Source organism: Streptomyces sp. NPDC057854 (assembly GCF_042797055.1).
Taxonomy (GTDB): Bacteria; Actinomycetota; Actinomycetes; order Streptomycetales; family Streptomycetaceae; genus Streptomyces.
The window spans coordinates 1-56,698 of sequence record NZ_JBHVMF010000010.1; the positions used below are offsets into that span (position 1 = coordinate 1).

A 56,698-nucleotide genomic window follows, 5' to 3' on the forward strand; every position below is an offset into this window, starting at 1 on the left:
CGCCGGAGCCGGGGCGGCGGGAGCGGCCGGAGCCGGAGCGGCGGCCGGGGCGGCCGGGGCCGGGGCGGCGGGGGCGGCCGGAGCGGCACCCGCGGCACCGATGACGGCGAGCTTGGCGCCGACCTCGGCGGTCTCGTCCTCACCGACGACGATCTCCAGGAGAACGCCGGAGGCGGGGGCCGGGATCTCGGTGTCGACCTTGTCCGTCGACACCTCCAGCAGCGGCTCGTCGGCCTCGACGGTCTCGCCGACCGACTTCAGCCAGCGGGTGACGGTGCCCTCGGTGACGGACTCGCCGAGCGCGGGCAGGACGACGTCCGTGCCCTCGGCGGAACCGCCGCCGGCGGCGGCCTCCGCGGTCGGGGCCGGGGCCGGCTCCTGGACCTCGGTGGACGGGGCGGCCTGCGGCGCCGGGGCGGCCGGGGCCTCGGCGGCCGGAGCCGGAGCGGCCTCGGCCGCGGGGGCCGGGGCGGCGGCCGGGGCGCCGGAGCCGTCGTCGATGATGGCGAGCTCGGCGCCGACCTCGACGGTCTCGTCCTCGGCGACCTTGATGGAGGCGAGGATGCCGGAGGCGGGGGCCGGGATCTCGGTGTCGACCTTGTCGGTCGAGACCTCGAGCAGCGGCTCGTCAGCCTCGACGCGCTCGCCCTCGGCCTTGAGCCAGCGGGTGACGGTGCCCTCGGTGACGCTCTCGCCGAGCGCCGGCAGGGTTACGGAAACCGACATGGTTTCAGTTGCTCCTAACGAATTGCGGAAGTTGGTCGTCGCGCCCTGTGATGACGTGAGCGTCAGTCGTGGGAGTGCAGAGGCTTGCCGGCCAGGGCCAGGTGGGCCTCGCCGAGCGCCTCGTTCTGCGTCGGGTGGGCGTGGATGAGCTGCGCGACCTCGGCCGGCAGCGCCTCCCAGTTGTAGATCAGCTGCGCTTCGCCGACCTGCTCGCCCATGCGGTCACCGACCATGTGGACGCCGACCACGGCACCGTCCTTGACCTGGACGAGCTTGATCTCGCCCGCGGTCTTCAGGATCTTGCTCTTGCCGTTGCCCGCGAGGTTGTACTTGAGGGCGACGACCTTGTCCGCGCCGTAGATCTCCTTGGCCTTGGCCTCGGTGATGCCGACGGAGGCGACCTCGGGGTGGCAGTACGTCACCCGGGGCACGCCGTCGTAGTCGATCGGGACGGTCTTCAGACCGGCCAGCCGCTCCGCGACGAGGATGCCCTCGGCGAAGCCGACGTGCGCGAGCTGGAGCGTCGGGACCAGGTCGCCGACCGCGGAGATCGTGGGCACGTTGGTCCGCATGTACTCGTCCACCAGGACGTAGCCGCGGTCCATCGCGATGCCCTGCTCCTCGTAGCCGAGGCCGGCCGAGACCGGGCCGCGGCCGATGGCGACGAGCAGCACCTCGGCCTCGAAGGTCTTGCCGTCGGCGAGGGTGACCTTCACGCCGTTCTCGGTGTACTCGGCGCTCTGGAAGAAGGTGCCGAGGTTGAACTTGATGCCCCGCTTGCGGAAGGCGCGCTCCAGGAGCTTCGAGCTGTTCTCGTCCTCGACCGGCACGAGGTGCTTCATGCCCTCGATCACCGTCACGTCGGTGCCGAAGGACTTCCACGCGGAGGCGAACTCGACGCCGATCACACCGCCGCCGAGGATGATGGCGGACTCCGGCACACGGTCCAGGGTGAGGGCGTGGTCCGAGGTGATGATGCGGTTGCCGTCGATCTCCAGGCCGGGCAGGGACTTCGGCACGGAACCGGTGGCGAGGAGGACGTGGCGGCCCTCGACCCGGCGCCCGTCGACGTCGACGGAGGTCGGGGAGGACAGACGGCCGGTGCCCTCGATGTAGGTGACCTTGCGGGAGGCGACGAGACCCTGCAGACCCTTGTAGAGGCCCGAGATCACGTCGTCCTTGTACTTGTGCACGGCCTTGATGTCGATGCCCTCGAAGGAGGCCCTGACACCGAACTGCTCCGCCTCGCGGGCCTGGTCGGCGACCTCGCCGGCGTGGAGCAGGGCCTTCGTCGGGATGCAGCCGTTGTGCAGGCAGGTGCCGCCGAGCTTGTTCTTCTCGATCAGTGCGACGTCCAGGCCCAGCTGCGCTCCGCGCAGCGCCGCGGCGTAACCGCCGCTACCGCCGCCGAGGATCACTAGGTCGAAAACGGTGCTGGCGTCGTTCGCCACGTCACGTCCTCCATGCATGTGCGCTCGTCGCCGGTCGTCGATGACCAGGCGGCGGCTCCGGTGTCCGGCCGCATTATTTCGGCCCTGTGGTGGGGGCCCTGTCCTGCCGAGAACCCATCTTCGCACTTGTTGACGGACAGCGGGACGCGGGGCCGGTGGATGAGACCGGGCGATCGTCCGTACGGGCGCCCACCAGGGCGTACGAAGATACGGATTTCGTCGCGGGCGAACAGCCGCCCGGCGGGCCCGGGCCGCCCCGGGCACGGGGAAGGCCCCGGAGCCGGGGGCGTCCGGGGCCTTCCGTCGCGGCGGCGGTCCGTCAGAGCTCGCCGGCCGCCGTCAGCTCGGCGAGGCGCACCAGGGTGCGGACCGAGGAGCCGGTGCCGCCCTTGGGGGTGTAGCCGTACGGGGCGCCCTCGTGGAAGGCCGGGCCCGCGATGTCCAGGTGGGCCCAGGTGATGCCCTCGCCCACGAACTCCTGCAGGAAGAGACCGGCGACCAGGCCGCCGCCCATCCGCTCGCCCATGTTCGCGATGTCGGCGGTGGGGGAGTCCATGCCCTTGCGCAGGTCGGCCGGGAGCGGCATCGGCCAGGACTGCTCGCCGACCTCCTCCGCGACCTCGTGCAGCGCGGTGCGGAAGTCGTCGTCGTTGGCCATCACGCCGAAGGTGCGGGCGCCCAGCGCCAGCATCATCGCGCCGGTCAGCGTCGCCACGTCGACGATCGCGTCCGGGTGCTCCTCGGAGGCGCGGGTCAGCGCGTCGGCGAGGACGAGCCGGCCCTCGGCGTCGGTGTTCAGGACCTCGACGGTCTTGCCGCTGTACATGCGCAGCACGTCACCCGGGCGGGTGGCGGAGCCGGACGGCATGTTCTCGGCGAGGGCGAGCCACGCCGTGACGTTGACCTCCAGGCCCAGGCGGGCCGCGGAGACGACGGCGGCGAGGACGGCGGCGGCGCCGGCCATGTCGCACTTCATGGTCTCGTTGTGGCCGGCCGGCTTCAGGGAGATGCCGCCCGAGTCGTAGGTGATGCCCTTGCCGACGAAGGCCAGCGACTTCTCCGCCTTCGGGTGGGTGTACGCGACCTTGACCAGGCGCGGCGGGTTCACCGAGCCGGAGCCGACGCCGAGGATGCCGCCGTAGCCGCCCTTGGCCAGCGCCTTCTCGTCGAGGACCTGGACCTTGAGGCCGTGCTCCTTGCCGAGGGCCTGGGCGACGGCGGCGAAGCCGGCCGGGTTCAGCTCGTTCGGCGGGGTGTTGACGAGGTCGCGGGCGCGGTTGATCTCCTCGGCCACGGCCAGGGCGCGGTCCGCGGCGGCCTTGTGGGCCTTGTCGCGCGGCTTGGCGCCGAGCAGCGCCACCTCGGCGAGCGGCTTCTTCGCGTCCTTCGGCTGCTCCTTGAAGGCGTCGAAGGAGTACGCGCCCAGCAGCGCGCCCTCGGCGATCGCGCCGGCGCCCTCGGGGGACTCGACCGGCAGCGCGAACGCGGCCTTCTTCGAGCCGGTGAGGAGACGGGCGGCGGTGCCGGCGGCGCGGCGCAGGGTCTCGGAGTCGTACTCCTCGCCGTCCTCGGGGGCGGAGCCGAGGCCGACGGCGAGCACGACGGGGGCCTTCAGGCCGGCGGGCGCGGGCAGCTTGGTGGCCTCACCCTCGGCACCCGAGGCGCCCAGGGTCTCCAGGACGGCGGCGAGCCGGCCGTCGAACGCCTTGTCGACGGCCTCCGCGCCCGGGGCGACGACCAGCGTCTTCCCGGCCTTCGCGACGCCGACGACGAGGGCGTCGGCACGCAGCGTCGCCGCTCCGGCAGTGCTGAGAGTGAGAGCAGTCACGGTGGTGAATTCTCGCTTCCATTGAGTTCTGTGGCGGTCGAGGGATGGGCCGACCGAGCCCGCCGCATCGTATTTCGGCCCGATGAGCGCCGAGAACGAGCCTACGCTCGCTCGCCCGGTTCGCTCACGGCGGCGTCGATTCACTCATCCGGGGTGTCTCTTTCATGTTTGTCCTTCCGGCTCCCGGGCCGGAGCGACACTCGCCTCATTCACGCGAGGGCGGCACCCGCGCCCTCGCTTCATCTCCACAGGTCCTCCCGCGTCCGGGGACCTGCCGAGGGGGGACACCACACCATGCACGCGAACAGATCCCGCATGCCCGCGACCGCGCCGAGGAAGGCCGGAAACAGCGGGGCGCCGCGCCGCGCCGGCCGCACCGCCGGGGCGCTCGCCGCCGCCGCGCTCCTCGCCTGCGTGGTGCCGTCCGCCCAGGCCGTGGCGGCCCCGGAGCCGCGGATCGACCTCACCGTGCTGGTCGTCGACGACGGCGGCACCGCGATCGAGGCGATCACCGCCGAACTGAAGGGCTCCGGCGTCCCGTACCGCGTCCTCGACCTGAACGACCCGAACCGGCCCGTCCTCACCCCCGCCTTCCTCAGCGAACCCTCCGACAGCGCGACCGGCCGCCCCCGCGCCCGGTACCAGGGCGTCGTCCTGCCGCACGAGACGGCCTTCGGCCCCGACTCCGCCGAGCACGCCGCGCTCCAGGCGTACGAGCGCGCCTTCGGCATCCCGCAGGTCGACGCCTACACCTGGTCCCACCCCGGCGTCGGCCTCGACTACACCAGCGACGGCGGCTGGTCCGGCGTCCTCGACGGGGTCACCGCCGGCGTCACCCCGGCCGGCGCCGCCGGCCCCTTCGGCTACCTCGCCGGCAGCCTGACCTTCGAGGACAACGACCCGGCGGTCTCCGAGAGCTACGGCTACGCGGGCCGCCCCCGGGCCGGCTACACCAGCTACGTCGACATCCCCGTCGACGGGGCGGGCGGCGGCCGGGCCAGCCTGGTCGGCGAGTACGCCGCCGACGGGCGCCGCGAACTCGTCGTCACCTTCGCCTACAACCAGCACCAGCGGCAGTTCCGCGCCCTCTCCCGCGGCATCGTCGAATGGCTCACCCAGGGCGTCCACCTCGGCCGCTCCCGCAACTACCTCTCCGTCCACGTCGACGACGTCTTCGCGCCCGACGCCCGCTGGGACACCGTCCGCGACTGCACCCCCGGCGACCTCGACTGCGCCGGCGGCGACCCGGAGGCGGTGAACCCCATCCGGATGACCGCCGCCGACGCCACGTACGCCGCCGCCTGGCAGAAGGCGTCCGGTTTCACCCTCGACATGGTCTACAACGGCGGCCAGGGCGAGCAGTGGAAGGCCGCGCACGGCGGCAGCGACCCGCTCGCCGCCCGGCTGATCGCCGACCGCGCCCAGTACCGCTGGATCAACCACACCTACACCCACCCCTACCTCGGCTGCGTCCAGGACAACACCACCGTGCCCTGGCGGTGCGCCACCGACGCCTCCGGCAACACCCTCTGGGTCGGCCGCGCGGAACTCTCCGCCCAGATCCGGAACAACCTCGACTGGGCCGCCCGCAAGGGCATCTCCGTCGACCGCTCCGAACTCGTCACCGGCGAGCACTCCGGCCTCAGAACCCTGCCCCAGCAGCCCGCCGACAACCCCCACCTCGCCGGCGCCCTCGCCGACAACGGCGTGAAGTGGACGGCCAGCGACAACTCCCGCGAGCCCCGCCAGCGGGCCGTCGGCGCCGCGAAGACCGTGCCCCGGCACCCGATGAACGTCTACTACAACGTCGGCACCGCCGCCGAGATGACCGACGAGTACAACTGGATCTACACCTCCCGCGCCGACGGCGGCAGCGGCGTCTGCGAGGCGGACCCCGCCTCGACCTGCCTGCCCGCCCCGCTCGACCCGGCCACCGGCTTCGCGGAGCACATCGTCCCGCAGGAGGCCCGCACCGCCCTCGGCCACGTCGTCGCCAACGACCCGCGCCCGCACTACGTCCACCAGTCGAACCTGGCGGAGGAGCGCCTGCTCTACCCCGTCCTCGACCGGATCCTCGCCGACTACCGGGCGCTCTTCGCCGCCGACACCCCGCTGGTGAACCCCAGTCAGAAGGAGGTCGGCGTCGAGCTGACCCGCCGCGACGCCTGGGACGCCGCCCTCGCCGCCGGCCGGGTCACCGCGTACCGCGTCGGCACCACCGTCACCGTCAAGGCGCCCGCCGGCGTGCAGATCCCCGTCACCGTCCCCGAGGGCACCCGCAAGCGCCTCGTCCTCGGCAGCACCGCCTTCGGCACCCCGTACGCCGGCAGCCGCTCCGCCTGGACCGCGCCCGAACCGCTCCAGACCGCCGTCACGCTCCAGCTCCCGACCGCCTGACCAGCACGCTCTGGGGGACACGCACATGCCGAGCAGTGGCCGTCACGTCACCATGCTCACCGAGGGGACCTATCCGCACGTCCACGGCGGCGTCAGCACCTGGTGCGACCAGCTCGTCCGGGGCATGCCCGAGGTCACCTTCGAGATTCTCGCCCTCACCGGCAGCGGGCGCGAACCCGTCACCTGGGAGCTGCCGCCCAACGTCACCCGGCACACCGCGTTCCCGCTCTGGGGCCACCCCCGGGGGCCGGCCGCGCCCCGCGCGCGCCGGCCCCCGCGCGGGCGCGACCGCCGCCGCTTCCTCGCCGCGTACGAGCGCTTCCTGCTCGCGCTCCTCGACCCGGACGCCGGCCACGACCTCGCCGGCGGCCTCTACGAACTGGCCGCGCTCGCCCGCGACGGCCGGCTCACCCCGGCCCTCCGCTCCGAGCAGGCCCTGCGCACCCTCATGTGGATCTGGACCATGCCCCATCTGCCCACCCGGGCCGCCGGACCCACCGTCCACGACGCCCTCACCGCCACCGACCTGCTGGAACACGCCCTGCGGCCGCTCGGCGCCCGGATAGCCGACGGCAGCGTGGCGCACGCCGTCTCCAGCGGCCTCGCCACCCTGCCCGCGCTCGCCGCGCAGCACTTCGAAGGGGCGCCCTTCCTGCTCACCGAACACGGCATCTACCTCCGCGAGCGCTACCTCGGCTACCGCACCGAGACCCAGCGCTGGCCCGTGAAGGCCCTCATGCTCGGCTTCTATCGCGAGCTCACCTCCCTCGGCTACCGCCAGGCCGACCTCATCACCCCGTGCAACCAGTACAACCGGCGCTGGGAGGAGCGCGGCGGCGCCCCCGCCGACCGCATCCGCACCGTCTACAACGGCGTCGACCCCGCCCTCTTCCCCGAGGCCGGACCCGAACCCGAGACCCCGACGCTCAGCTGGTGCGGCCGGGTCGACCCCATCAAGGACCTGGAGACCCTGATCCGGGCGTACGCCATCTCCCGCGCCGAACTCCCCGAGCTGCGGCTCCGGCTCTTCGGCCCGGTCCCGGCCGGGAACGAGGACTACCGCACCCGCCTGGAGAAGCTCGCCGCCGAACTCGGCGTCACCGACGGCGTCTCCTTCGAGGGCCGGGTCTCCGACGTGCCGTCCGCCTACGCCGCCGGCAGCGTGGTGATGCTCTCCTCCATCAGCGAGGGCTTCCCCTTCTCCCTCATCGAGGCCATGTCCTGCGGCCGGGCCACCGTCTCCACCGACGTCGGAGGGGTACGGGAGGCGGTCGGCGACACCGGCATCGTCGTCCCGCCCCGCGAACCGGCCGTCATGGCCGCCGCCGTCTCCGCCCTGCTGCGCGACGGCGCCCGCCGCGCCGAACTCGGCCGGCGGGCCCGGCAGCGGGTCATCGACGAGTTCACCCTCCACCGCTCGGTCGACGGCTTCCGCCGCATCTACCGCGAACTCGCCGCGCCCCGCACCGCTCCGCCCGCCCCGGCGCCGCCGCTGCGCGTCAGCATCCCGTCCCCGCGCCGTTCCGCGCCCCGCGTCCCGGAAGGCACCCCGGCATGAGCGGCTCCCTCTGGCTGAAGCCCCCGACCACCACCCCGCCGCCCCTGCCGGCCGTCCCCGGCCCGCGCACACCCGACCCCGGCCCCGGAGGGGCGGCGCACGGCGTCGCCGCCGACCCCCTCGACGAACTCGCCCTGCGGCTTGACGAGTTCGCCGCCGCGGCCGTCCACCCCGACGAGATAGCCGCCCTGCTCGAATCCGACGGCATGACCGACGACCACATCCGCCTCACCTACGGGCGGAACGATTCCTTCGCGCTCGCCGAAGACCTGTACGCGCGCGTCCGCGGGCGCCGGCCGGCCCCGCCCCCCACCGCCCCCGCCGCCCCCGGCCCGGCCGAACGCCTCGGCGGCTGCCTGCTGCGCGGCCTCGTCTTCGCCCTCCCCGGCCTCGCCTACGTCCTCGCCGGACCCCTGCTCGCCGGACCCCCGGGGCGGTACGGGCTCCCCGCCGGCACCGTCCCGCTGCTCGCCGGCGCCGTCACCGGCTGGGTCTGGAACCAGGCCCTCTCCCACCGCGCCCACACCTGGCTCGGTCTCGGCGACCGGCCCGCCGCCGCCCGCGCCCTGCTCACCGGCGCCCCGGCCGGCGCGCTCGCCGGCACCGCCGTCGCCCTCCTCACCGCCCGCGACGGCGAACTCCCCGCCGCCGTCTTCGCCGCCGGGCAGTCCCTCTACCTGGCCGCCGCCACCGTCCTCCTCGTCCTCGGCCGCGAACGGGCCCTGCTCCTCGCCCTGCTGCCGCTGCTCGGCGCCCTCCCTGCCCTCCGCTGGGACCTGCCCGACCCGCTGCGCGCCGCCCTGCCCGCCCTCTCCCTCGCCGCCGCCTGCCTGATCGCCGCCCGGACACTGCGCCCCGGCACCGCGCGGGGCGCCGCCGGACGGGGCGGACCGCCGCTCGCGGCCTCCGTCCCGTACGGCCTTTTCGGGCTCGGCAGCGGCGTCCTGGTGCTGCACGCGGGGCTCGGCGACTCCCTCGCCGCCGGCACCGGCGCGGTCATCGCGCTCACCCTCTCCATGGGGCCCGCCGAATGGCTGCTGCACCGCTTCCGCGGCGGCAGCCTCGCCCGGCTGCGGACCCTCACCACCGCCCGCGCCTTCCGCCGCGCGGTCACCGGTACGCTCGTCCTCTGCCTCGGCGGCTACCTCACCGCGCTGCTCGCCCTCACCCTCACCGCGACCCTGCTCTGGCCCGGCACCCCCTGGCCCGGCCCGGACCGGCTGCTCGCCCTGCTGCTCATCGGCGCGGTGCTCTGGCTGGGACTGCTGCTCCAGGCGTTCGGCGAGGTCCTCGGCGCGGCGGCCGTCTGCCTGCTGGCCGCCGCCGCGCAGACCCTCGACCCGGCGGCCGGCCCGCTCGCCGCCGGGGGAGCGGCGGCCGTGCTGGCCGTCCTCAGCCACGTCCTGCTGGTCCGACCGACCGCCCACCGCCCCTGAAGAACCGGGAAGCACCGCACGTGAAACGTTCCCTCCTGGTGCCGTTCTACGAGCACCCCACCGACCGCCCCGAGGGCTGGGCGGCCCTGGTCGCGGCCGCCCCGGCGCTGCACGGCGTCGTCCTCAACCCGGCGAACGGCGCCGGCGAGGCCCCCGACCCGGCCTTCGCCGACGCCGCCGCCCGGCTGCGCGCCGCCGGGGTGCGGGTCCTCGGCTACGCGGACACCGCCTACGGCCGCCGCCCGCACGCCCGGGTCGTCGCCGACCTGCTCCGCCATCGCGACTGGTACGGCGCCGACGGCGCCTTCCTCGACCAGGTGGCGACCGGCCCGGAGGCGCTGCCGCACTACCGGCGGCTGGCCGTCGCCGCCCGCGCCGCCGGGGCCGCCACCCTCGTCCTCAACCACGGCACCCACCCCGACGAGGGGTACGCCGAACTGGCCGACCTCCTCGTCACCTTCGAGGGCCCCTGGGACACCTACCGCACCCTCGACCTGCCGGCCGCCCCGCACCACTGCCACCTGGTCTACGCGGCCCCGCCCGGCTTCCGCCCCGCGACCGAGGTGCACTGCGCGGTCCCCGGCACCGGCGCCCACCCGTGGGGCACCCTGCCGCACGACCTGCCGGAGCCCGCCCGATGAGACGGCGGACACCAGTCCTCCTCCTCGCCGGGCTGCTGCTCCTGCTCACGGCCTGCACCGGCGGCCCGGCCCAGGACCCGGAGCCCGGTCCCGGCCGCTGGCGGCCGGCGGTGGGCCTGGCGTGGCAGTGGCAGCTCAGCGGGCGGCTCGACCCGACGGTCGACGTGCCCGTGTACGACATCGACGGCTTCGACCACCCGGCCGCCACCGTCGCCGACCTGCACCGGCGCGGCCGGAAGGTGATCTGCTACCTGTCGACGGGCGCCTGGGAGGACTTCCGCCCCGACGCCGGCCGCTTCCCGGTGTCCGTCCTCGGGAAGGGCAACGGCTGGGACGGCGAGCGCTGGCTCGACATCCGCCGCACCGACGTCCTGGAACCGCTGATGGCCGCGCGGATCGACATGTGCGCGGAGAAGGGCTTCGACGCGGTGGAGCCCGACAACATGGACGGCTACCGCAACCGCACCGGCTTCCCCCTCACCGCCGCCGACCAGCTCCGCTACAACCGGCTGATCGCCCGCCTCGCCCACGACCGCGGTCTCGCCGTCGGCCTCAAGAACGACCTCGACCAGATTCCGCAGCTCGTCGGCGACTTCGACTTCGCGGTCAACGAGCAGTGCGCCCAGTACGACGAGTGCCACCTGCTGGACCCGTTCGTCGCCGCCGGCAAGCCCGTCTTCCACGCCGAGTACGAGGTGCCCACGGCCGCGTTCTGCCCCGCGGCCCGCGAGCGGGGCCTCAGCTCGATGCGCAAGCGGTACGCGCTCGACGCCTGGCGCCAGGGCTGCTGAGCGGCCGTCAGCCCAGCGTCAGCGCCGCCAGCGTCACCGTCACCGCCGTCTCCTCGACCGCGCCGAAGACGTCGCCGGTCACCCCGCCGAAGCGGCGGACGCAGCGGCGCAGCAGCAGGGCGGCGGCGGCCAGTCCCGCGCCGGACGCGAGGACGGCGCGGACCGCGTCGGCGGGGGAGAGCAGCAGGCCCGCGCCGGCCGCCGCGGCGAGGACGGCGGCGGTGGCGAGCGCGGCGGCGCGGACCGGCACGGTGGCGGCCACGACCGCGCCCAGGCCCTCGGGCCGGGCGGCCGGGACGCCGTGCCGGGAGGCGTGGGTGAGGGCGAGGCGGGCGACGACGGCGGCCAGCACGACGCAGAGGGCGCCGCGCGCCCAGCCGTCCGCGTACAGCTGGTACACGGCCGCGACCTGCGCGAGCAGGGCGAGGACCAGGGTGATGACGCCGAACGGGCCGATGTCGGACCGCTTCATGATCCGCAGGGCCTCGTCGGCCGGCTTGGCGCTGCCGAGGCCGTCGGCGGTGTCGGCGAGGCCGTCGAGGTGGAGGCCGCGGGTGAGCACGGCGGGCACGGCGACGGTGGCGACGGCGGCGAGCAGCGGCCCGGAGCCGAGCGGCAGGAGCACCCCGCCGGCCGCGGCGGCGACGAGACCGACGGCGAGACCGGCGGCCGGGGCGCACAGCATGCCGGCCCGCGCCGCGTCCCGGTCCCAGCGGGTGACGCGGGCGGGGAACACGGTGAGGGTGCCGAAGGCGAAACGCAGGCCGTCCATCCGGGCAGGGTAGTCGCCGGGACCGGACGGTAGATTGCCGGTATCCGTACGTATCCGTACCTCTCGGGCATAGCGGAACGGGGTGGCATGGGTCACTGGTTCTCCCGCAACATCCTGGAGCCGGGGAAGCTCCCCCTGCTCCTGGCGCTGACCTCGTTCGTGCTCACCTTCCTGCTCACGCGCACGGTCACCCGGCTCATCCGGGCCGGTAAGGGCCCGTTCCGGAACGTCTCCTCCGGCGGGCTGCACATCCACCACGTCGTGCCCGGGGTGGTCCTCTCCGTGCTCGGCGGCTTCGGCGCGGTCGCCAGCGGACGGCACGGCTTCGGCGCCGCCGCCTTCGCCGTCGTCTTCGGGATCGGCGCCGGCCTCGTCCTGGACGAGTTCGCGCTCATCCTCCACCTGGACGACGTGTACTGGTCGGAGGAGGGCCGCAAGAGCGTCGAGGCCGTCGTCCTCACCGCGGCGCTCGTGCTGCTGCCGCTCAGCGGCTTCTCGCCGCTCGGCGTGGACGACGTCACGGAGGAGGAGCGGCAGGACCGGGTGGGTTTCCTCCTCACCCTGCTGCTGAACTTCCTCCTCGTCCTGGTCGCCCTGGTCAAGGGCAAGCTGCGGATGGCGCTGATCGGGGTCTTCGTGCCGTTCGTCGCGATCGTCGGCGCCGTCCGGCTGGCCCGCCCCGGCTCCTGGTGGTGGCGGCGCCTCTACGGCCGCCGCCACCGCGCCCGCGCGCGCGGCACGGTTCGCGCCTACCGGCACGACAAGCGGTGGACCCGGGTGCGGCGGCGGGTTCAGGACCTGATCGGCGGCTTCCAGGAGCGGGTCCCGGGCCGCGGCTCCACCCCGTCCTGACCGCGCTCCCGCCACTTCAGCAGGCCCATCAGCACCAGCACCCCCGCGATGGCCGCCAGGTGCTCCTTGCCGGCGAGGTTCGGCTTCACGATCACCTCGACCACCATCGCCACGACGACCGCCGCCCCCGTCCAGTACGCCCGCTGCCGCCAGCACACGTACACCGCGAGACCCACCACCGCCGCCGACGGCCCGGTGTCCACCACCTGCGCGTCGGACGCCGGAAGGCCGAGGGGCGTGCCGGGGCCGAGCGCGATGCCCACGCGCGCGTACAGCGTCCCGCACAGCGTCGCCAGATACGCGATCCCGAGCGTCCGCCACCGCCCCAGGCACAGCTCGGCGATCCCGAAGACCAGCAGCACCTGGGCGAGCGCGCCCCACACCGGCAGGTCGAGCGCGGGGACGAAGAGCGACAGCGGCGTGCGCAGCAGGGACAGCCCCAGCGGGTCCTCGGCCCGTACGGCGCCGAGCGCCTGCACGGGCGCGTACCCCCACTCCTGGTTCTGGACGAACTGGAACAGCGAGGTGAGGCAGACCGCCGTGAGCGTCAGCGGCACCGCCCGCCACCACGGCCGCGCCGTCAGCTCCCGGCGCACGGTGCCGGCCAACGGCCCCCACTCGCGCCGCGCGAACCGGCGCACCGCCCCGCTCACCGGCCGCTCTCCAGATGTCTGCGGTGCATCCACTTCGGCAGCCCGGGGGCCTCCAGGAAGCCCTCGGCGCGGGCCGCGGCGATGCCGATGCGCGGCAGGTCGGCGCTCTTCTCGAAGAGCATGAAGCGCGGCTCCCAGATCGGTCGGTACTTGGCGTTGGCGCGGTACAGCGACTCGATCTGCCACCAGCGGGAGAAGAAGCTGAGCAGCGAGCGCCACATCCTCAGCACCGGTCCGGCACCGAGCTTCGAGCCGCGTTCGAAGACGGACCGGAACATCGCGAAGTTCAGCGAGACCTGAGTGATCCCGATCTCCTTCGCCCGCTGGAGGAGTTCGATCACCATGAACTCCATCAGCCCGTTCTCGGAGTCGCGGTCCCGCCGCATCAGGTCGAGCGACAGCCCCTTCGGCCCCCACGGCACGAAGGACAGCAGCGCCCGCAGCTCACCGGTCCCGTCGGTGCACTCCAGCATCACGCACTGCCCGTCGCGCGGGTCCGCCAGCCGCCCGAGCGCCATCGAGAAACCGCGCTCGGTGGCCCCGTCCCGCCAGTCGTCCGCCTTCCGCAGCAGCTCGGCCATCTCACCGGCCGGGATGTCCTCGTGGCGCCGGATCCGCACCTCGTACCCGGCCCGTTTGACCCGGTTGAACGCCTGCCGGACCGTCCGCATCGCCCGCCCGTCGAGCGTGAACTCGTCGGTCTCCACGATCGCCTCGTCGCCCAGCTCCAGGGCGTCCAGACCGTGCCGGGCGTAGATCACCCCGGCCTCCTCGCTCGCGCCCATGACCGCCGGGATCCAGCCGTGCTCCCGCGCCTCCGCCAGCCACGGCTCGATCGCCCCCGGCCACGCCTCGGGGTCGCCGATCGGGTCGCCGGAGGCGAGCGACACCCCGCCCACCACCCGGTAGGCGACGGCGGCCTTCTCGCTCGGCGACCACACCACGCTCTTCTCCCGGCGCAGCGCGAAGTAGCCGAGCGAGTCCCGGTCCCCGTGCTTGTCGAGCAGCGCCCGCAGCCGCTCCTCGTCCTCCTCGGTCAGCGGGTCCACCGCCCGGCGGGAGCGGAAGGCGGCGAAGAGCACCGCGCAGAGCAGCAGCGTCGACATCACGTTGATGACCACGTCGACCCAGCCCGGCGTGGCGATCGCCGGGAACCGCGCGTCGTCGGCGGCCAGCGTGACCAGCCGCATCACGCCGTACCGCCACCGCTCCAGGAAGGTGGCGTGGCCCGGCGCCGTGTTGGTGGCGGTCACCAGGAGGGCGGCGAGCAGCGAGGTGACCAGCAGCCCGCCGGCCGCGACCACCGCCGCGAGCAGCGGGTTGGAGCGGTCGCCCTTCGCGTAGAACTCCCGGCGGCCGAGCAGCAGGGCGGTGAAGAAGGCGGCGGTCAGCGCCAGCGACACCCAGTTCTGGGCGTGCTCCCGGATCTCCGGGAAGAGCATCACCAGCGCGAACAGCAGCAGGAAGAGGCCGCTCAGCACGGTGTTGAGGATCCAGGCGGCCCGCTTCCGGCGGCGCATGGTGACCGCCAGGAAGAGGGTGAAGACGCCGGAGGCGAAGCCGGCCGTGAGCATGTACGGCGTGAAGAAGTCGTCCTCGTTGTGGCGCCGCAGGTCCTGCCCGAAGGAGACCCACACGGCGCTCAGGAGGTTGATGAACGTGACGGCGCGCAGATACCAGACGGCGAACGCGGCGCTCCGCCGCGAGCGGTCGGTGCCCCGGGGCGTGGTTCCTTCGGCGGACAAGCGGACCTCTCCCATGAAAAGCGATCATATGGGGCGTCTCGTCCCGTCCGGCGACGCCAGAGGCGGCCACCCGCGCGTCGCGGGCGGCCGCCTCCGGGCCTCACCGATGGAGTGTGTCTCCCCCTCAGACCGTCCCGGCCGGGACGGCCGCGTCCGGAGTGGTCGGCTCCGGCCGCTCGGGCAGCTCGGCGGCGAGTGCCGCCGCGGCCCGGACGAGGGGAAGCGCGAGCAGGGCCCCGGTTCCCTCACCCACCAGGACGCCCTGATCGAGCAGCGGGTTGAGCGCCATCCGGTCCAGCGCCTTCGCCTGCGCCGGCTCCCCGGACACCTGACCCGCCAGCCACCAGTCCGGCGCCCGGAACGCCGCCCGCTGCGCCACCAGCCCGCAGGCCGCGCCCACCACCCCGTCCAGGATCACCGGCATCCGCCGCACCGCCGCCTGCAGCAGGAACCCGGTCATGGCCGCCAGGTCCGCCCCGCCGACCGCCCCGAGCAGCGCCAGCTGGTCGCCGAGGACCGGCCGCGCCCGCCGCAGCGCGTCCCGGATCGCCGCGCACTTGCGCATCCACGCCAGGTCGTCGATGCCCGCGCCGCCGCGCCCGGTCACCACCGAGGCGTCCGTCCCGCACAGCGCCGCGATCAGCGTCGACGCCGGCGTCGTCCCGCCCACGCTCAGATCGCCGAGCACCACCACGTCGGTGCCCGAGTCGGCCTCCTCGTCGGCGACCGCCATCCCGAGCCGCACCGCCGCCTCGGTCTCTTCCGGCGTCAGCGCGTCCTCGACGTCGATCCGGCCGCTGCCGCGCCGCACCCGGTGCCGGGTCACCGCCTCCGGCAGCAGCTCCGGATCGCAGTCCAGACCCGCGTCCACCACCCGCACCGGCACGTCCATCGACCGGGCCAGCACCGCCAGCGGGCTCACCCCGTCCAGCAGCTCCCGCACCAGGACGTGCGCGGTGCCGGCCGGGCGGCCCGACACGTCCGCGGCGGCCACGCCGTGGTCACCGGCGAACACCACCACCTTCGGGTTCTCGATCGCCCGCACCCGCACCGCCGACTGGGCGGCGGACAGCCACTCGCCCAGCTCGTCGAGGCGGCCGAGGGCGCCCGGGCGCACGGCGAGCCGCTCCCTGCGCTCCTCGGCGTCACGCCGGACCCCGCCGTCGGGGCGCTCGATCAGATCGGAGAAGTCGTCCAGGTTCAGGGGCTGCGCGGGCTGCAGAGGGTCCATCGGGGTTCCGCCTTGTGACATCAGCGAGGTTCGGCACGGCACGGGCCATCGGGCTCAGCACCCTACCCGCGCAGCACCAGCGCCTGTCCGGCGACCACGAGCACCACCTGCTCGCACTCGTCCGCGAAGGCCGCGTTGAGCCGCCCCAGCTCGTCCCGGAACCGCCGCCCCGCCGCCGTCGCCGGCACCACGCCCGACCCGACCTCGTTGGTCACCGCCACCACCGTCCTGCGGGTCGCCCGCACCGCCGCCACCAGCTCCGCCGTCCGCTCCCGCAGCGCCGCCCGCCCGCCGTCCGCCCAGCCGGCGTCGTCCCAGGCGCCCACCCGGTCCATGGCGTCGGTCAGCCACAGCGACAGGCAGTCGATCAGCAGCGCCGGACCGTCGTCCTCGCCGAGCAGCGGCACCAGGTCGGTCGTCTCCGCGGTACGCCAGGAGCCCGGCCGCCGCTCCCGGTGCAGGGCCACCCGGTCCGCCCACTCGGCGTCGCCGTCCCGGGTCCCGCCGGTCGCCACGTACAGCACCTCCGGGAAGGTCTCCAGCCGCCGCTCGGCCTCCACCGACTTCCCCGACCGGGCCCCGCCGGTCACCAGCGTCCGCCGCGGCACCTCCGGCAGCTCGTGGTACTCGCCCAGGTACAGCACCGTGCCGTCCGGCACCGCCCGCGCCCCGGCCGCGGCCAGCCGCCGGTCCAGCTCGTCCCCGGCCGGCGCGTCGTGGTCCAGGTGCACGGCGACCACCTCCGTGGCCGGCCCCACCGCCCCGGCCGCCCGCAGCCGCGCCAGCGCGTCCGGGCGGCCCGTCACGTCCAGGGCCACCAGGTCGTACGGCTCCCGCTGGTGGTCCGGCAGCCCGGCCGGCGCCCCGCCGCGCGGCAGGTACAGCAGCCGCTGCCCGTCGGCCGACACCACCTCGTACCCGGTCCCGGGGGAGTCCATCGGCACCGCCCGCACCCGGTGCCCGCTGATCAGCGTCAGCTCCCGCCCGTCCGGCACCCGCCCCGCCGTCGGCAGCCCGGCCGGGAGCTCCACCGGGGGCCCGTCGTGCGGGTGCGACAGGAGCACCTGCCGCACCCCCACCAGCGAACGCCCCGCGCGGGCCGCGGCGAGCGCCGCCCCCGGGGTCAGGTCGAGCAGCAGGGCCCCGTCCACCAGCAGCGAGGTGGCGGCACGCGCGCGCGTGCCGCGGGAGCGCGCGCACACCGCGCAGGGGCAGTCGGGGCGGGGCAGGCCCAGCGGGGAGCCGGTGCCGAGCAGAGTCAGTTCCACGCACTGATCCTCCCGCGCCCCCGCGCGCGGTGCGCGCCCGGCTACTCTGCGGGCAGGAAACCGATCATCCGGTGAGCCCCAGGAGGCGGACATGGCATGGACGTGGCGGTTCGAGAAGTCCGACGGCACCGAGGTCGCCCCGGTGGTGACCCCGGAGGAGTTCAGCACCCAGGGCGACGCCGAGAGCTGGCTCGGTGAGCACTGGCGCGACCTGCTCGCGGGCGGCGCGGACCAGGTGACCCTCTCCGAGGACTCCACCACGGTCTACGGCCCGATGCCGCTGGACGCCGAGGGCGCCTGACGGCCCGGCGGGAGGGGCGGGACCCATCGGGCCCGCCCCTCCCGCCCGTACCGCGGATCACATCTCGCCGAGGGTGACCTCCGCCTTGCGGGTCTCGCCGTCCCGCACGTACGTGACGGCCACCCGGTCGCCCGGCCTGCGGTCCGCCAGGGACTCCGCGAGCGAGGTGATCGTCGTGATGTCGTCGTCCGCGAGCCGGGTGATCACGTCGCCCGCCCGCAGCCCCGCGTCCGCCGCCGCGCCGCCCGCCTCGGCCTCCACGACGGCCACGCCGGCCGGCTCGTAGGAGTCGCCCAGGACCGTGCGCCCGGTGATGTCGAGGGCGGCCCGCCCCGAGTCGGTGACCTTCCCGTCCCGGATGATCTGGTCGGCGACCGTCCGCACCATCGAGGCGGGGATCGCGAAGCCGATGCCGGGCGCGGCGCCGCCGCCCATCGCCGGGTCGGACGCGGCGAGCGTCGGGATGCCGATGACCTGGCCGTCCAGGTCGACCAGCGCGCCCCCGCTGTTGCCGGGGTTGATCGCGGCCGACGTCTGCACCATGTTGCCGATGGTGGCGCCGGTGCCGCCGCCCGTGCGCCCCTCGCTGACCGTGCGGCCGGTGGCCGAGACGATGCCCTGGGTGACGCTGCCGGACAGGCCCAGCGGCGACCCCATGGCCAGCACGATCTGCCCCATCTCGACCGCCGCCGAGTCGCCGAACCGGGCCGGCTTCAGCCCCTCGGGCACCGTCTCCAGCCGGATCACCGCCAGGTCCTGCTCCGGGTAGGCGGCCACCAGCCGGGCCCCGACGGGCTCCCCGCCGGTGGCGGCGGTGACCCGGAAGGCCCGCTCGTCGCCGACCACGTGCGCGTTGGTGACGATGTGCCCCTTGTCGTCGTACACCACTCCGGAGCCGAGGCTGTCCGCCGCGTCGATCTGCACGACCGACGGCAGGACGTCCTTGATCACGGCCTGGTAGTCGTCCTGGAGGTCGTTGGCGGCGCGCGGCGCCGCGGCCTGCGCGGTGGTCCGCTCGGGCGCGGAGGCCGTCCGGGGCTCCGCGGAGCAGCCGGCGGTCAGCGCGGCGGCGCAGACCCCGGCGGCGAGGGACAGGGCGGTGCGCCGGCGGACACGGGAGAACGGCGGGTGCGGGGGGCGCTGACGGGTGCGGGAGACATCCATGTCCGGAGTATCCGTTCCGCACCGTTCGCCCGTCCCGGTGGACGCCGCCGAACAGGCGTACACCGCGCCGGACCGGGCAGGGGTACGGTCCGGGAGCAGGCGGTACGCGAAAGGGCCGGCGCGCCGTGTCGGCGCACCGGCCCCGGGCCGTGCGGCGGAGCCCTCAGCCCCGCACCCCGCACAGGTGCAGCAGCGCCGCCACCCGCCGGTACGGATCCGTCCGGCCCGCCCGCTCCTCGGCGGCCAGCAGCCGCTCCAGCTCCTCGGCGGCCGGCAGGCCCGCGTCCAGCGGGACGCCGTCCGTGAAGACCCGCACCCCGTACCAGGCGTGCAGCGGCGCCGCGATCCCCGCGAGCGTCGCCGTCAGCGCCTCCAGCCGGTCGGCCCGCACCTTCACGCCGTCGTCGTCCTGGTAGACGTCCGTGTCGAAGCCGGCCAGCGCGCCCGCCCAGTCCCCGGCGAGCCCCGGCCGCATGGCGAGGGCGTCGGCGTTCCGTACCACCAGGGAGAGCAGGCCGCCGGGGGCCAGCATCCGGGCCAGGCCGGCGAGCAGCGCGTCCGGCTCGTCGGCGTACATCAGCACGCCGTGGCACAGCACCACGTCGAAGCTGCCCGGCAGGAAGTGGACGCCGGTCTCGCGCCCGTCGCCCTCGATCAGCCGGACCCGCTCGCGGATCCCGGCCGGCTCGGTCGCCAGCGACTCCCGGGCCGTCTTCAGCAGCTCGGGATCGGCCTCCAGGCCCGTGACCGTGTGGCCGGCCCGGGCCAGCCGCAGCGCCTGCGTGCCGGCCCCCATGCCCGCGTCGAGGATCCTCAGCCGCTGCCCCACCGGGTAGCGGGCGGTTATCTGCTCGTCGAGCTGCCGGGCGACGATCTCCTGCCGGATGGTGTCCCGCAGCCCGCCGTGACCGGCGGGCCAGTGGGCGACGGCGGGCAGCACGGAACCGCCCGTCCCCGGGGCGTCCACCCCGAAGGTGTGCCCGCCGGCGGCCGAGCCGTCCGCGCTCAGGGCCGCTCTCCGCGCTTGACCTGCGGCTTCGGGAGCCGCAGTCGGCGCATCTGGAGCGTGCGCATCAGGCCGTACGCGACCGCGCCGCGCTTGGGCGTGTCCGGGAAGCGCTCGTTGAGCTGCTTCCGCAGACGGAACCAGATGCCGATGGAGTCGATGATGATCAGCACGATCACGCCGAGCCAGAGCAGCAGCGAGATGTTCTGGAGCGACCGGTTCGCGTTGCCGAACAGCGAGAGCACCAGGATGACCACGGCCATCGGCAGGAAGAACTCGGCGATCGCGAACCGCGAGTCGACGAAGTCGCGCACGAAACGGCGCACCGGACCCTTGTCACGGGCCGGCAGATAACGCTCGTCACCGCTGTTCAGCGCCTCGCGCTGACGCGTCAGGTCGGCCCGCCGCGCCTCACGGGCGCGCTTGGCGGCCTCCTTGCGGTCGACGGGGACGGACTGCGCACGACGACGCTGCGACTGGGCCTCACTCCGCTTCGGGGTCGGGCGGCCCTTGGGGGCCTCGGGGTCGCGGGGCTGCTTGGAGAGGTCCGCCGTCACCTTCTCGGTGGGGGCCTTCTCTTCCTTCGAACGGCTACGGAACACAAAACCCAAGGGTACGGGGTGGGAGGCATGGAACCCCAGTCCGGGAGGGAACGATCCGCTCACAGCCGGCGTCGTAGCCGGTGACGCACACGAGGACGCACCGGGGTCCGGCACCGGATCCGGGGGGAACGAGCAGGGGCGGGCGGGTCGCCGCCAGGGGTCTCCCGGAGATCCGTCTACTCCTCCCGCCGGATGAGGGACCGCCCGCAGTCGTCCTTGGGGAGGAGCGCATCGGGCTCCGAACAGTGCGGTAATGGAGGCAGGGACCGTAGTGTGGATCCTGACGAAGAGCTGGTGCCAAGTCCGTCAGAAGGGGGCGCGCGAAGCCCATGAGCGGTGTCATGAAGCGTATGGGGATGATCTTCCGCGCGAAGGCGAACAAAGCCCTTGACCGGGCCGAGGACCCGCGCGAGACCCTCGATTACTCCTACCAGAAGCAGCTGGAGCTGCTGCAGAAGGTCCGCCGGGGCGTCGCCGACGTCGCGACCTCCCGCAAGCGGCTCGAACTCCAGCTGAACCAGCTGCAGGGCCAGTCCGCCAAGCTGGAGGACCAGGGCCGCAAGGCGCTGGCGCTCGGCCGCGAGGACCTCGCCCGCGAGGCGCTGTCCCGCAGGGCCGCGCTCCAGCAGCAGGTCAGCGACCTGGAGGTGCAGCACCAGACCCTGCAGGGCGAGGAGGAGAAGCTGACGCTCGCCGCGCAGCGGCTCCAGGCCAAGGTCGACGCCTTCCGCACCAAGAAGGAGACCATCAAGGCCACGTACACGGCCGCCCAGGCCCAGACCCGGATCGCCGAGTCCTTCTCCGGCATCTCCGAGGAGATGAGCGACGTCGGCCTCGCCATTCAGCGGGCCGAGGACAAGACCGCCCAGCTCCAGGCCCGGGCCGGCGCCATCGACGAACTCCTCGCCTCCGGCGCGCTCGACGACCAGTCGGGCCTCGCCAAGGACGACATCCAGGCCGAGCTGGACCGCCTCTCCGGCGGCACCGACGTCGAGCTGGAGCTCCAGCGGATGAAGGCCGAACTGGCCGGCGGACCCTCCGCGCAGCAGCAGGCCATCGAGGGCGGTGCGGCGGGCGGCCACCAGCAGCACCAGCAGCAGTCCCACCCCCGCTTCGACAAGCAGTAGAGGCAAGGACGGCGTCATGATCGTACGGATCATGGGGGAGGGCCAGCGCGAGCTGGCCGACAGCCACTTCGCCGAGCTGAACGCGCTCGACGACGAGCTGCTGAAGGAGATGCGGTCCGGCGACGAGGAAGGCTTCCGGCGCACGCTGGCGGCCCTCCTCGACGCCGTCCGCCGTCTGGGCAGCCCCCTCCCGGACGACGCCCTGGAACCCTCGGAGCTCATCCTCCCGTCCCCGGACGCGTCCCTCGCCGAGGTCCGGGACATGCTGTCCGACGACGGCCTCATCCCGGGCTGACGCGGCCGGCCGCCGCGGGACGGCGCCCTCACCGGCGCCGGAGCACCAGCCCGCCGCGGCCCCTCGGCACACCGGTCCTCGTGCGGGACGGCGCCGTTTCCCGGCCCGTCCCGTACGACGTACCGTTTCGGCGTGACCCGCACAGGAGACGCGCCCCCCGCCCCGGCCGGCATCGCCACCCGCCTGTGCGAGAGGTTCCGCGACCACCCCCTCGCCTTCGACACCGGCCTCGCCCTCGCCGTCCTCCTGGCGATGATCGCCGCCTCCTTCACCGACCCCCACGGCAGCGTCACCGGCCCCACCTTCGGCGACCGCGCCCCCACGCTCACCGGCGTCGCCATGATGACCGCCGCCGCCGTCGCCCTCGTCTTCCGCCGCCGCCGGCCCTTCGTCGTCCTCGCCTTCACCGGCTCCCTGAGCCTGGTCGAACTGCTCGGCGAGACCCGCCCCGCGCCGCTCGCCATCAGCGCCGTCGTCGCCCTCTACACCGTCGCCTCCCGCACCGACCGCCCCACCACCTGGCGGGTCGGCCTCGCCACCATGACCGTGCTGGCCGTCGCCGCCATGGCCTTCGGCCCCACCCCCTGGTACGCCCAGGAGAACCTCGGGGTCTTCGCCTGGACCGGCATGGCCGCCGCCGCCGGCGACGCCGTCCGCAGCCGCCGCGCCTTCGTGGACGCCATCCGGGAGCGCGCCGAACGCGCCGAGCGGACCCGCGAGGAGGAGGCCCGCCGCCGCGTCGCGGAGGAACGGCTCCGGATCGCCCGCGACCTCCACGACGTCGTCGCCCACCACATCGCCCTCGTCAACGTGCAGGCCGGAGTCGCCGCCCACGTCATGGAGAAGCGCCCCGACCAGGCGAAGGAGGCCCTGGCGCACGTCCGGGAGGCCAGCCGCTCCGCCCTCGACGAGCTGCGCGCCACCGTCGGCCTGCTCCGCCAGTCCGGCGACCCGGCGGCCCCCACCGAACCCGTCTCCGGCCTCGCGGTCCTCGACAACCTCCTCGACGGCTTCCGCAAGGCGGGCCTGCCCGTGTCGCTGGCCCGCGCGGACGGTGGCCGGCAGCTCCCGGCGGCCGTGGACATGGCCGCGTACCGGATCGTCCAGGAGGCCCTCACCAACGTCCGGAAGCACGCCGGACCGGACGCCCGCGCCGAGGTCAGCATCGTCGTCGTGGGCCGTACGGTCGAGGTCACCGTCCTCGACGACGGCACCCCGCCCGCCGGGCCGCCCCCCGAGCCCTCCGGCGGTCACGGCCTGCTCGGCATGCGCGAGCGGGTCACCGCCCTCGGCGGCACCCTCACCGCCGCCCCCCGGTACGGCGGCGGCTTCCGCGTCCAGGCGATACTGCCCCTGACACCGGAGACCGCCCGGGAGCCGGGGGAGGACGACCGATGACGATCCGCGTGCTGCTCGCCGACGACCAGGCCCTGCTGCGCAGCGCCTTCCGGGTCCTGGTGGACTCCGAGCCCGACATGGAGGTCGTCGGCGAGGCCGCCGACGGCGCCCAGGCCGCCGCCCTCGCCCGCGCCGAGCGGCCGGACGTCGTCCTCATGGACATCCGGATGCCCGGCACCGACGGCCTCGCCGCCACCCGCGCGATCACCGCCGACCCCGAGCTCGCCGGGGTCCGGATCGTCATGCTCACCACCTTCGAGATCGACGAGTACGTGGTCGAGTCGCTGCGCGCCGGCGCCTCCGGCTTCCTCGGCAAGGGCGCCGAACCGGAGGAGCTGCTGGGCGCGATCCGGATCGCGCACGCCGGCGAGGCGCTGCTCTCCCCGGCCGCCACCAAGGGCCTGATCGCCACCTTTCTCGCCCAGAGCGCCCCCGGCCCGGCCGGCGCCGGGAGCCGGGTGGACGCCGGACGGCTCTCCGCGCTCACCGCCCGGGAGCGGGAGGTGCTGGTCCTGGTCGGCGGCGGCCTCTCCAACGACGAGATCGCCGAACGGCTCGACGTCAGCCCGCTCACCGTGAAGACGCACGTCAACCGCACCATGGCCAAGCTGGGCGCCCGCGACCGCGCCCAGCTGGTGGTCACCGCGTACGAGACGGGACTGGTACGCCCGAGGGGGGAGTGACCGCGCGCGGCGGCGTACTGCGGACGCGGTACGCGGCGGGCGGGAAGTGCGCCTGAGGGCCGAAGATTTCCGGCCGGGTGTGGCCGAAGGTAAGGGGAGGGGGGCGCTCTGGCTGCCCGCCGCCTGCCGACGAGTACGCCACGGAAGAGAGACCGACCCCATGTCCTGGCTGTCCAGATTCAGCCTCGCGCAACGGGCCCTGATCGGGCTGATGTCCCTTGTCGCCGTCGTCTTCGGACTGATCGCGATACCCCAGCTGAAGCAGCAGCTGTTCCCGTCGATCGAGCTGCCCATGGTCTCGGTCATCGCCCCGTACCAGGGCGCCTCTCCCGACGTGGTCGAGAAGCAGGTCGTCGAGCCGCTGGAGAACAACCTCAAGGCCGTCGACGGCCTCAAGGGCATCACGTCGACCGCCTCCGAGGGCAGCGCCGTCATCATGGCCTCCTTCGACTACGGCGACGAGTCCACCAAGCAGCTGGTCGCCGACGTCCAGCAGGCCGTCAACCGGGCCCGGGCGCTGCTGCCGGAGTCGGTCGACCCGCAGGTCGTGGCGGGCTCCACCGACGACATCCCGACCGTCGTCCTCGCCGCCACCTCCGACCGGGACCAGCAGGCGCTCGCCGACCAGCTGGAGCGGACCGTCGTGCCCGCCCTGGAGGACATCGACGGCGTCGGGCAGGTCAGCGTCGACGGCGTCCAGGACCTCCAGGTCTCCGTCACACCCGACCCGCGCAAGCTCGCCGCGGCCGGCCTGACCACGGCGGACCTCGCCCGGACCCTCCAGGCCGGCGGCGCCGCCATGCCCGCCGGCTCCTTCTCCGAGGCGGGCAAGAGCCGCACCGTCCAGGTCGGCGGCGGCTACACCTCGCTCCAGCAGATCCAGGACCTGCGGATCAAGCCCGCCAAGGGCAAGGCGGTCCGGCTGGCCGACGTGGCCGCGGTGCAGCAGGAGGAGTCCGCCCGGGTCTCGCTGACCCGCACCAACGGCAAGCCGAGCCTCGCCGTCATGGCCACCATGGACAAGGACGGCAGCGCCGTCGCCATCTCCGAGGCCGTCGAGAAGAAGCTGCCCGAGCTGCGGAAGCAGCTGGGCGCCGGCGCCGACCTGACTGTCGTCTCCGACCAGGGCCCGGCCGTCGCCAAGTCGATCTCCGGCCTCACCACCGAGGGCGCCCTCGGCCTCGTCATGGCCGTCCTGGTGATCCTGGTCTTCCTCGCCTCGATCCGCTCGACCCTGGTCACCGCGGTCTCCATCCCGCTCTCGGTGGTCCTGGCGCTGATCGTGCTGTGGACCCGCGACCTCTCCCTCAACGTGCTGACGCTCGGCGCGCTCACCATCGCCATCGGCCGGGTCGTCGACGACTCGATCGTGGTCCTGGAGAACATCAAGCGCCACCTCGGCTACGGCGAGGACCGCCAGTCCGCGATCATCACCGCCGTGAAGGAGGTGGCCGGCGCGGTCACCTCCTCCACCCTCACCACCGTCGCCGTCTTCCTGCCGATCGGCCTGGTCGGCGGCATGGTCGGCGAGCTGTTCGGCTCGTTCAGCCTCACCGTGACGGCCGCCCTGCTGGCGTCGCTGCTGGTGTCGCTGACGGTCGTCCCGGTGCTCTCGTACTGGTTCCTCCGCGCGCCCAAGGGCACCTCGGAGGACCCGGACGAGGCCCGCAGGGCCGCCGAGGAGAAGGAGGCGAAGAGCCGCCTCCAGCGCGCGTACGTGCCGGTGCTGCGGTTCGCCACCCGCCGCCGCCTCACCAGCGTGGCCCTCGCCCTCGTGGTGCTCGCCGTCACCTTCGGCATGGCGCCGCTGATGAAGACCAACTTCTTCGACCAGGGCGACCAGCCGGTGCTGACGGTCAAGCAGAAGCTGGCGCCGGGCACCTCCCTGGACGCCTCCGACGCGGCCGCGAAGAAGATCGAGAAGGTCCTCGCGGAGACCGACGGCGTCAAGGACTACCAGGTCACCGTCGGCTCCTCCGGCTTCATGGCCGCCTTCGGCGGCGGCACCGGCGCCAACCAGGCGTCCTTCCAGGTCACCCTGGAGGAGTCCGCCTCGTACGAGAAGACCCGCGACGCCCTGGAGTCGGCCCTCGGGAAGCTCGACGGGGTCGGCGACACCTCGATCGCGGCCGGCGACGGCTTCGCGAGCCAGGACCTGAGCGTCATCGTGAAGGCCGGCGACCGCGAGCTGCTCCAGCGGGCGTCCGAGCAGGTGCGGAAGGCGGTCGCGGAGCTGAAGGACGTCACCGACGTCCAGAGCGACCTCTCCCGGTCGGTGCCGCGGGTCTCCGTGACGGCGAACGCGAAGGCGGCCGACGCCGGCTTCGACACCACCACCCTCGGCATGGTCGTCGCCCAGGCCGTCCGCGGCACCCCGGCCGGCAAGGCGACCCTGGACGACGCCGAGCGGGACGTCCTCATCACCTCGGCCGCCCCGGTCACCACCCTCGCCGAGCTGAAGGCGCTGCCGCTCGGCCCGGTGAGGCTCGGCGACATCGCCACCGTGGAACTGGTCCCCGGCCCGGTCTCCATGACCCGGATCGACGGCGCCCGCGCGGCGACGATCACCGCCAAGCCGACCACGGACAACACCGGCGCCGTCGGCACCGCGCTCCAGGCGAAGCTCGACGGGCTCGACCTGCCCGAGGGCGCGTCCGCCACCGTCGGCGGCGTGTCCGAGGACCAGAACGAGGCGTTCGTCAACCTCGGCCTGGCGATGCTCGCGGCCGTCGCGATCGTCTTCATGCTGCTGGTCGCGACCTTCCGGTCGCTGGTCCAGCCGCTGATCCTGCTGGTCTCCATCCCGTTCGCCGCCACCGGCGCCATCGGCCTGCTGGTCGTCACCGGCACCGCGATGGGCGTCCCGGCGATGATCGGCATGCTGATGCTCATCGGCATCGTGGTGACCAACGCGATCGTCCTGATCGACCTGATCAACCAGTACCGGGCGCAGGGGTACGGCGTCGTCGAGGCCGTGATCGAGGGCGGCCGGCACCGGCTCCGCCCGATCCTCATGACCGCCCTGGCGACGGTCTTCGCCCTGCTGCCGATGGCCCTCGGCATCACCGGCGAGGGCGGCTTCATCGCCCAGCCGCTCGCCGTGGTGGTGATCGGCGGCCTGATCACCTCGACCCTGCTGACCCTCCTCCTCGTCCCGACGCTCTACGCGATGGTCGAGCTCCGCAAGGAGCGCCGCGCGGCGAAGAAGGCGGCGAAGAAGGCGGCGAAGGGGGAGCCGGCGGAGGGCGGCGACGCCCAGGTCCCGCCGCAGCAGAAGGAGACGGTGAAGGCGTAGCACGACGAAGGGGCGCCCCGCGAGTCCGCGGGGCGCCCCTTCCGCCGTACCGGTCGGAGAACCGTTACGGCAGCGCCAGCATCCGCTCCAGCGCGAGCTTGGCGAACGCCTCCGTCTCCTTGTCGACCTCGATCCGGTTGACCAGGTTCCCCTCGGCCAGCGACTCCAGCGCCCACACCAGGTGCGGCAGGTCGATCCGGTTCATCGTCGAGCAGAAGCAGACCGTCTTGTCGAGGAAGACGATCTCCTTGCCCTGGTCGGCGTAACGGTTCGCCAGGCGGCGGACCAGGTTCAGCTCCGTGCCGATGGCCCACTTCGAGCCGGCCGGGGCCGCCTCCAGGGTGTTGATGATGTACTCGGTCGAGCCCACGTAGTCCGCGGCGGCCACGACCTCGTGCTTGCACTCCGGGTGGACCAGCACGTTCACGCCGGGGATCCGGGCGCGGACGTCCTCGACCGACTCCAGCGAGAAGCGGCCGTGCACCGAGCAGTGACCCCGCCACAGGATCATCTTCGCGGCGCGCAGCTCCTCGGTGGTGAGCCCGCCGTTCGGCTTGTGCGGGTTGTAGACCACGCAGTCGTCCAGGGACATGCCCAGGTCGCGGACGGCCGTGTTGCGGCCCAGGTGCTGGTCGGGCAGGAACAGCACCTTCTCGCCCTGCTCGAACGCCCAGTTCAGCGCCCGCTCGGCGTTGGACGAGGTGCAGATCGTGCCGCCGTGCTTGCCGGTGAACGCCTTGATGTCCGCCGAGGAGTTCATGTACGAGACGGGCACCACCTGCTCGGCGATCCCGGCCTCGGTCAGCACGTCCCAGCACTCGGCGACCTGCTCGGCGGTGGCCATGTCGGCCATCGAGCAGCCGGCCGCGAGGTCCGGCAGGACGACCTTCTGGTCGTCGCCGGTGAGGATGTCGGCCGACTCGGCCATGAAGTGCACGCCGCAGAAGACGATGTACTCGGCCTCCGGCCGGGCGGCGGCGTCGCGCGCGAGCTTGAACGAGTCACCGGTGACGTCGGCGAACTGGATGACCTCGTCGCGCTGGTAGTGGTGGCCGAGGACGAAGACCTTGTCCCCGAGCTTCTCCTTGGCCGCGCGGGCGCGCTCCACCAGGTCGGGGTCGGACGGCGACGGCAGATCGCCGGGACACTCCACGCCGCGCTCGCTCTTCGGGTCGGCCTCGCGGCCGAGCAGCAGAAGGGCGAGCGGCGTCGGCTGGACGTCCAGGGGCTGGGCGGTGGTCACGTCACGCACCCTTTCTTCGGAGAACCTTTTCGTCTAATTGACGCTATCTATCATAACCCCTTCACGTCATCCTGACGATGTCCATAGTGTCGATGTGACGAATTCGCCCTCCACGTCTTCGGAGTGCATGTGCGAGCATGAAGGAGGGAAATCCCACCCGACCCGGAATGAATCCGGGACACCGTCGGTTGCAACCGTCGGCAAGCAGTCTCCGTACAACCCGGGAGAGATGTAGATGTCCGTATCGGACGAGACCGGCACCGTCACCGACGGCATCATCGTCACCGACGCCGCCGCGGCCAAGGTCAAGGCTCTGCTGGAGCAGGAGGGCCGCGACGACCTGGCGCTGCGCGTCGCCGTCCAGCCCGGTGGCTGCTCCGGCCTGCGCTACCAGCTGTTCTTCGACGAGCGCTCGCTCGACGGTGACGTCGTCAAGGAGTTCGACGGCGTCAAGGTCGTCACCGACCGGATGAGCGCCCCGTACCTGGGCGGCGCCTCCATCGACTTCGTCGACACCATCGAGAAGCAGGGCTTCACGATCGACAACCCGAACGCCACCGGCTCCTGCGCCTGCGGCGACTCGTTCAGCTAAAGAGCGGCGCCCGACAGACCAGGGCGGTGGCCCGGGAGACCGACCTCCCGGACCACCGCCCTGCCGCGTTCCCGCCGGCGCCTACCGCCGCGGCACGGCCTCGCCGCTCGCCGCGTCGACCACCGGCCGGTCGCCCAGCGGCGCGTCCAGCGTCACCTTCACGGTGATCTCCTGGGCGATCATGACGCAGGCCCGCTCCGGGTCCGTCTTCTCGTCGATCCGCACCCGCACCCGCCGCGGATCCTCCGCCGCGTGCGCCGTGTACGTGCTGCACACCCCGCCCCAGAAGGTCACGGCGAGCGTCCTCCCGCCCGGCTCCACGGCGAACGACTCGATCCGCCGCACCGGCGCGTCACCGTCCGAAGGCTCCGGGGTGGGCTCCGGCGACGGCGTCGCCGGCGGCTCCAGAAACTCCGGCGCCACCGCCGTCGACGTCACCGTGAACGGCGCCGCGTCCGCCGGATCGGCCGTGAACAGCCACGCCGGTACGAGCATCCGCCCCTCCGCCGTGTCCGTCGCCGCCAGCCCGAGCACCGCGCCCGTCACCGGCACCTCGCGCGGCGGCGCCACGTCCACCGTCGTCTCGCAGGGCGCGTCCTTCCCCGCCCCACCGCCCGGCTCCCCGGCCGGCGGATCCGTCGCACAGCCGCCGATCCCGATCGGCCCCGCGCCCTTCGACTCCTCGTTCAGCCGCGCCAGCGCCCGCTCCGCCGGCACCACCGGGTACGTCTCGCCCTTCACCGGCTCCCGCAGCGTCCCGCTGCCCGCCACCGGCCGCCCGTCCGGGCCGATGTGCAGCCCCGTCGACCAGCCGTACGTCGGCAGCCCGCCGACCACCGGATCGGCGTTCACCACCCGCACCGAACCGTTCATCACCTGCGCCGCCGACACCTTCGCGTCGTCCTGCCCCAGCGCCTTCAGCACCGGAGCCGCCGCCGCCCGCGCCGCCGCCTCGCTCACCGGCGACCCGCCGGCCGGGGGCTTCACCTCACCCGGCGGCGGACACGCCCTGCCCTTCAGACAGGCGTCGCCCGCCGGACCGCCGTCGTACCAGGAGTACGTCCAGTTCCCCGGCGCCTGCCGCGCCACGTCGAGGCGCGGACCCCGGCCGTCCTTCTCGGGCCGGATCGTCCACACGTCACCGACCAGCGCCGGACGCCCCTCCATCCCGAGAACCCCGGCCAGCCTGGTCACCTCCTCCGAGGTGACCAGGCCCTCCGGCCGGTGGACCGCGGCCGACGAAGGCCCCTGGGGGAGTGGGCCCTCGGCTCTGTAGACCGTCCCGCCCGGGCCGCCGCCCGGATCGGGTTCGCCCGGCGCGATCCCCGCGCCCGGGCCCGTACCGCCGCTGCCGCCCGCCAGCCGCAGGGGCGGCGGCGCGGGCGCGCCCGCGGCCCGCGAGGCGGGACCGGCCCCCTCGTCACCCGAGGCGGTCAGATACACCCCGCCGCCCCCGGCCAGCAGCACACCCGCCGCCACCGTGGCGACGAGCGCGGTCCGCCGGCCGCGTCCGCTCTCCGTACCGCTCACCGCAACGCTCCCTCGTGTCGATCGGACACCGGTGGGACGGGGCGGGGGCGCGGACGGTTCCGTCCGTCAGCCGCCGTACTCGGCGGTGGCGGCGATCAGCCGCGCCGAGGCGTCCGGGACGACCACCCCGTGGATCGAGGCGGGCGAGACGGGGGCGGGCGCCGGATCGGCCGGCGTCACCCAGTGCGGGACCATCCGGGCACTGGCCCCGCGCAGCTCGGCGAGGCTCAGTTCGGACTCGTGTCGCTCGCGCGGAGCGGGATACGTGGTCATGGCCGCACCGTACGCACCACCCGCCTCCGGGGAAAAGCCCTACTCTGGGGTAGTTTCCGCTGTTCGGCAGCGCGCCCTTCACCGGATACCGTGGACAGTCATCACCCTTCACCCGCAGGAGCGCCCAGCCGTGCGTATCGCAGTCACCGGCTCCATCGCCACCGACCACCTCATGACCTTCCCCGGCCGGTTCGCCGACCAGCTGGTGGCCGACCAGCTCCACACGGTGTCCCTGTCCTTCCTGGTGGACAACCTCGACGTCCGCCGCGGCGGCGTCGGACCCAACATCTGCTTCGGCATGGGCCAGCTCGGCGGCAACCCGATCCTCGTCGGCGCGGCCGGCTACGACTTCGACGAGTACCGCGCCTGGCTCGACCGCCACGGCGTCGACACCGGCTCCGTCCGCATCTCCGAGGTCCTGCACACCGCGCGCTTCGTCTGCACCACGGACAAGGACCACAACCAGATCGGGTCCTTCTACACCGGCGCCATGAGCGAGGCCCGCCTCATCGAGCTCAAGGCCGTCGCCGACCGCGTCGGCGGGCTCGACCTCGTCCTCATCGGCGCCGACGACCCCGAGGCGATGCTGCGCCACACCGAGGAGTGCAAGGCCCGGTCCATCCCCTTCGCCGCCGACTTCTCCCAGCAGATCGCGCGGATGGACGGCGACGAGATCCGCCTCCTCCTCGACGGCGCCACCTACCTCTTCTCCAACGAGTACGAGAAGGGCCTCATCGAGTCGAAGACCGGCTGGACCGACGAGGAGATCCTGTCCCGCGTCGGCCACCGCGTCACCACCCTCGGCTCGCGCGGCGTCCGCATCGAGCGCGCCGGCGAACCGGTCATCGAGGTCGCCTGCCCCGAGGAGGAGGCCAAGGTCGACCCCACCGGCGTCGGCGACGCCTTCCGCGCGGGCTTCCTCACGGGCCTCTCCTGGGGCGTGAGCCTGGAGCGCGCGGCGCAGGTCGGCTGCATGCTGGCGACGCTGGTCATCGAGACGCTGGGCACGCAGGAGTACACGCTGCGGCGCACCAACTTCATGGAGCGCTTCGCCAAGGCGTACGGCGAGGAAGCCGCCACCGAAGTCCACACCCACCTGACCTGACCCCGCCCCCGCAGGGCCCCCTCCGGCGCGGCGCCGTCCGCCGCACCTCCGCGTGGGCAGGCCCCTCACGTCCGGTTCGGACGCGGGGCCCGGCCTCGGGGCGGCGCCCTTCGGCGGGCCTCCGTGTGGGCAGGCGTTCCGCAGGGGTGGGGGTCCCCCCTGGACGAAGTCCTTGGGGGAGGGTGGGCACACGGAACGGCGCCGGCTGCCGCGCCGAGGCTACTGCGCCTGAACCCGCACCCGGTGCGCGACGCCCGTTCGGTGCGGGTTCAGGCCCGGGGCGCGGAGGCACTGCTGAGGGTGCCGTTCCGTTGTGCCCACCCGTTCCGCCCTAGCGGAACGTATGCCCACAACGGAACGGCGGCCCCGCCGCCTCCGCCGGGCGCAGCCCACAACGAAACGCCGGGCGCAGCCCGCGACGGGGCCCGGCCCGCGGGGTCAGGAGGTGCGGCGGACCACGTAGGCGCGGGCGCCCTCGGGCGCGGGGGAGTCACCCACGTACTCCTGCCCCCGCATCTCGCACCACGCCGGAATGTCCAGCCGCGCCGCCTCGTCGTCCGACAGCACCCGCACCGTCCCCCCCACCCGCACCGTCCCGATGACCTTCGCCAGCTCGATGACCGGGATGGGGCACCGCTTGCCCCGCGCGTCCACGACCAGCTCCTCGCCCGCCGGGGACGGCAGCGGCGCCGGGCCCGCCGCGCCCGCCGCGCCCAGCCGGTCGCGTACCGACGCCACGACCCCCGGCAGCACCGCGAGGAACCGGTCGACGTCGGCGGCCTCCGTGCCGGCCGGCAGCGAGACCCGGACGTTCCCCTCGCTCAGGACGCTCATCGCACGCAGCACATGGCTGGGCGTCAGCGTGGAGCTCGTACACGACGAACCGGACGAAACGGAGAAACCCTCCCGGTCCAGCTCGGACAGCAGCGTCTCCCCGTCGACATAGAGACAGGAGAACGTGACGAGGTGGGGGAGCCGCCGCACCGGATCGCCCACCACCTCCACGTCCGGCACCAGCTCCGGCACCCGCGTCCGGATCCGGTCCACGAGCTCCCGCAGCCGGGCGCCCTCCGCCGCCGCCTCGGCCCGTACCGCCCGCAGGGAGGCCGCCGCCGCGACGATCGCGGGCAGGTTCTCGAAACCGGGCGCGCGGCCCGACTCCCGTTCGTCGGACGGACCTTGGGGGGCGAAGCGGACGCCCTTCCGGACCGCCAGCAGCCCGACGCCCGCCGGCCCGCCCCACTTGTGCGCGCTCGCCGCCAGCAGCGACCAGCCCTCCGGTACCGCTCCCCAGCCCAGCGACTGGGCCGCGTCCACGAGCAGCGGCACCCCGGCCGCCCGGCACGCCTCGGCGACCTCGGCCACCGGCTGCTCCGTGCCGACCTCGTGGTTGGCCGACTGGAGGCAGGCCAGGGCCGTCCGCTCGTCCAGCGCCGCCGCGAAGACCGCCGGGTCCACCGCGCCGGTCCGGCCGACCGGCACCTCGGTCACGGTCCCGCCGGCCGCCGCGTGCGCCTCGCCGGCGTGCAGGACGGAGGAGTGCTCGACGGCCGAGACGACCAGCCGGTCGCCCGCCCGCCGGCGCCCGGCGAGCGCGCCCGACACGCCCGAGTGCACGGCGCGCGTCCCCGAAGGAGTGAAGACGAGTTCGTCGGGGCGACAGCCCACCGCCTCCGCCGCCGCCTCCCGCGCCGCGTCGAGCAGCAGCCGTGCCCGCCGGCCCTCCCGGTAGAGCCGGGCCGGATCGGCCCACCCCTCGTCGAGGGCGGCGAGCAGCGCCTGGCGGGCGACGGGGTGCAGGGGCGCGGCGGACGCGGCGTCAAAGTACGACATCCCCCCAAGGTAGGCCCCGAGGCCCCGCCACCCCGGACGCCCCCGCCCCGCCCACCGGCCGCGCCCGGTCCCGCGCCCACCCGCCCCGCCCACCGGCCGCGCCCGGTCCCGCGCCCACCCGCCCCGCCCACTGGCCGCGCCCGGTCCCGCGCCCACCCGCCCCGCCCCGGGCAGCCCGCGCCGCCACCCACCCCCGCCCCACCCCCATGAACCCGCGTCAGTTCCCCCTCCCCCTCCGCCCCCAGCCCCCCGGACGGGCGCTTCCCGCCGGTCTCCGGAAGGCTCGCGTCCACCCCTTCGGGGACTCGGACGGCGCGTTGGGCACCCTCCCCGCGCGACCCCAAATAGCGTCCAGTAGGGTTTGGTCCGCATAAACATCCAAACCCCTGCCCGCGGCCGGGGCGGCGACCGACCAGCGAGACGGACGGCCGTGGCCGACCAAACGCGGGCCGAGACTCTCGGGAAGGCGCTACGTGAGTCCCAACGGCTCCGACCGCTCGTCGCGGCGCCCGATGCGGCGGAAGCTGCCGCAGGTGCTGACTGCGGGCCTGATCCTGGCGACAGCCACCGGCTGCTCGTACAACTGGGAAGACTTCCCCCGCCTTGGCATGCCCACCCCCGTCACGGAAGAGGCGCCTCGGATCCTCTCCCTCTGGCAGGGCTCCTGGGCCGCCGCGCTCCTCACCGGCATCCTGGTGTGGGGCCTCATCCTGTGGGCGACCATCTTCCACCGGCGCAGCAGGACCAAGGTCGAGGTACCTCCGCAGACCCGCTACAACATGCCCATCGAGGCGCTGTACACGGTCACCCCCCTCATCATCGTCTCGGTGCTCTTCTACTTCACCGCGCGTGACGAGTCGAAGCTCCTCGCCCTCTCGGACAAGCCCGCCCACACCATCAACGTGGTCGGCTACCAGTGGAGCTGGGCCTTCAACTACGTCGAGGACGTCCCCGGCGTCGAGGGCGACGCGAAGAAGGACAAGAACCTCGCGTCGATCCCGGACAAGTTCATCAAGCAGTTCCCGGACAACGCGGGCGGCGTCTACGACGCCGGCATCCCCGGCGACCGGAACCCGCAGACCGGCAACCCGGGCCCGACGCTGTGGCTGCCGAAGGGCGAGAAGGTCCGGTTCGTCCTGACCTCGCGTGACGTCATCCACTCCTTCTGGGTGGTGCCGTTCCTCTTCAAGCAGGACGTCATCCCGGGTCACACCAACGTCTTCGAGGTCACCCCGACCCAGGAGGGCACCTTCCTCGGCAAGTGCGCCGAGCTGTGCGGTGTCGACCACTCCCGGATGCTCTTCAACGTCAAGGTGGTCTCCCCGGAGCGCTACCAGGCGCACCTGAAGGAGCTGGCTGAGAAGGGCCAGACCGGCTACATCCCGTCCGGCATCGAGCAGACGGACCCGGCCAGGAACGCGGAGAAGAACCAACTGTGAGCATCCCCAACGAAACCAAGGGTGCCGCGGCTGAGGACTCGTACGAGAACGAGCTGCCCGTCCGCCGCAAGCAGCCCGGCAATGTGGTGGTGAAGTGGCTGACCACCACCGACCACAAGACCATCGGTACGATGTACCTGGTCACCTCGTTCGTGTTCTTCATCATCGGCGGCCTGATGGCGCTCTTCATGCGCGCCGAGCTGGCCCGTCCGGGCACGCAGATCATGTCGAACGAGCAGTTCAACCAGGCGTTCACGATGCACGGCACGATCATGCTGCTGATGTTCGCGACGCCGCTGTTCGCCGGTTTCGCCAACTGGATCATGCCGCTGCAGATCGGCGCGCCCGACGTGGCGTTCCCGCGGCTGAACATGTTCGCGTACTGGCTGTACCTCTTCGGCTCGATCATCGCGGTGGCCGGCTTCCTCACCCCGCAGGGTGCGGCCGACTTCGGCTGGTTCGCCTACTCCCCGCTGTCGGACGCCGTCCGCTCGCCGGGTGTCGGCGCCGACATGTGGATCATGGGTCTGGCCTTCTCCGGCTTCGGCACGATCCTCGGCTCGGTCAACTTCATCACCACGATCATCTGCATGCGCGCCCCGGGCATGACGATGTTCCGCATGCCGATCTTCACCTGGAACGTGCTGCTGACCGGTGTCCTGGTCCTGCTCGCCTTCCCGGTCCTGGCGGCGGCGCTCTTCGCCCTCGAGGCGGACCGCAAGTTCGGTGCCCACGTCTTCGACGCGGCCAACGGCGGCGCACTGCTCTGGCAGCACCTCTTCTGGTTCTTCGGACACCCAGAGGTGTACATCATCGCCCTGCCGTTCTTCGGCATCATCTCCGAGGTCATCCCGGTCTTCAGCCGCAAGCCGATGTTCGGCTACATCGGTCTGGTGGCCGCGACCATCGCGATCGCCGGTCTGTCCGTGACCGTGTGGGCGCACCACATGTACGTCACCGGTGGCGTGCTCCTCCCGTTCTTCTCCTTCATGACGTTCCTCATCGCCGTACCGACCGGCGTGAAGTTCTTCAACTGGATCGGAACGATGTGGAAGGGCTCACTGTCCTTCGAGACCCCGATGCTCTGGGCCGTCGGCTTCCTGATCACCTTCACCTTCGGTGGTCTGACCGGCGTCATCCTGGCCTCGCCCCCGATGGACTTCCACGTCTCCGACTCGTACTTCGTCGTGGCGCACTTCCACTACGTCATCTTCGGCACCGTCGTCTTCGCGATGTTCTCCGGCTTCCACTTCTGGTGGCCGAAGTTCACCGGCAAGATGCTCGACGAGCGCCTCGGCAAGATCACGTTCTGGACGCTGTTCGTGGGCTTCCACGGCACCTTCCTGGTGCAGCACTGGCTCGGTGCCGAGGGCATGCCGCGCCGTTACGCGGACTACCTGGACGCCGACGGCTTCACCGCCCTGAACACGATCTCGACGATCTCGTCCTTCCTCCTCGGCCTGTCGATGCTGCCGTTCTTCTACAACGTGTGGAAGACCGCCAAGTACGGCAAGAAGATCGAGGTCGACGACCCCTGGGGCTACGGCCGTTCGCTCGAGTGGGCGACGTCCTGCCCGCCGCCGCGGCACAACTTCCTCACGCTGCCGCGCATCCGCTCGGAATCGCCCGCGTTCGACCTGCACCACCCTGAGATCGCGGCTGTCGACCAGCTCGAGAACAAGCCGCACGAGGCCGCGGCCCTCACGGGCAGCAAGGAGGCCGGCAAGTGAAGATCCAGGGCAAGATGTTCATCTGGCTGAGCGTCTTCATCCTTGCCATGGCGGTCGTGTACGGCGTCTGGTCCAAGGAGCCGGTCGGCACGACGGCGCTCTTCCTGGCCTTCGGCCTGGCCATCATGATCGGCTACTACCTGGCCTTCACGGCCAAGCGGGTCGACGCGATGGCGCAGGACGACAAGGAGGCCGACGTCGCGGACGAGGCCGGCGAGGTGGGCTTCTTCGCCCCCCACAGCTGGCAGCCGCTGTCGCTGGCGCTCGGTGGCGCGCTCGCCTTCCTGTCGATCGCGATGGGCTGGTGGATCATGTACTTCTCCGCCCCGCTGATCCTGGTCGGCATCTGGGGCTGGGTCTTCGAGTTCTACCGCGGTGAGAACCAGAACCAGTAACACCCCGCAACACCCCGAGGGGCCCGGTCACTTCGTACGCGAAGCGGCCGGGCCCCTCTTTTGCCGCGCTCGGCGCGCCCGCGCGGGCAACTGTCCTTAGCGTGAGGTCATGAACGACACGCCGCGCATTCGGACTGTTCTGAGCTGCACGCTCCTGGCCCTCGTCGTCACCGCGGGCGCGTCGGCGTGCGCGGGCGGCACGGACGGGCATCCGCTGTCGGCGAGTCCGTACGACGCGGCCGACCAGATCGCCTTCGCGGCGGCCGACGGCACCCGGCTGGACCCGGCGAAGCCGCTGGAGATCACCGCCAAGGGCGAGGACGGGCGGATCACCGACGTCACCGCCACCGACGCGGCGGGCCGGCACCTGGCGGGCGAACTCACCGCCGACGGGCGCAGCTGGCGCTCCACGGCCTCCCTGGCCGCCGGGACCCGCTACACCGTCCGAGTGGCCACGGAGGACGCGGACGGGGCCCCTGGCGCCCGTACGTACACGTTCGAGACGGCACCGGCCAAAAGGGCCCTGACCGTCACCTTCGGGCCGGAGGCGGGCACGTACGGCGTCGGGCAGCCGATCACCGCCGACCTGAGCCTCCCCGTCAAGGACCGGGCCGCGCGCGCCGTCGTCGAACGGGCCCTCAAGGTCCGCTCCACACCCGCCGTCGAAGGCTCCTGGTACTGGGTGGACGACAAGAAGCTGCACTTCCGGCCGAAGGAGTACTGGCCGGCCGGCGCGCTCGTCTCCGTCACCGGCAACCTGGACGGCCTCCGCGTCGGCGACAAGCTCTACGGCGGCCCGTCCAAGCCGCTCCGGCTGAAGATCGGCGACCGGATCGAGGCCGTCGCCGACGCCGGCAGCCACACCATGACGGTCCGACGCAACGGAGAAGTGATCAACACCATTCCGGTGACCACCGGGAAACCGGGCTTCTCCACCCGTAACGGGATCAAAGTGGTGCTCGGCAAGGAGTACTACGTCCGGATGCGCGGCACCAGCATCGGCATCGCCGAAGGCAGCTCCGAGTCGTACGACCTGCCCGTGTACTACGCCACCCGGGTCACCTGGAGCGGCGAATACGTCCACGCCGCCCCCTGGTCCGTCGGCTCCCACGGCGTCGCCAACGTCAGCCACGGCTGCGTCGGCATGTCCACCGGCAACGCCGCCTGGTTCTACGAGACCGTCCGCCCCGGCGACATCGTCAAGACCGTCAACAGCTACGGCGAGACGATGGACCCCTTCGGCAACGGCTTCGGCGACTGGAACCTGTCCTGGGACAAGTGGCGCCGCGGCAGCGCCCTGGTGGCCGAGAAGGGCGACCCCACGGCCACCGAGGACGCCAAGGCCCGCCTCCGGCCCAGTCTTTAGAGGCTCGGTTCGCCTCCGGGCGCTGTAGCCGGGCTCACACCCCCGACCGTGCTCGGCCCGCTCGTTCCTCACGGGCCTGCGCGCGGCCGGGGGTGTTCCCCCGGCGCGCCCTTCGGCTCACTCGCCGAGGCGCGGCCAGCCCGGGCACAGGGGTCCCGTCGCCACACCGCCCGCAGGGATCACGCGTCGATCGAGAGGCGGGTGCGCAGCAGGGTCGCCAGGGACGCGGCGAACTCGACCGGTTCCACCGGAAGGGTGACCGCGGCGTCCGCGCGGCTCCAGGTGGCCAGCCAGGCGTCCTGCGGGCGGCCGATCAGCAGCAGCACCGGCGGGCAGCGGAAGACCTCGTCCTTGATCTGCCGGCAGACGCCCATGCCGCCCGCCGGGACGGCCTCGCCGTCGAGGACGCAGACGTCGATCCCGCCCTCGTCCAGCCGCTTCAGCACGGCCGGGAGCGTGGCGCACTCCACGAACTCCACCGGGGGCACGTCCGCCGCGGGCCGCCGCCCGGCGGCGAGCCGGACCTGCTCCCGGGTGTTCGCGTCGTCGCTGTAGACCAGGACCGTGGCACTCGACTGCATCGTTCCTCCGTCCGGAAGGCGGGCCGGTCGTCCTCGACCGGTGCGCGGGATGCTACTCCGCTCCACACCCCGTCAACACCCGTTCAACACCTGTTCGAAGGGTGCCGGGAGGCCCCGCGGATGGGCCGTTCGGGCTGGACACACCCCTCTGACACTCCGAACGGCACCCCCCGGAGTGAGGGCGGGATAAGCGACCGACATAATGTCGGTCGTGGCGACAGTAACGACAGTAGATACCGGGCACGCGCACCCGTCGGTCAATCGACCGAACCTCACCAGCGTCGGAACCATCATCTGGCTGAGTTCCGAGCTGATGTTCTTCGCGGCCCTCTTCGCGATGTACTTCACCCTGCGATCGGTGACCGGTCCCGAGTTCTGGGCGGAAAAGGCCGACGCCTTGAACTTCCCGTTCTCGGCGACCAACACCACGATCCTGGTGCTCTCCTCCCTCACCTGCCAGCTCGGCGTCTTCGCCGCCGAGCGGGGTGACGTGAAGAAGCTCCGGACGTGGTTCATCATCACGTTCGTGATGGGTGCCATCTTCATCGGCGGCCAGGTCCTCGAGTACACCGAGCTGGTCAAGCACGAGGGCCTGTCGCTCTCGTCGGACCCGTACGGCACGGTGTTCTACCTGACCACCGGCTTCCACGGCCTGCACGTGACGGGCGGTCTCATCGCCTTCCTGCTGGTCCTGGGCCGGACGTACGCCGCCAAGAGGTTCACTCACGAGCAGGCAACCGCCGCCATCGTCGTGTCCTACTACTGGCACTTCGTCGATGTCGTCTGGATCGGCCTCTTCGCCACGATCTACATGATCAAGTAGTCGGTCACCGCCCGTCACGGCGGACCGACATCCAGCAAGCATCGACGCAGAAGATCCTGACACCGGGGTAATCCGTGAAAAAGCTCTCCGCACGACGACGCCATCCGCTGGCGGCGGTCGTCGTCCTACTTCTCGCGCTGGCGGCCACGGGGGGGCTGTACGCCGCGTTCGCGCCCGCGGGCACGGCGAAGGCCGATGAAACCGCCCAGTCCCTCGCCATCGAGGAGGGCAAGAAGCTCTACTCCGTCGGCTGCGCCAGCTGCCACGGAACCGGCGGTCAGGGCACCACTGACGGCCCGTCCCTGGTCGGCGTCGGCTCCGCGGCCGTCGACTTCCAGGTCGGCACCGGCCGTATGCCGGCGCAGCAGCCGGGTGCCCAGGTCCCGAGGAAGAAGGTCATCTACACGCAGGCTGAGATCGATCAGCTCGCGGCGTACGTCGCCTCCCTCGGTGCCGGCCCGATCACGCCGAAGGAAGGCCAGTACGACCCCGCGGGTGCCGACGCCGCCAAGGGTGGCGAGCTGTTCCGCACCAACTGCGCGCAGTGCCACAACTTCACCGGCGAGGGCGGCGCGCTGACGCACGGCAAGTACGCCCCGACCCTTGAGGGCGTCAGCCCGAAGCACCTCTACGAGGCCATGCAGACCGGCCCGCAGAACATGCCCTCCTTCCCGGACACGACCATGCCGGAGCAGGAGAAGAAGGACATCATCGCGTACGTCCAGGCCGTCAACGGCGAGAAGACCGCCAGCCCGGGCGGCCTCTCGCTCGGTGGCCTCGGCCCCGTCTCCGAGGGCCTGTTCGCCTGGATCTTCGGTCTGGGTGCGCTGATCGCAGTTGCCATCTGGGTCGCGGCCCACACCGCTAAGGCCAAGAAGTCATGAGTACCCAAGAGATTCCAGAAGAGAACCTGCCGGCAGGGCAGGACACCGCGCACGGCGCGGTGAAGGTCGCGGACAACCCGTTCGCCGACCCGGGCCTTCCGCCCCACAAGCCGCGCGTCCAGGACATCGACGAGAAGGCCGCCCGGCGCTCCGAGCGCGCCGTCGCGTTCATGTTCGTGCTGTCGATGCTGGCCACCGTCGGCTTCATCGCCTCGTACGTGATCTTCCCGGTCGACAAGATCGTGTACATCTGGCCGTTCGGCCACGTGTCCGCGCTCAACTTCGCGCTGGGCTGGACCCTCGGCCTCGCCCTCTTCTTCATCGGCGCGGGCGCGGTCCACTGGGCCCGCACCCTGATGTCCGACGTCGAGGTCGCGGACGAGCGCCACCCGATGGAGGCGTCGCCCGAGGTCAAGGCGAAGGTCATGGCGGACTTCGCGGCCGGTGCCGCCGAGTCCGGCTTCGGCCGCCGCAAGCTCATCCGCAACACCCTGTTCGGCGCGCTGGCCCTGGTGCCGCTCTCCGGCGTGGTGCTGCTGCGTGACATGGGTCCGCTGCCCGAGAAGAAGCTCCGCAGCACGCTGTGGGCCAAGGGCAAGCTGCTCATCAACATGAACACGCACGAGCCGCTGCGTCCCGAGGACGTCGCCGTCGGTTCGCTGACCTTCGCGATGCCCGAGGGCCTCTCGGAGCACGACCACAACTTCCAGACCGAGATCGCCAAGGCCGCCCTGATGATCGTCCGGATCCAGCCGGAGGACATCAAGGACAAGCGCGAGCTCGAGTGGTCGCACGAGGGCATCGTCGCCTTCTCGAAGATCTGCACCCACGTCGGCTGCCCGATCTCGCTGTACGAGCAGCAGACGCACCACGTGCTCTGCCCGTGCCACCAGTCCACCTTCGACCTGTCCGACGGCGCCCGAGTCATCTTCGGCCCGGCCGGTCACGCCCTCCCGCAGCTGCGGATCGGCGTGAACGACAAGGGCTTCCTCGAAGCGCACGGCGACTTCGACGAGCCCGTCGGTCCCGCATTCTGGGAGCGCGGATGAGCACTGTGACCAACACGCAGAAGAAGGCGCCCGCCGGAGAGCGGATCGCCGACTGGGCCGACGGCCGCCTGGGGATCTACACGCTGGCCAAGGCCAACATGCGGAAGATCTTCCCGGACCACTGGTCCTTCATGCTGGGCGAGGTCTGCCTCTACAGCTTCCTCATCATCATCCTGACGGGCGTCTACCTGACGATGTTCTTCCACCCGTCGATGAACGAGGTGGAGTACGCCGGACCGTACGTCCCGCTCCAGGGACAGCTCATGTCCGAGGCGTTCAACTCGACCATGCACATCTCGTTCGAGGTGCGCGGTGGTCTGCTGATCCGGCAGATCCACCACTGGGCGGCGCTGATCTTCCTCGCCGGCATGTTCGTGCACATGATGCGCGTCTTCTTCACCGGCGCGTTCCGCAAGCCGCGTGAGATCAACTGGCTGTTCGGCTTCCTGCTGTTCTTCCTGGGCATGTTCACCGGTTTCACCGGCTACTCGCTCCCGGACGACCTGCTCTCCGGCACCGGTGTCCGCTTCATGCAGGGCGCGATCCTGTCCGTGCCGATCGTCGGCACGTACCTGTCGATGTTCCTCTTCGGCGGCGAGTTCCCCGGCGGCGACTTCGTGGCCCGGTTCTACTCGGCGCACGTGCTGCTGCTCCCCGGCATCATGCTGGGCCTGGTGGTCGCGCACCTCATCCTGGTGTTCGTCCACAAGCACACGCACTTCGAGGGCCCCGGCCGGACGAACAAGAACGTCGTCGGCATGCCGCTGCTCCCCGTGTACATGGCGAAGGCGGGAGGCTTCTTCTTCCTGGTCTTCGGCGTCATCACGGTCATCGCGGCGATCGCCTCGATCAACCCGATCTGGGCGCTCGGCCCGTACCGCCCGGACCAGGTGTCCACCGGCGCCCAGCCCGACTGGTACATGGGCTTCGCCGAGGGTCTGATCCGTGTCATGCCGGGCTGGGAGATCAACCTCTGGGGCCACACGCTGGTCCTGGGCGTGTTCATCCCGCTGGTGCTCTTCCCGCTGGTCCTCGGCGCGATCGCGGTCTACCCGTTCATCGAGTCCTGGATCACCGGCGACAAGCGCGAGCACCACATCGCGCAGCGCCCGCGCAACGCTCCGACGCGCACCGCCTTCGGTGTCGCCTGGATCACCGCGTACATGATCATGCTCGTCGGTGGTGGAAACGACCTCTGGGCCACCCACTTCCACCTGTCGATCAACTCGATCACCTGGTTCGTGCGGATCTTCTTCTTCGCCGGCCCGGTCATCGCGTTCATCGTCACCAAGCGGATCTGCCTCGGCCTCCAGCGCCGGGACAAGGACAAGGTGCTGCACGGGCGCGAGTCCGGCATCATCAAGCGCCTGCCGCACGGTGAGTTCGTCGAGGTCCACGAGCCGCTCAGCCAGGGCGAGCTGTACAAGCTCACCGCGCACGAGCAGTACGCGCCCGCCGAGCTGCCGCCGGCCGTCGACGAGAACGGCGTCCAGCGCAAGGTCGGCGCCATGGAGAAGCTGCGGGTCAAGCTCAGCAAGGGCTACTACGGCGACGACAACCAGGTCGCCAAGCCCACCCTCGAGGAGTACAAGGAGATCCAGAGCGGCCACGGCCACCACTGATCCCCTCCTGACCTCCTGAGGCAGGTCGCCACGGCGAGAGCCCCGTCCATTCGATGGACGGGGCTCTTTGCCGTACCCGTGGATCGATAGGCTGGACCCGTATCCACCGCACGATCATCAGGAGCTGCCATGAGCGCTGTGACCCCCGCTGGAGGACCGACCACGGCGGGCCGCTCCTGGCCCGTCCTCCTGAACGGCCTGCTGGAGGGGAAGGACCTCTCCGCCGACGACACCGCCTGGGCGATGGACCTCATCATGAGCGGCGAGGCGACCGACGCCCAGATCGCCGGTTTCATGGTCGCGCTGCGCGCCAAGGGCGAGACCGTCGAGGAGATCAGCGGACTCGTCCGGACGATGTACGCCCACGCCAACACGATCGAGGTGCCCGGCCCGGCCGTCGACATCGTCGGCACCGGCGGCGACGGCGCCAAGACCGTCAACATCTCCACGATGGCGTCGATCGTCGTCGCCGGCACCGGCACCCGTGTCGTCAAGCACGGCAACCGGGCCGCGTCCTCCGCCTCCGGCTCCTCGGACGTCCTGGAGAAGCTCGGCATCAACCTGGACCTCACCCCCGCCCGGGTGGCCCAGGTCGCCGAGGAGGCCGGCATCACCATGTGCTTCGCGGTGCGGTTCCACCCCTCGCTGCGGCACGTCGCCGCCGCCCGCGGCCAGCTCGGCATCCGCACCACCTTCAACGTGCTCGGCCCGCTCACCAACCCCGCCCGGGTGAAGGCCCAGGCGGTCGGCGTCGCCGACCCGCGGATGGCGCCGATCGTCGCCGGCGTCTTCGCCGAGCGCGGCAACTCCGCGCTCGTCTTCCGCGGCGACGACGGCCTCGACGAACTCACCATCACCGGCACCTCCCGGGTCTGGGTGGTCCGCGACGGCGCCGTCCGCGAGGAGGTCTTCGACCCGAAGGACGTGGGCCTCGGCTACGCGCCCCTGGAGGCGCTGCGCGGCGCCGACGCCTCGTACAACGCCGACGTCGCCCGCCGGCTCCTCGCCGGCGAGACCGGGCCGGTACGGGACGCGGTGCTGCTCAACGCGGCGGCGGCGCTCACCGCCGTGGAGCCCGGCGAGGGCACCCTCGCGGAGCGGCTGGGCGCCGGCATCGCGCGGGCCGCCGAGTCCATCGACTCCGGGGCCGCCCGCGCGGCCCTCGACCGCTGGATCGCCGCCAGCAACGCCTGACCGCCCGCCGCGCGGTCCGTGAGAACCCCGTCCCGGAATGCGGACGGGGTTGCGCGGACCGCGAGCGGTGGCATACGTTCGGCGACAGGTCATGAGCGACAGCCCTCAAGCCCCGGCTGGCTGTCCGGCAACCCTCCGTCCGTGGCGGGGTGCCCCGGGTGAAGACCAGGCCGTGGACAGCAAGGTCCTCGGCAAGCGCGGACCCCTGCGTATCCCTGGGGTCCTGGTCCTCGAGGGAGCGGTCTCGTGAGCAAGCGAATGCGCTAGGGCCTCCGGCCCCTTTTCCCCCTCCGTACGGCCCTTCTCGTGCCGCACGTCGAGGCAACACCCGTACGCGGCACGCCGTTTCGCGCTGCCCTGCTGCGGGCCCCTTCACGCCACTCGCCTGTCCTGCCGGGAGATACCGCCATGTCCGCACGCCCGAACACCGCCACCGCCGCCGCCGCCTCCTCCGTCACCGAGTCCGCCGACGCCTGCTGCACCGGCCCGCTGCCGGTCCTCGGCCGCGACGTCACCGTCCCGCTCGTCACCGGCGGCGAGGTCGCCTACGCCGCCCTCGACTACGCCGCCAGCGCCCCCGCCCTCCAGCGGGTCTGGGACGACGTCGCCGCCTACGCCCCGTACTACGGCAGCGTCCACCGCGGCGCCGGCTACCTCTCCCAGCTCTCCACCGACCTGTTCGAGCAGAGCCGCGCCACCGTCGCCGAGTTCCTCGGCTGCCGCGACGGCGACCAGGTCGTCTTCACCCGCTCCACCACCGACTCGCTCAACCTGCTCGCCCGGGTGATCCCCGCCGACTGCCAGGTCTTCGTCTTCGAGACCGAGCACCACGCCTCCCTGCTGCCGTGGCAGGACGCCCGGGTCACCTACCTCAACGCGCCCCGCACCCCGGCCCAGGCCGTCGAGACCCTGGAGCGCGCCCTCGCCGACCGCGACCCGTACGGTCCCGCCCTGGTCTGCGTCACCGGCGCCTCCAACGTCACCGGCGAGCTGTGGCCGGTCCGCGAACTGGCCGCCGCCGCCCACGCGCACGGCGCCCGGATCGTCCTCGACGCCGCTCAGCTCGCCCCCCACCACCCGGTGTCGGTGAAGGACCTCGACGTCGACTGGGTCGCCTTCTCCGGGCACAAGCTGTACGCGCCCTTCGGCTCCGGCGTCCTCGCCGGCCGCGCCGACTGGCTCCAGGCCGCCGAGCCGTACCTGGCCGGCGGCGGCGCCTCCCGCACCGTGGCCCGCCGGATCGACGGCGGCGTGGACGTGGAGTGGCACACCACCGCGGCCCGGCACGAGGCCGGATCGCCGAACGTCATCGGCGTCTACGCCATCGCCTCCGCCTGCAAGGCGCTCACCGAGGCCGGCTTCGACACGCTGGTCGCCCGCGAGCGGCACCTCATCGACACCGTCCGGGCCGGCCTCGCCGACGTCCCCGAGGTCCGCGTCCTCTCCCTCTTCGGCGACGACGCCCCGCGCGTCGGCGTCATCTCCTTCGTCGTCGACGGCTGGAACAGCTCGCACTTCGCCGCCGCCCTCTCTGCCGAGTACGGCATCGGCGTCCGCGACGGCCTCTTCTGCGCCCACCCGCTGGTCCGCACCCTGCTCGGCTCCGACCCGCAGGACCCGGGCGAGTGCGGCGCGCCCGAGGCGAACCCGGGGGAGAGGTCGCTCAACGCCATCCGCGTCAGCTTCGGCGCCGGCACGCCCGACGAGCACGTCGAGCGGTTCGTCGGCGCGGTGAAGGAGCTGGTCCGCGACGGCGCCCGGTGGACGTACCGCACCGAGGACGGCCGCTGCGTCCCCGACCGCGGCTGACCGCCCGGCCGGTCAGGCGGCCAGCCGGGTCCCCACCAGCACCATCCGCAGGGCTCGTTCGGCCGCGTCCGCAAGGAACTCGGCGCCCCGGTCCAGGGCTTCGGGCAGGGCCACCGGTGCGGGCAGGATCGAGCCGTACGCGTCGACCCCGGCCGCCCGCACCTCGTGCGCGCCGTGCCCCAGCGTCCCGGCCAGCGCCAGCACCGGTACCCCGTGCGCCTTGGCCCGGCGGGCCACCTCCGCCGGGATCTTGCCCCGCACGGTCTGCCCGTCCAGGGTGCCCTCCGCGGTGATCACCAGATCGGCGCGGGCCAGCCGGGCGTCCAGGTCGATCCGGTCGAGCAGCACCTCGAACCGGGGCAGCAGCCGGGCGCCGAGCGCGGCCAGACCCGCGCCGAGCCCGCCCGAGGCCCCGGACCCCGGGGCCGTACCCACCCCGGGGGGCGCGCCCAGGTCCCGTACGAGCAGGCCGGCCCAGCGGTCCAGGGCCGCGGCCAGCTCCTCGACCCGCTCCGGGCCCGCGCCCTTCTGCGGGCCGAAGACCCGGGCCACGCCCCGCTCGCCGGTGAGCACGTTGTACGGGTTGCAGGCCACCAGCAGTTCGGTGGCCGCGAGCCGGGGATCGAGTCCGGCCGGGTCGATCCGCGCGAGCCGCGTCAACGCGGCGCCACCCAGCGGGAGTTCGACTCCCTCGGCGTCCAGGAGCCGGGCGCCGAGGGCCTGGAGCGCACCCGCTCCGCCGTCCGAGGTGCCGGAGTCGCCGCAGCCGACGAGGATCCGGCGGGCTCCGGCGTCCAGCGCGGCCCGGATCAGCTCGCCCACCCCGTACGTGGTGGTGGCGCCCGGGTCGCGTCGGTCGGCCGGCACCAGCGAGAGGCCCGCGACGGCCGCCATCTCGACCACCGCGGAGGAGCGGTCGAGGAGCGCGAAGTGGGTCTCGACCGGGGTGCCGAGGGGGCCGGCCGCGACCCGGGGCAGCAGCCTGCCGCCGGTCGCGGCGGCCAGCGCCCGGGCGGTGCCCTCCCCGCCGTCGACCAGCGGTATCAGGTCGACGACGGCGTCCGGGCGGACCCGGCGCAGGCCCTCGGCGATGGCCTCGGCGGCCTCCGGCGCGGACAGGGACTCCTTGAAACCGCTGGGGGCGACGGCGATGTGCAGACTCACGGCTGGGACTCCAGGAGGACGGGCACGCCGAGCAGCGGCCAGACGAACAGGGCGAAGCAGAGCACCAGGACGGCGCTGAGCGGGGCGAGCACGGCGGAGAGCCGCAGCAGGTCGCGCGGGGTGAAGGAGGGCACGCCGTCCGGGGGTTCGGCGAAGAGGGCGACGGGTTTCGCGGAGGCGGGCAGCGTCTGGCAGAAGCCGGCGGCGGCGGTGGAGGCGAGCGCGGCGGCCACCGGGTTGACCCCGGCGCCGGCCGCCGCGGCCACCACCAGCGGCACCAGCACCGAGGAGCGGGCGGAGCGGGACTGGAGCACCAGGTGGGCGGCGGTGCTGACGGCGACGACGACGGCGAGGAACGCCCACGGCGGCACCCCGTCCGGCAGTCCGCCGACCAGCCACCCGGCCGCGCCGGACTCGGCCAGCGCCACGCCCATCGCCATGGTCGCGGCCATGAAGAGCAGCATCGGCCAGGGCACCGACCGCAGCCCGTCCTTCATCCGCACCGTGCCGAGCGCGGGGGACGAGGCCACCACCGCGCCGATCAGCGCGACCACCGCCGGCGACACCCCGTGCAGCGGCTCCGAGCACCAGAGCACCACCACGGTGCAGAGCAGCAGCAGACAGCGCTGCTCGGGCGGGGAGAGCGGCCCGGACACCGGGGTGGGGGAGTGTTCCTGGATCGCGGCGACGGTGATCCGCACCGGGGCGCGCCGGTCCTCCCGGCGGGTGGTGGTGAGGAGGACCGCCTCGGCGGCCAGGTGGGAGGAGACGACGGCGAGCGGCAGACCGAGGACCAGCCAGCGGGCGAAGCCCAGGGACTCGCCGGTCTGCTCCAGGAGCACGCCGACGGTGATGAGGTGGGCGCCGGCGCCGATCAGGGTGGCGACGGCCGACAGCAGGATGACGGTGGGGAAGAGCAGCGCCAGCATCACCACCAGCCGCCGCCGGTCCGCCAGCGCCTGGGCGAGGGCCAGGAAGACCGGCAGGGCCAGCGCGGCCCGCCCGGAGGTGGCGGGGACGGCGAAGGCGGTGACGACCAGCGCGGCGGTGGTGAGGTGCACCAGCCGGCGTACGCTGCCGGCGCCGGTGACGAGGAAGGCGGCGGCGCGGCCGGCGAGCCCGGTCCTGGTCACCGCGGCCGCGAGGACGAAGGCGCAGATCAGCAGCCAGACGGTGGCGTCGCCGAGGGTGGCGAAGAGGGTGTCGGCGCTGATCACGCCGGTGACGGTGAGGGCGAGTCCGGCGCCCAGCGCGATGTACGTGTCGTCGACGGGCGCGGCGATCCAGGCGCAGGTCGCGAGGGCGAAAACAGCCAGGGTCAGCCGGGCCTCGCCGCCGAGCCCGGGGGCGGTGCCGGGGACGGCGAGCACCGCGCAGACGCTGAGCGCGAGGCAGAGCCAGACGGTCTGGCGGAGGGAGAGGGTCACGGGAACCACCCTCCGGGCGGCCGGTGAGCCGTCGATGAGCCGTGGATGAAGGAGGCTTCACGCGGCGCCGGCCGGGCGCGTCACGGCATCCGGTAGCCCATGCCCCGGACCGTCTCCAGCCGTTCGGCGCCCAGCTTCTTGCGGAGCGCCCGGACGTAGACGTCCACGATGTTGGAGCCGGGGTCGAAGTCGTACCCCCAGACGTGGGAGAGGATCTGCTCCCGGGAGAGCACCTGTCCGGGGTGGCGCAGGAACAGGTCCAGCAGCACGAACTCACGGGCCGTCAGGTCCACCGTGCGGTCGCCGGCGCGGGCCCGACGGGTGCGCAGGTCCAGGCTCAGGTCGCCGCTGCGCAGCACGGTGACCTCGGGGGCGCGGGCGGCGGTGCGCAGCCGCAGCCGGATCCGGGCCAGCAGTTCCTCGAAGCGGAACGGCTTGGTCATCCAGTCGTCGGCGCCGCCCTCCAGGCCGGCCACCGTGTCCCGTACCGAGTCGCGGGCCGTCAGGACGAGGACGGGCAGGGTGGCCCGGGCCTCGCGCAGCTCCCGCAGGACGGTGAAGCCGTCCCGGCCGGGCAGTCCGATGTCCAGGACCATCAGGTCGAAGCCGCCGGTGAGCGCCCAGGCGAGCGCGGTGTCGCCGTCGGCGGCGACGGTGGTGGTGAAGCCGTTGGCCCGGAGGCCCTTCTCGACGAAGGAGGCGATGCGCTCCTCGTCCTCCGCGATCAGGACGCGGTTCATGGTCTCTCCTCTGCGGATCCTCTGCGGATTCTCTGAAGATCCTCTGCGACGCGAGGATCTTCATTCCTCGAAGACAAGTACGAAGGTGGCGCCGCCGCCCTCGGTCGGGCGCAGCTCCACCCGGCCGCCCCGGTGCCCCTCGGCGATCGCCCGGACGATGGCGAGCCCGAGCCCGGCGCCGCTGGTGCGGGCCCCGCGCCGGGCGGTGCCCCGCCGGAACCGCTCGAAGATCACCGCCGCGTCCTGCTCCTGCACGCCGGGGCCCCGGTCCGCCACGTACAGCTCGATCCGCCCGGCGGTGCTCCGCGAGCCGATCGCGATCCGCGCGCCCGGCACGGTGTGCTGGACGGCGTTCTGCGCGAGCTGCACCATCGCCTGGGTGATCCGCTGGGCGTCGAGCCGCGCCTCCCGGTCGGCCACCCCGTCGAGCACCCAGTCGCGGTCGCCCAGCGCCCGGGCCTTCACGAAGACGTCGGCGGTCAGCTCGCCGAGCTGCACCGGCTCGGTGCGCACGAAGTCCGGCCGCTCGGCCTTGGCGAGCAGCAGCAGGTCCTCCACGATCCGGCTCATCCGGTCCAGCTCGTCGGTGACGAGCCGGACGGTCTCGGCCCGTTCGGCCGGGTCGTCGCCCATCAGCTCCAGGTGCCCGCGGACGATGGTGATGGGGGTCCGCAGCTCGTGCCCGGCGTCGTCGACGAACTGCCGCTGGCCGGCGAAGGCCCGCTCCAGCCGGTCGAGCATCGCGTTGAAGGTCTCGGCGAGCGCGGCGATGTCGTCCTTGCCCTGCACCGGGATCCGCTGGGTGAGGTCCCGTTCGGTCAGTTCGGCGGCGGTCGTCCGCACCACCCGGACGGGGGCCAGGATGCGGCCCGCGACGACCCAGCCGATGCCGGTGGTCAGCAGCAGCGCCACCCCCGATATGGCGAGCAGGATCCGGAACGCCTCGTCGGCGATGGCCTGCTGCCGGTCGGCGTGGAAGGCGACGACGAACGCGGACGGCGGGCCGCCGGTCTCGATCGGCACCTTCGCCCACCGCACCTCGCCCCGCGCGCGGTCGAGCCGCCCCGAGGACTCCGGGGCGGCGGCGACGGCGTCGAGCGAGGGCCGGTCGCGGTGCAGCGGCAGCGGGCTCGGGATGTCCCGGGACTGCCGGACCACCCGCGGTCCGGGTCCGCCGGTGCCGACCAGGCCCAGCAGCTCCTCGTCCGGGTCGGAGTACTGCCGCTGGAGGAAGACCCGCAGCAGCGCCTCGGGGTCGGTGAAGCGCCGGCCGGTGTCCGGGTCGACGCCCTGCTCGACGAAGTTCGCGAACTCGCCGGTCTCCTGGGTGAGCAGCTGGTTGATGCGGTGGTCGGCGTCCCGCAGCAGCAGGGTGCGGGTCACCACGGCGACCGCGGCCAGCGCCACCGCCATGACCAGCAGCAGCCAGAGCAGGATGCGGACGCGGGCGGAGAGCCGGTGGTAGGTGCGCTTCACTCGTGATCGTCATCGTCGTCGTCGCCCGTGGCGGAGGGCCCGGGCACGACGGAGTCGGAGGGCGGCGGCGCCGACGGGGCCGTGGGGGCGGGCGGCGCGCCGGTGGGGGACGCCGGCGCGGTCTGTGCCGGTGCGGTCTGCGCGGGCGCGCCGGGCGTCGGCGCGGTCGGTCCGGTGGGCGTCGGCGGGGTGGAGAGGTGGACGGCGGGCGGGACCCGCGGCGCCTCCGGCTCGTCGGTCAGCGCGTAGCTGGTGGCCGCGATGCCGAGCGGGACGGCGACGACGGCGACGAGGCCGGCCATGCGGTGGGTGAAGGACATGGTCGCCAGGGTGGGACGCGCGGGCGCGCCCCCGCATGAAGCCCGGATGAGGATTCCTTCATCCGGGCGCCGGCGGGGACGGGGCTCAGGACTCCAGGCCGATGGCGAAGGCCGCTTCCAGGTCGTGCTGCGAGTACGTCCGGAAGGCGACGTGCGTGTCGGTGGCCTCGACGCCCGGGATCTTGCTGATCCGGCCGGGGATGACCTCGGCCAGGTCGTCGTGGCGCGGCACCCGGACCATCGCGATGAGGTCGTACGTACCGGTCACCGAGAAGACCTCGCTGACGTTCTCGAGCGCGGCGATCGACTCCGCGATCTCGGGGATGCGGTCCACGCTGGTCTTGATGAGGACGATCGCGGTGATCACGGCTGGCTGTCTCCCTCGGTCGCCGCTGCTGGGGTTTTCACTCTATCCCCACCCCGGAACCGCACCCAGGCGTAGAGGAAGCCGGCCGAGAAGCCCACCACGTGGGCCAGGTAGGCGACCCCCGGGCCCGCTCCCGCGGTCCGCGCGGCCAGCCACTGGATGGTGAACCAGAAGACCAGCACCGCCCAGGCCGGGAAGCGCAGCGGCAGGAAGAAGAGGAAGGGGAAGAGGCTGGTCACCCGGGAGCGGGGGAAGAGGAAGAGGAAGGCCCCGAGCACCGCGGAGATCGCCCCGGACGCCCCGACCAGGGTCTGCTCGCTGCCGGAGTGCGCCAGGGCGTAGCCGGACAGGGCCACGTAGCCGGTGCCCAGGTAGAAGAGGGCGAACTCGACGTGCCCCATCCGCTCCTCGGCCATCGCCCCGAAGACCCACAGGAAGAGCATGTTGCCGAGCAGATGGAGCCAGCCGCCGTGCACGAAGAGGGCGGTGAAGGGGGTGAGCAGGGCGCCCGGCTCGCCGCGCGTCAGCTCGGCCGGCACCACCCCCCACCGCCGGAAGTAGGCGCTCTGCGCCGCCAGCACCTCGTCCCCGGTGCCGTACGCCGGGTTCAGCCCGGAGACCGGGCTGACAATGAAGAGGAGACAGCAGGCGGCGATCAGTCCGTAGGTCACCGCGGGTCCGGTGCGGACGCCGCGCCAGGCGCCCAGGGCCGTGCCTCGCCAGTCGATCATGGACAGATCATGGCCCAGAACGGACGAAGGGGACAGAGTGCCTCGCCGGGCCGGGCGGCTCCCGTGAGGCCGTAGGGTTACGGGATCGAGCACCGCAGTCCGACGGCGCACCGCGGCTCCCGCACCTGGTACACCACGACAGGAAGAAGGACGGCAACCATGACGACGGTTCCCCTGCCGACCGACGAGACCCGCTGGCGCTGCACCCTCTGCGGCAACCTGACCCGCTTCGACGTGACGCGTTCGTCCAAGGTCGTCGAGTACGTCCATCTGGACCTGGCCGGGGAGCCCAAGGTCGAGGAGCGCGAGGTGCTCAGTGAGACCATCGAGTCGGTCCGCTGCCGCTGGTGCAACGCGGTGGACCAGATCGAGCTCGTGGACAGGCCGGGCGCGGAGTCCTGACGGACCGCGCCGACGACAGTAGGGGTGACGGATCGTGGAGCAGCCCGCGCACGGTGACGAACCGGCCGGCGCGGCGGCCGACGCTGCCGAGACGCTCGACCGTCCCCTGCCGGAGGGGGTACGGCGGCGGGTGATCGCGCTGGTCGCCGACGCCTTCGGCGGCCTGACCGTCGCCGAGCTGCCCGCCCCGCTGCGCCAGTACGCCCGCTTCACCGCCAGCCGGCGCGCCAAGTTCGCGGGGAACGCGATGGCCGCCGCGCTGGAGGGCGATCCGCTCTTCCGGCAGCGGATCGGCGAACGGTTCCGGCAGACCCAGCCCGAGCTGGCCGGCGCCGTCGAGACCGGCACCCCGCCGGCCGCCGCCGACCCCGTCGACGTGGCCGCCGCCGCGTACGTGCTCCGCCCGCCCGGCTGGGCCAAGCTGGTGGCCGCCGCCGGCGAGGAGGTCCAGCGGGCCGACGCCGAGCGCGCCGACGAGGCGGGCCGGCGCGAGCTGGAGCGGCTCCGCGAGGAACTGGCCGCCGCCCGGGAGCGGACCCGGGACGAGACCGAGCAGCTCCGGCACGACCTGGAGGCCGCCCGCAAGGAAGCCGAATCGCTTCACCGCAAACTGCGCAGCGCGCAGAGCGACGTGAAGCGGGGCGAGGCCGCGCTGCGCCGCGCCCAGGCGGAGATCGAGGCCGTCCGCGCCGAGGCGGCGGCCCAGGTGTCCGCGGCGGAGAGCGAGTCGCGGCGGCTGAGGGCCCGGCTCGGCGAGGTCGAGGCGGCCCTGGAGGCGAGCCGCCGGGCGGCCCGCGAGGGACGCTCGGTGGAGGACATGCGGCTGCGGCTGCTGCTCGACACCGTCCTCGACGCGGCCCAGGGGCTGCGCCGCGAACTGGCCCTGCCGCCGGTGTCGGTGCACCCCGCGGACACCGTGGACGCCGTGGAGCCGGGCCGGATGTCCGCGAAGGACCTCGCGGCCCGCGCGCTGTCGGAGACCGATCCGGCGCTGCTGGACCAGCTGTTGTCGCTGCCGCAGACCCATCTCGTCGTCGACGGCTACAACGTCACCAAGACCGGCTATCCGACGATGCCGCTGGAGAAGCAGCGGCTGCGGCTGCTCGGCGGGCTCTCCGCGCTCGCGGCCCGCTCCGGCGCCGAGGTCACCTGTGTCTTCGACGGGGCCGAGCTGGCCGCGCCGGTGCTGCTCGCGCCGCCGCGCGGGGTGCGGGTGCTGTTCTCCAAGCCCGGCGTCACGGCCGACGAGCTGATCCGCCAGCTGGTGCGGGCCGAACCGCCTGGCCGGCCGGTCGTGGTGGTCTCCACCGACCGCGAGGTCGCCGACGGCGTCGCGAAGGCCGGTGCCCGGCCGGTGGCGTCGGCTCTGCTCCTCAAGCGCCTTTCACGGCTCTCGTGATGACTCGCCCGGGACGCAACTCTTGTTTGGTATGCCCGATTTATGGATGGCGGATCGTCAAGTGCCGGTCACGGGCCGTGTGATGCGTGTAAATAAAGTGGTGCGTGAGCGAGTTTTTTGCCGTCGGGATTTGAACTGATCACAACTTGGTCACTAGGGTCGGGCCTCGAACCTCCACGCGGTTGATCACCCGTCCGGGCGATCCGTGGGGGAACCGCCTGCCCCTGACCGGCCGGGCGGCTCGAGGAAGAAGGAGCTCGCCTTCGTGGCGTCCCACCGTCGACCCAAGCAGCCGAGCCGCACCCGTGTGACCGTGCTCACCGCGACCGCGGCCGCCGCCGTCGCGTTCTCCGCCCAGACCGGAGCCCAGGCGGCCCCCAAGCCCAAGATCGACGAGGTCAAGTCCAAGGTCGACGACCTCTACCACGAGGCCGAGGAGGCCACGGAGCAGCACAGCCAGGCCGAGGAGCGCCGCGGCCAGCTGCAGAAGGAGATCGGCCAGATCCAGGACCGCGTGGCGCGCGGCCAGCAGGAGCTGAACACCCTCCGGGACCAGATCGGTTCGGTCGCCAGCGCCCAGTACCGCTCCGGCGGCATCGACCCGGCGCTCCAGCTCTTCCTCTCCTCGAACCCGGACGACTACCTCGACAAGGCGTCCGCCATCGGCCGGGTCACCGACCAGCAGGCCGACGTCCTCGCCACCATCCAGGACAAGCAGCGCGCCCTCGCCCAGGAGCGCGCCGAGGCGACCGCGAAGCTCGCCGACCTGGAGGACGTCCGCAAGACCCTCGGCGACAAGAAGAAGAAGATCCAGGGCAAGCTCGCGGAGGCCCGCAAGCTGCTCAACACCCTCACCGCCGAGGAGCGCGCCCGCATCCAGCAGGAGGAGCAGGAGCGCGCCGCGAAGGCCGAGCGCGCCTCCCGCGCCGCCGCCCCGCGCGTCGAGCTCGGCAACGAGGCCCCGGCCAGCGGCCTGGGCGCCGCCGCCCTCTCCGCCGCCGCCACCCAGCTCGGCAAGCCGTACCAGTCCGGTGCCGAGGGCCCGAACGCCTACGACTGCTCCGGTCTGACGCAGTGGGCCTACCGCCAGGCCGGCGTCCGCCTCTCCCGCGTCACCTACACCCAGCAGAACGACGGCACCAAGATCGGCCGCAGCCAGCTCAAGCCCGGCGACCTGGTCTTCTTCAACGGCCTGTCGCACGTGGGCCTGTACGCGGGCAACAACACGATCCTGCACGCCCCGAAGCCGGGCGCCGTGGTCCGCTACGAGTCGATGAACTACATGGGCACGTTCCAGTTCGGCGTCCGCATCGGCGGCTGACCCGCCCGGCCCGTGCCGCCCGAACGGGTGGTTCGCGGCGCCCCGAGCTGACCTGACGCCCCGCCGGTGACCTCGTGATCTCCGGCGGGGCGTCATTTTGTGTGCCCGGCGCCTTCGTTGGACGCGACCGGGGGAGCGGCTACTGTCTGCGGCGCCAGTCCGCACACGAGCCGAACGGAGAGCGCGAGCCGTGGCCTCCCACCGCCGACCCGCCCGGGTCACCGTCCTGACCGCAGCCGCCGCGGCCACCGCGGCGGCCTCCCTCGGCGCGGTCCCCGCGACCGCCGACCCGGGCGCCGGCACCGAGGCCACCCGCGCCAAGGTCGACCGCCTCTACGAGGAGGCCGAGCGCGCCGCCGAGGGCTTCAACCGGGCCGACGAGCGGGCCGACGCCCTCCGCCGCAAGGTGAGCCTGGCGCAGGACAGCCTCGCCCGCGGCCAGGAGCGCATCAACCGGATGCGGGGCGCGCTCGGCGCGCTCGCCGGCGCCCAGTACCGCTCCGGCGGCCTCGACCCCACCCTCGACCTGCTGCTCTCCTCCGACCCGGACAGCTACCTGAACCGGGCCTCCGTCCTCGACCGGGTCACCGCCCGGCAGACCGCCGCCCTCTCCGAGCTCCAGCAGGAGCGCCGCCGCCTCGACCAGGAGCGCGCCGAGGCCCG

The 56,698-nt window shown here is 73.1% G+C and carries 50 protein-coding genes, 1 pseudogene and 1 riboswitch (1 of these 52 cut by a window edge); of the genes and pseudogenes, 28 read left to right on the forward strand and 23 right to left on the reverse strand.

The genetic code is table 11. From position 1 onward, the window contains the following. From ACFVQZ_RS16190 to ACFVQZ_RS16200, 3 genes are all read right to left on the reverse strand, one after another. Positions 1-726: biotin/lipoyl-containing protein (locus ACFVQZ_RS16190; protein ID WP_383622995.1), on the reverse strand; the 726-nt coding region annotated here is incomplete at its 3' end. Between the two features lie 62 nt (positions 727-788). Next, positions 789-2,177, reverse strand: a complete 1,389-nt coding sequence (gene lpdA, locus ACFVQZ_RS16195; RefSeq protein ID WP_030496788.1) for a dihydrolipoyl dehydrogenase — start codon at positions 2,175-2,177, stop codon at positions 789-791. 319 nt (positions 2,178-2,496) lie between these two features. Beyond that, positions 2,497-4,005, reverse strand: coding sequence for a leucyl aminopeptidase (locus tag ACFVQZ_RS16200; protein ID WP_030496789.1), 1,509 nt, complete (start codon positions 4,003-4,005; stop codon positions 2,497-2,499). A gap of 294 nt (positions 4,006-4,299) precedes the next feature. On the opposite strand from ACFVQZ_RS16200, the gene ACFVQZ_RS16205 reads away from it, so the two are divergent. From ACFVQZ_RS16205 to ACFVQZ_RS16225, 5 genes are read left to right on the forward strand one after another with little or no spacing between them, the layout of a single operon-like run. Continuing rightward, on the forward strand, positions 4,300-6,402 hold the full coding sequence (locus tag ACFVQZ_RS16205) for a hypothetical protein (protein ID WP_383622999.1): 2,103 nt from the start codon (positions 4,300-4,302) through the stop codon (positions 6,400-6,402). A gap of 25 nt (positions 6,403-6,427) precedes the next feature. Continuing rightward, entirely contained in the window at positions 6,428-7,960 is a 1,533-nt protein-coding gene (gene pelF / locus ACFVQZ_RS16210; RefSeq protein ID WP_030496791.1) for a GT4 family glycosyltransferase PelF, read from the forward strand. Then, positions 7,957-9,396, forward strand: coding sequence for a hypothetical protein (locus ACFVQZ_RS16215; protein ID WP_383623003.1), 1,440 nt, complete (start codon positions 7,957-7,959; stop codon positions 9,394-9,396). Before pelF ends, ACFVQZ_RS16215 begins: the two co-directional genes overlap by 4 nt. A 20-nt stretch (positions 9,397-9,416) precedes the next feature. Then, positions 9,417-10,037 (forward strand): spherulation-specific family 4 protein, encoded by a 621-nt coding sequence (locus tag ACFVQZ_RS16220; protein ID WP_030496793.1) that lies wholly within the window; start codon positions 9,417-9,419, stop codon positions 10,035-10,037. Next, positions 10,034-10,828: an endo alpha-1,4 polygalactosaminidase gene (locus tag ACFVQZ_RS16225; protein ID WP_383623007.1), complete on the forward strand. Its 795-nt coding sequence runs from the start codon at positions 10,034-10,036 to the stop codon at positions 10,826-10,828. Before ACFVQZ_RS16220 ends, ACFVQZ_RS16225 begins: the two co-directional genes overlap by 4 nt. Before the next feature lie 7 nt (positions 10,829-10,835). Here the strand turns inward: ACFVQZ_RS16225 and ACFVQZ_RS16230 are convergent, their stop codons facing one another. After that, the gene (locus ACFVQZ_RS16230) at positions 10,836-11,600 is read right to left on the reverse strand and encodes an adenosylcobinamide-GDP ribazoletransferase (protein WP_383623010.1); all 765 of its coding nucleotides are present in this window, start codon (positions 11,598-11,600) and stop codon (positions 10,836-10,838) included. Between the two features lie 87 nt (positions 11,601-11,687). Here ACFVQZ_RS16230 and ACFVQZ_RS16235 point away from each other — a divergent pair, with 87 nt between their 5' ends. Further along, complete coding sequence (locus ACFVQZ_RS16235; protein WP_030496796.1) at positions 11,688-12,452, forward strand: hypothetical protein; 765 nt, start codon at positions 11,688-11,690, stop codon at positions 12,450-12,452. On the opposite strand, the gene ACFVQZ_RS16240 is transcribed toward ACFVQZ_RS16235, so the two are convergent. From ACFVQZ_RS16240 to ACFVQZ_RS16255, 4 genes are all read right to left on the reverse strand, one after another. Beyond that, complete coding sequence (locus ACFVQZ_RS16240; RefSeq protein WP_383623013.1) at positions 12,392-13,105, reverse strand: hypothetical protein; 714 nt, start codon at positions 13,103-13,105, stop codon at positions 12,392-12,394. The genes ACFVQZ_RS16235 and ACFVQZ_RS16240 overlap by 61 nt on opposite strands. Next, the gene (locus ACFVQZ_RS16245; protein ID WP_383623016.1) at positions 13,102-14,865 is read right to left on the reverse strand and encodes a phosphatidylglycerol lysyltransferase domain-containing protein; all 1,764 of its coding nucleotides are present in this window, start codon (positions 14,863-14,865) and stop codon (positions 13,102-13,104) included. Before ACFVQZ_RS16245 ends, ACFVQZ_RS16240 begins: the two co-directional genes overlap by 4 nt. 109 nt (positions 14,866-14,974) lie before the next feature. Continuing rightward, positions 14,975-16,054, reverse strand: a complete 1,080-nt coding sequence (cobT, locus tag ACFVQZ_RS16250; protein WP_383623395.1) for a nicotinate-nucleotide--dimethylbenzimidazole phosphoribosyltransferase — start codon at positions 16,052-16,054, stop codon at positions 14,975-14,977. A gap of 89 nt (positions 16,055-16,143) precedes the next feature. Continuing rightward, positions 16,144-17,349: a bifunctional adenosylcobinamide kinase/adenosylcobinamide-phosphate guanylyltransferase gene (locus ACFVQZ_RS16255; RefSeq protein ID WP_030496800.1), complete on the reverse strand. Its 1,206-nt coding sequence runs from the start codon at positions 17,347-17,349 to the stop codon at positions 16,144-16,146. 91 nt (positions 17,350-17,440) lie between these two features. On the opposite strand from ACFVQZ_RS16255, the gene ACFVQZ_RS16260 reads away from it, so the two are divergent. Next, complete coding sequence (locus tag ACFVQZ_RS16260) at positions 17,441-17,650, forward strand: hypothetical protein (protein WP_030496801.1); 210 nt, start codon at positions 17,441-17,443, stop codon at positions 17,648-17,650. Between the two features lie 57 nt (positions 17,651-17,707). Here ACFVQZ_RS16260 and ACFVQZ_RS16265 read toward each other — a convergent pair whose 3' ends face one another. From ACFVQZ_RS16265 to ACFVQZ_RS16275, 3 genes are all read right to left on the reverse strand, one after another. Further along, entirely contained in the window at positions 17,708-18,814 is a 1,107-nt protein-coding gene (locus ACFVQZ_RS16265) for a S1C family serine protease (RefSeq protein WP_383623020.1), read from the reverse strand. 163 nt (positions 18,815-18,977) lie between these two features. After that, on the reverse strand, positions 18,978-19,754 hold the full coding sequence (locus tag ACFVQZ_RS16270) for a methyltransferase domain-containing protein (protein WP_383623398.1): 777 nt from the start codon (positions 19,752-19,754) through the stop codon (positions 18,978-18,980). Positions 19,755-19,819: 65 nt separating this feature from the next. Continuing rightward, positions 19,820-20,422: a DUF3043 domain-containing protein gene (locus tag ACFVQZ_RS16275; protein ID WP_383623023.1), complete on the reverse strand. Its 603-nt coding sequence runs from the start codon at positions 20,420-20,422 to the stop codon at positions 19,820-19,822. Between the two features lie 329 nt (positions 20,423-20,751). On the opposite strand from ACFVQZ_RS16275, the gene ACFVQZ_RS16280 reads away from it, so the two are divergent. From ACFVQZ_RS16280 to ACFVQZ_RS16300, 5 genes are all read left to right on the forward strand, one after another. Next, on the forward strand, positions 20,752-21,549 hold the full coding sequence (locus ACFVQZ_RS16280) for a PspA/IM30 family protein (protein WP_030496805.1): 798 nt from the start codon (positions 20,752-20,754) through the stop codon (positions 21,547-21,549). A gap of 16 nt (positions 21,550-21,565) precedes the next feature. Further along, positions 21,566-21,844: a hypothetical protein gene (locus tag ACFVQZ_RS16285; protein ID WP_030496806.1), complete on the forward strand. Its 279-nt coding sequence runs from the start codon at positions 21,566-21,568 to the stop codon at positions 21,842-21,844. A gap of 171 nt (positions 21,845-22,015) precedes the next feature. Next, positions 22,016-23,242: a histidine kinase gene (locus ACFVQZ_RS16290; protein WP_030496807.1), complete on the forward strand. Its 1,227-nt coding sequence runs from the start codon at positions 22,016-22,018 to the stop codon at positions 23,240-23,242. Further along, on the forward strand, positions 23,239-23,925 hold the full coding sequence (locus ACFVQZ_RS16295; RefSeq protein ID WP_030496808.1) for a response regulator transcription factor: 687 nt from the start codon (positions 23,239-23,241) through the stop codon (positions 23,923-23,925). Before ACFVQZ_RS16290 ends, ACFVQZ_RS16295 begins: the two co-directional genes overlap by 4 nt. A 160-nt stretch (positions 23,926-24,085) precedes the next feature. Further along, positions 24,086-27,220, forward strand: coding sequence for an efflux RND transporter permease subunit (locus ACFVQZ_RS16300; RefSeq protein WP_383623028.1), 3,135 nt, complete (start codon positions 24,086-24,088; stop codon positions 27,218-27,220). Between the two features lie 64 nt (positions 27,221-27,284). Here ACFVQZ_RS16300 and nadA read toward each other — a convergent pair whose 3' ends face one another. Further along, positions 27,285-28,472: a quinolinate synthase NadA gene (gene nadA, locus ACFVQZ_RS16305; RefSeq protein ID WP_081959445.1), complete on the reverse strand. Its 1,188-nt coding sequence runs from the start codon at positions 28,470-28,472 to the stop codon at positions 27,285-27,287. Between the two features lie 226 nt (positions 28,473-28,698). On the opposite strand from nadA, the gene erpA reads away from it, so the two are divergent. Then, positions 28,699-29,055 (forward strand): iron-sulfur cluster insertion protein ErpA, encoded by a 357-nt coding sequence (gene erpA / locus ACFVQZ_RS16310; protein ID WP_030496811.1) that lies wholly within the window; start codon positions 28,699-28,701, stop codon positions 29,053-29,055. Between the two features lie 81 nt (positions 29,056-29,136). Here erpA and ACFVQZ_RS16315 read toward each other — a convergent pair whose 3' ends face one another. Together ACFVQZ_RS16315 and ACFVQZ_RS16320 are read right to left on the reverse strand one after the other, a co-directional pair. After that, complete coding sequence (locus ACFVQZ_RS16315; RefSeq protein WP_030496812.1) at positions 29,137-30,585, reverse strand: hypothetical protein; 1,449 nt, start codon at positions 30,583-30,585, stop codon at positions 29,137-29,139. A 66-nt stretch (positions 30,586-30,651) separates the two neighbouring features. Further along, positions 30,652-30,858, reverse strand: a complete 207-nt coding sequence (locus ACFVQZ_RS16320) for a hypothetical protein (RefSeq protein ID WP_030496813.1) — start codon at positions 30,856-30,858, stop codon at positions 30,652-30,654. Between the two features lie 130 nt (positions 30,859-30,988). Between ACFVQZ_RS16320 and ACFVQZ_RS16325 the strand changes: the two genes are divergently transcribed. Next, a complete protein-coding gene (locus ACFVQZ_RS16325) occupies positions 30,989-31,963 on the forward strand; it encodes a carbohydrate kinase family protein (protein WP_030496814.1) in 975 nt (324 codons plus the stop codon). Positions 31,964-32,401: 438 nt separating this feature from the next. Here ACFVQZ_RS16325 and ACFVQZ_RS16330 read toward each other — a convergent pair whose 3' ends face one another. Then, positions 32,402-33,796 carry a cysteine desulfurase/sulfurtransferase TusA family protein gene (locus tag ACFVQZ_RS16330; protein ID WP_383623034.1) on the reverse strand — a complete coding sequence of 465 codons (1,395 nt, stop codon included), beginning with the start codon at positions 33,794-33,796 and terminating at the stop codon, positions 32,402-32,404. Positions 33,797-34,269: 473 nt separating this feature from the next. Between ACFVQZ_RS16330 and coxB the strand changes: the two genes are divergently transcribed. The 4 genes from coxB to ACFVQZ_RS16350 all read left to right on the forward strand — a co-directional run bounded on the left by coxB (position 34,270) and on the right by ACFVQZ_RS16350 (position 38,726). Beyond that, positions 34,270-35,235 carry a cytochrome c oxidase subunit II gene (gene coxB, locus ACFVQZ_RS16335; RefSeq protein WP_030497552.1) on the forward strand — a complete coding sequence of 322 codons (966 nt, stop codon included), beginning with the start codon at positions 34,270-34,272 and terminating at the stop codon, positions 35,233-35,235. Beyond that, the gene (gene ctaD / locus ACFVQZ_RS16340; protein WP_030497553.1) at positions 35,232-36,965 is read left to right on the forward strand and encodes a cytochrome c oxidase subunit I; all 1,734 of its coding nucleotides are present in this window, start codon (positions 35,232-35,234) and stop codon (positions 36,963-36,965) included. The genes coxB and ctaD overlap by 4 nt, the downstream gene beginning before the upstream one ends. Next, entirely contained in the window at positions 36,962-37,360 is a 399-nt protein-coding gene (locus tag ACFVQZ_RS16345; protein WP_030497554.1) for a cytochrome c oxidase subunit 4, read from the forward strand. The genes ctaD and ACFVQZ_RS16345 overlap by 4 nt, the downstream gene beginning before the upstream one ends. 109 nt (positions 37,361-37,469) lie before the next feature. Then, on the forward strand, positions 37,470-38,726 hold the full coding sequence (locus ACFVQZ_RS16350; protein ID WP_030497555.1) for a L,D-transpeptidase: 1,257 nt from the start codon (positions 37,470-37,472) through the stop codon (positions 38,724-38,726). A gap of 179 nt (positions 38,727-38,905) precedes the next feature. Here ACFVQZ_RS16350 and ACFVQZ_RS16355 read toward each other — a convergent pair whose 3' ends face one another. Further along, positions 38,906-39,307, reverse strand: a complete 402-nt coding sequence (locus ACFVQZ_RS16355; RefSeq protein WP_030497556.1) for a hypothetical protein — start codon at positions 39,305-39,307, stop codon at positions 38,906-38,908. 202 nt (positions 39,308-39,509) lie between these two features. Here ACFVQZ_RS16355 and ACFVQZ_RS16360 point away from each other — a divergent pair, with 202 nt between their 5' ends. From ACFVQZ_RS16360 to ACFVQZ_RS16385, 6 genes are all read left to right on the forward strand, one after another. Further along, a complete protein-coding gene (locus ACFVQZ_RS16360) occupies positions 39,510-40,130 on the forward strand; it encodes a heme-copper oxidase subunit III (protein WP_030497557.1) in 621 nt (206 codons plus the stop codon). Between the two features lie 74 nt (positions 40,131-40,204). Beyond that, positions 40,205-41,014 carry a c-type cytochrome gene (locus tag ACFVQZ_RS16365; protein WP_030497558.1) on the forward strand — a complete coding sequence of 270 codons (810 nt, stop codon included), beginning with the start codon at positions 40,205-40,207 and terminating at the stop codon, positions 41,012-41,014. Next, on the forward strand, positions 41,011-42,063 hold the full coding sequence (locus ACFVQZ_RS16370; protein ID WP_030497559.1) for a Rieske (2Fe-2S) protein: 1,053 nt from the start codon (positions 41,011-41,013) through the stop codon (positions 42,061-42,063). Before ACFVQZ_RS16365 ends, ACFVQZ_RS16370 begins: the two co-directional genes overlap by 4 nt. Then, positions 42,060-43,685: a cytochrome bc complex cytochrome b subunit gene (locus tag ACFVQZ_RS16375; protein WP_030497560.1), complete on the forward strand. Its 1,626-nt coding sequence runs from the start codon at positions 42,060-42,062 to the stop codon at positions 43,683-43,685. Before ACFVQZ_RS16370 ends, ACFVQZ_RS16375 begins: the two co-directional genes overlap by 4 nt. A gap of 129 nt (positions 43,686-43,814) precedes the next feature. Then, positions 43,815-44,879 (forward strand): anthranilate phosphoribosyltransferase, encoded by a 1,065-nt coding sequence (trpD, locus tag ACFVQZ_RS16380; protein ID WP_030497561.1) that lies wholly within the window; start codon positions 43,815-43,817, stop codon positions 44,877-44,879. Positions 44,880-44,966: 87 nt separating this feature from the next. Beyond that, a riboswitch (SAM riboswitch) is annotated at positions 44,967-45,083 on the forward strand. A gap of 204 nt (positions 45,084-45,287) precedes the next feature. After that, positions 45,288-46,688, forward strand: coding sequence for an aminotransferase class V-fold PLP-dependent enzyme (locus tag ACFVQZ_RS16385; RefSeq protein ID WP_383623044.1), 1,401 nt, complete (start codon positions 45,288-45,290; stop codon positions 46,686-46,688). On the opposite strand, the pseudogene ACFVQZ_RS16390 reads toward ACFVQZ_RS16385, so the two are convergent. The 7 genes and pseudogenes from ACFVQZ_RS16390 to ACFVQZ_RS16420 all read right to left on the reverse strand — a co-directional run. Further along, positions 46,649-47,852 (reverse strand): annotated as a pseudogene (locus tag ACFVQZ_RS16390) (glycerate kinase); the annotation flags it as partial. The gene ACFVQZ_RS16385 and the pseudogene ACFVQZ_RS16390 overlap by 40 nt on opposite strands. Further along, positions 47,849-49,279 (reverse strand): SLC13 family permease, encoded by a 1,431-nt coding sequence (locus ACFVQZ_RS16395; protein WP_383623047.1) that lies wholly within the window; start codon positions 49,277-49,279, stop codon positions 47,849-47,851. The gene ACFVQZ_RS16395 and the pseudogene ACFVQZ_RS16390, both read right to left, overlap by 4 nt. A gap of 80 nt (positions 49,280-49,359) precedes the next feature. After that, the gene (locus ACFVQZ_RS16400; RefSeq protein ID WP_030497565.1) at positions 49,360-50,019 is read right to left on the reverse strand and encodes a response regulator transcription factor; all 660 of its coding nucleotides are present in this window, start codon (positions 50,017-50,019) and stop codon (positions 49,360-49,362) included. 60 nt (positions 50,020-50,079) lie between these two features. After that, the gene (locus ACFVQZ_RS16405; RefSeq protein ID WP_030497566.1) at positions 50,080-51,432 is read right to left on the reverse strand and encodes an ATP-binding protein; all 1,353 of its coding nucleotides are present in this window, start codon (positions 51,430-51,432) and stop codon (positions 50,080-50,082) included. 59 nt (positions 51,433-51,491) lie between these two features. Further along, positions 51,492-51,815: a small hydrophilic protein gene (locus tag ACFVQZ_RS16410; protein WP_383623051.1), complete on the reverse strand. Its 324-nt coding sequence runs from the start codon at positions 51,813-51,815 to the stop codon at positions 51,492-51,494. A gap of 85 nt (positions 51,816-51,900) precedes the next feature. Then, positions 51,901-52,182, reverse strand: coding sequence for an Lrp/AsnC family transcriptional regulator (locus tag ACFVQZ_RS16415; protein ID WP_030497568.1), 282 nt, complete (start codon positions 52,180-52,182; stop codon positions 51,901-51,903). After that, positions 52,179-52,913, reverse strand: coding sequence for a rhomboid family intramembrane serine protease (locus tag ACFVQZ_RS16420; protein WP_030497569.1), 735 nt, complete (start codon positions 52,911-52,913; stop codon positions 52,179-52,181). The genes ACFVQZ_RS16415 and ACFVQZ_RS16420 overlap by 4 nt, the downstream gene beginning before the upstream one ends. 159 nt (positions 52,914-53,072) lie before the next feature. Between ACFVQZ_RS16420 and ACFVQZ_RS16425 the strand changes: the two genes are divergently transcribed. From ACFVQZ_RS16425 to ACFVQZ_RS16440, 4 genes are all read left to right on the forward strand, one after another. Further along, positions 53,073-53,315 (forward strand): hypothetical protein, encoded by a 243-nt coding sequence (locus tag ACFVQZ_RS16425; protein WP_030497570.1) that lies wholly within the window; start codon positions 53,073-53,075, stop codon positions 53,313-53,315. Between the two features lie 34 nt (positions 53,316-53,349). Next, positions 53,350-54,714, forward strand: a complete 1,365-nt coding sequence (locus ACFVQZ_RS16430; RefSeq protein WP_030497571.1) for an NYN domain-containing protein — start codon at positions 53,350-53,352, stop codon at positions 54,712-54,714. 265 nt (positions 54,715-54,979) lie between these two features. Then, positions 54,980-56,035, forward strand: coding sequence for an NlpC/P60 family protein (locus tag ACFVQZ_RS16435; protein ID WP_383623057.1), 1,056 nt, complete (start codon positions 54,980-54,982; stop codon positions 56,033-56,035). Between the two features lie 190 nt (positions 56,036-56,225). Beyond that, positions 56,226-56,698, forward strand: partial view of a C40 family peptidase gene (locus ACFVQZ_RS16440; RefSeq protein ID WP_030497573.1) — the 5' portion only. It continues 553 nt past the right edge of the window; 473 of the gene's 1,026 nt are visible here — the first part of the coding sequence; its start codon is at positions 56,226-56,228; its stop codon lies off the right edge, out of view.

Excerpts from the sequence above, each read along its gene's own strand:
- ACFVQZ_RS16420 (WP_030497569.1), bottom strand. The coding sequence starts at position 52,913 with ATGATCGACTGGCGAGGCACGGCCCTGGGCGCCTGGCGCGGCGTCCGC.
- ACFVQZ_RS16205 (WP_383622999.1), top strand. The coding sequence starts at position 4,300 with ATGCACGCGAACAGATCCCGCATGCCCGCGACCGCGCCGAGGAAGGCC.
- ACFVQZ_RS16370 (WP_030497559.1), top strand. The coding sequence starts at position 41,011 with ATGAGTACCCAAGAGATTCCAGAAGAGAACCTGCCGGCAGGGCAGGAC.
- ACFVQZ_RS16350 (WP_030497555.1), top strand. The coding sequence starts at position 37,470 with ATGAACGACACGCCGCGCATTCGGACTGTTCTGAGCTGCACGCTCCTG.
- ACFVQZ_RS16355 (WP_030497556.1), bottom strand. The coding sequence starts at position 39,307 with ATGCAGTCGAGTGCCACGGTCCTGGTCTACAGCGACGACGCGAACACC.
- ACFVQZ_RS16265 (WP_383623020.1), bottom strand. The coding sequence starts at position 18,814 with ATGGATGTCTCCCGCACCCGTCAGCGCCCCCCGCACCCGCCGTTCTCC.
- ACFVQZ_RS16405 (WP_030497566.1), bottom strand. The coding sequence starts at position 51,432 with ATGGCGGTGGCGCTGGCCGCGGTCGCCGTGGTGACCCGCACCCTGCTG.
- ACFVQZ_RS16330 (WP_383623034.1), bottom strand. The coding sequence starts at position 33,796 with ATGTCGTACTTTGACGCCGCGTCCGCCGCGCCCCTGCACCCCGTCGCC.
- ACFVQZ_RS16360 (WP_030497557.1), top strand. The coding sequence starts at position 39,510 with ATGTCGGTCGTGGCGACAGTAACGACAGTAGATACCGGGCACGCGCAC.
- ACFVQZ_RS16215 (WP_383623003.1), top strand. The coding sequence starts at position 7,957 with ATGAGCGGCTCCCTCTGGCTGAAGCCCCCGACCACCACCCCGCCGCCC.
- erpA (WP_030496811.1), top strand. The coding sequence starts at position 28,699 with ATGTCCGTATCGGACGAGACCGGCACCGTCACCGACGGCATCATCGTC.
- ACFVQZ_RS16375 (WP_030497560.1), top strand. The coding sequence starts at position 42,060 with ATGAGCACTGTGACCAACACGCAGAAGAAGGCGCCCGCCGGAGAGCGG.
- ACFVQZ_RS16225 (WP_383623007.1), top strand. The coding sequence starts at position 10,034 with ATGAGACGGCGGACACCAGTCCTCCTCCTCGCCGGGCTGCTGCTCCTG.
- ACFVQZ_RS16230 (WP_383623010.1), bottom strand. The coding sequence starts at position 11,600 with ATGGACGGCCTGCGTTTCGCCTTCGGCACCCTCACCGTGTTCCCCGCC.
- ACFVQZ_RS16300 (WP_383623028.1), top strand. The coding sequence starts at position 24,086 with ATGTCCTGGCTGTCCAGATTCAGCCTCGCGCAACGGGCCCTGATCGGG.
- ACFVQZ_RS16285 (WP_030496806.1), top strand. The coding sequence starts at position 21,566 with ATGATCGTACGGATCATGGGGGAGGGCCAGCGCGAGCTGGCCGACAGC.
- ACFVQZ_RS16385 (WP_383623044.1), top strand. The coding sequence starts at position 45,288 with ATGTCCGCACGCCCGAACACCGCCACCGCCGCCGCCGCCTCCTCCGTC.
- ACFVQZ_RS16425 (WP_030497570.1), top strand. The coding sequence starts at position 53,073 with ATGACGACGGTTCCCCTGCCGACCGACGAGACCCGCTGGCGCTGCACC.
- pelF (WP_030496791.1), top strand. The coding sequence starts at position 6,428 with ATGCCGAGCAGTGGCCGTCACGTCACCATGCTCACCGAGGGGACCTAT.
- ACFVQZ_RS16400 (WP_030497565.1), bottom strand. The coding sequence starts at position 50,019 with ATGAACCGCGTCCTGATCGCGGAGGACGAGGAGCGCATCGCCTCCTTC.
- ACFVQZ_RS16320 (WP_030496813.1), bottom strand. The coding sequence starts at position 30,858 with ATGACCACGTATCCCGCTCCGCGCGAGCGACACGAGTCCGAACTGAGC.
- ACFVQZ_RS16295 (WP_030496808.1), top strand. The coding sequence starts at position 23,239 with ATGACGATCCGCGTGCTGCTCGCCGACGACCAGGCCCTGCTGCGCAGC.
- ACFVQZ_RS16260 (WP_030496801.1), top strand. The coding sequence starts at position 17,441 with ATGGCATGGACGTGGCGGTTCGAGAAGTCCGACGGCACCGAGGTCGCC.
- trpD (WP_030497561.1), top strand. The coding sequence starts at position 43,815 with ATGAGCGCTGTGACCCCCGCTGGAGGACCGACCACGGCGGGCCGCTCC.
- ACFVQZ_RS16410 (WP_383623051.1), bottom strand. The coding sequence starts at position 51,815 with ATGTCCTTCACCCACCGCATGGCCGGCCTCGTCGCCGTCGTCGCCGTC.
- ACFVQZ_RS16280 (WP_030496805.1), top strand. The coding sequence starts at position 20,752 with ATGAGCGGTGTCATGAAGCGTATGGGGATGATCTTCCGCGCGAAGGCG.
- ACFVQZ_RS16235 (WP_030496796.1), top strand. The coding sequence starts at position 11,688 with ATGGGTCACTGGTTCTCCCGCAACATCCTGGAGCCGGGGAAGCTCCCC.
- ACFVQZ_RS16245 (WP_383623016.1), bottom strand. The coding sequence starts at position 14,865 with ATGGGAGAGGTCCGCTTGTCCGCCGAAGGAACCACGCCCCGGGGCACC.